Source organism: Halopseudomonas sp. (genome assembly GCF_041579695.1).
In the GTDB taxonomy this organism is placed as follows: domain Bacteria; phylum Pseudomonadota; class Gammaproteobacteria; order Pseudomonadales; family Pseudomonadaceae; genus Halopseudomonas.
Genome location: NZ_JBFGFI010000016.1, coordinates 1 through 50,103 on the forward strand (window position 1 = coordinate 1; position 50,103 = coordinate 50,103).

Consider the following 50,103-nt stretch of genomic DNA (forward strand, 5'->3'; position numbering starts at 1 on the left):
ACCGGCGGTACCCAGCGCAGCATGCCGAGACCGACCATTTCGTCCAGGGCATAGGCATTGTAGAGATTGAGTGAAGGACCGCCGATGAACTCGACTCCCCGTTGACTCAGATATTGCACTGCGGCGATATCGTTGGCCTCGACGCGAATCTCACCGTTGTCGCATAGCCTGCGCAGGGTAGACAGCTCGGAAGCCGCCTCGATCAGCGCCATGCTGGAAAGGACTATTTCCGCATCAGTTGCGGTGCGCAGGTCGCGTGCAAGGCCTAGCCAGTCATCCAGCGACAGCGCCCTGCGCTTGGAGCAGACCGTTTCACCCAGGTAGATGGCATCCAGTGGCTGAGAAGCCATGTTGGCGTAAAAATCCATGATCTCCTGGCGTGTCCAGTAGAACAGTATCGGGCCCATCGAGAGCTTCATTTGTACTGCCTCCTCATTGCCATGGCCGGTGGTAAGCGCCCAGCGTCGTCTGACTGCCTTCCGATAGTTTTTCCAGCAAGCGGTTCCAGGCCGGATCCACAGCAAATTCGCCAGGATTGGCCGTATAGCGGTCCAGCGCCTGGCGCCAGACGCCGGTCACCTGCTCGACGTAGCTGGGGCTGCGCTGGCGCCCTTCTATCTTCACGGCAGCGACACCGATCGCGGTCAACTGTGGAATCAGATCAATGGTGTTCAGGCTGGTCGGCTCTTCCAGGGCATGAAAACGTTTGCCATTGACCATGAACCGACCCTTGCACAGGGTCGGATAGCCGGCTGCTTCTCCTTCGGCATAGCGGTCGATGAGCACCTCGTTCAGTCGTGAAGTGAGCGCTTCGGGTTCCTGGCTCCAGCGCACCGCACTGGCAGGGGAGCACACCCCGCACAGGTTGGGCGACTGCCCGGTGACATAGGAAGACAAATGGCAACGACCCTCGGCCATGATGCACAGACTGCCGAAGGCAAAGACCTCTACCGGTACCGGGCTGCTGGCGGCCACCTGACGCACCTGATTGAGCGACAGCACCCGAGGCAACACAGCGCGACGGATGCCGTATTGCTGGTGATAAAAGTCCAGAGCGGCGGCATTGGTTGCCGAGCCCTGGACCGACAGATGCAGATTCAGATCGGGGTGTTGCCTGCTGGCATAGGCAAGCACGCCTGGATCGGCGGCGATCAATGCATCGACACCGAGATCGGCGGCCTGATCTACCGCTCTTTTCCAGCGTGACCAGCCATCCGGCAACGCATAGGTGTTGACCGCGATGTACAGCTGGCGACCGCGGGAGCGGATCAGTTCAAGACCGCTCTCGAGGTGTTTTTCGGAGAAATTCAGTCCAGCGAAATGGCGGGCGTTGGTGTCGTCTCGAAAGCCGGTATACACCGCATCCGCGCCACAGCGGACCGCGGCCTTGAGCGCAGGCAAACTGCCCGCGGGACATACCAGTTGCATAGAAGCTCCTTGCAGGGGACAAAGCTGATAGTTGACGACTCTGAATCATCAGCCGCCAACTCGCCTTGACCAGCGTCAAGCAAACAACATGGATCAGCCCGAACCGGCGAGGTCAATCAGCAGCGTCGGGGAGACGCCACTTGTCCATCTCTGCACTGTCCTGATCCCGCGCGTCAACCCACCGCGGGCCGGAACCGGTATCTTCCTTCTTCCAGAATGGTGCGCGGGTTTTCAGATAATCGATGATGAAATGACTCGCCTCGAAAGCGGCAGCCCGGTGCGCGGAACTGACACCGACAAACACGATGGGCTCGCCGGGCTCCAGCCGGCCCACGCGGTGCAGCACATCGACACCCAGTAGTGGCCAGCGTTGACTGGCTTCATCCACGATCATTTGCAGCGCCTTCTCGGTCATGCCCGGGTAGTGCTCAAGCAACATGCCCGCGACCTCCTCCCCGTCGTTGAAATCGCGCACGTAGCCGACAAAACCCACTACCGCGCCGACGCCCAGTTGCGCTGCATGCAGCCCGTTGAGCATGGCGCCGGGATCGAAGGTGTCAGTCTGCACCACGATAGTCATATCAACCCCCGGTTACGGGCGGGAAAAAGGCAACTTCGTCACCGTCAGCCAGGGGCGTATCCAGGCTACACATTTCCTGATTACACGCGCACATCAGGCGCGGCTCTGCGAGCACTTCCCAGGCATTGCCGCGGGCCAGCAGGCGGTCGCGCAAATCGGCAACAGTCCGAAGGCCTGCGTCCCAGGGGATCCGTTCATGGTCGGTATCCAGCAATTCCCGGTAACGGGCAAAGAGTTGCAAGGTAATCATCCGGACTCCCCTATACGGAAATGGCCACTCTTGCCACCGGTCTTTTCCAGCAGCCGGGTGGTTTCAATGACCATGCCCTTGTCGACTGCCTTGCACATGTCGTAGAGCGTCAGCGCAGCAATACTGGCCGCGGTCAACGCCTCCATTTCCACGCCCGTCTGCCCGGCCAGCTTGCAGCGTGCCTCGATCCTGACCAAGTCAGGCTCCTCGGCGGTGAGCTCGACCCGGATACCGGTGAGCAGTAGCGGATGACACAGCGGGATAAGCTCATGGGTCCGCTTGGCCGCCATGATGCCGGCAATGCGCGCCACGGCGAATACGTCGCCCTTGGGGTGGCCACCGTTCTGGATCAGGGCCAGGGTGTCGGGGCGCATCCGCACCTGGGCTTCGGCGACGGCCTCACGAAAGGTTGCGTCCTTGGCGGTAACATCGACCATGTTCGCATGGCCCTGGGCGTCCAGATGGGTAAGCATATTGCGCTCCTGTAGATCCGATGACGCCTACTTTAACCCACCGCGAAGGCCTGAGCATTACCTCCCTGGAGGCATACCTGCGCGATCTGTTTCAGCCTCCGCGCCTCAGGCTGTCCGGTGGCGTCAGATAATCGCTGCTGCTGCCACGCCGCTCGTGGCTGGCGTCGATCTCCATGCGCGCAATGCTGCGCAAATGCACCTCGTCCGGGCCGTCGGCAATCCGCAGCGCGCGGGAGCCTATCCACAGGTCGGCCAGCGGTGTGTCCGGGGTCAGACCCATCGCGCCGAATACTTGCATCGCCCGATCCACCACGCCGCCCAGCATCGATGGCACCACGGCCTTGATCATCGCAATTTCCCGGCGGGCGGCACGGGCACCGACTTCATCAATCATCCAGGCGGTCTTGAGGACCAGCAGGCGCGCCTGCTCGATCTCCATGCGCGAGCGGGCGATCCACTCGGAGATACTGCCGTGCTGATGCAGATAACGGTCAAAGGTCTTGCGTTCCTGGGCCCGGTCAACCATCAGTTCCAGCGCCAACTCGGCCATGCCGATTGCGCGCATGCAGTGATGCACGCGGCCCGGCCCCAGGCGCGCCTGGGCCATCATGAAGCCGTCGCCCTCATTACCCAGCAGATTGGCCGCAGGTACACGCACATTGCTCAACAGCAGTTCGCAGTGGCCCTCGGGCGCCACATGGTGCATCACGGGTATGTTGCGCACCAGTTCGACACCAGGGGTGTCGCAGGGAACAATGATCATGCTCTGTTGCCGGCGCGCCTCGCCTTCAGGATCGGTCTTGCCCATTACGATCAGGAAGGTGCAATCAGGGTGCGAGGCGTTGGTGATGAACCACTTGCGTCCGTTGATCACGTACTCGACACCCTCACGGCGGATCAGGGTCTGTATGTTGCTGGCATCGGACGAAGCAACATCCGGCTCGGTCATCGCGAACGCCGACCTGATGTCGCCACTCATCAACGGCTGCAGCCATTGCTCGCGTTGCGCCGGCGTAGCAAACATGTGCAGCAATTCCATATTGCCGGTATCCGGTGCGTTACAGTTGAACACCTCCGACGCCCAGCTTACCCGGCCCATGATTTCCGCCAGGGGCGCGTATTGCAGATTGGTCAGGCGGGTGCCAGGCTCGCATTCTGCCAGCGACGGCAGGAACAGATTCCACAAGCCCTCTTCGCGGGCCAGCGACTTGAGGTCAGCCATGAAGGACACCCGTTTGCCGTCAACGGCTTCCTGTTGCCATTGAGCTATTCGCGGCACGATATGATTATCGAGAAAATCGCGCACGCGGGCCTGCAGGGCTTCGGTTTCGTTGCTATAGGCAAAATCCATCGGAACGCTCCTGTGAGAAAGGGAACCACTGCCATCAAGGGTGATCTGACCTGAAGAGTTCCCTGAATTGAGGGATCAGATCGCATCGTGTTGAGAAGCCATTCTCGACTATCCGCCTTGCGGGATAATTGATTGGGGTCAATTCCCCTTTCTGCGCCTTGAAATGCCCGGCCCAAACCCCCAAATAGGCAAAAGCTATCCATGAGTTAGCTGAAATTTATTTTAGGTATTCAGGGTAAGCGCCTACTATTATCTCGCCTTCATCACCAATCGATTAATCAACAAGGAGTCAACGATGTCCGTCATCAACACCAAGATCAAACCTTTCAAGGCCCAGGCATTCAAGCAGGGCAAATTCATCGAAGTGTCGGATAAAGATATCGATGGCAAGTGGGCCGTGTTCTTCTTCTACCCAGCCGACTTCACCTTCGTTTGCCCGACCGAGCTGGGCGACGTAGCCGACTACTACGATGATTTCCAGAAGATCGGTGTCGAGATCTATTCGGTATCTACCGACACTCACTTCACGCACAAAGCGTGGCATGACAGCTCCGAGACCATCGGCAAGATCCAGTACACCATGATCGGCGACCCGACTGGCACCATCACCCGCAACTTCGACAACATGCGCGAAGAAATGGGGCTGGCTGACCGCGGTACCTTTATCGTCGACCCCGAGGGCATCATCCAGGCCGTCGAAGTGACTTCCGAAGGAATCGGCCGCAACGCCGTGGACCTGCTGCGCAAGGTCAAGGCTGCCCAGTATGTGGCTGCTCACCCGGGCGAAGTCTGCCCCGCCAAGTGGGAAGAAGGCAGCGCCACGCTGGCTCCCTCGCTTGACCTGGTAGGCAAGATCTAAGCACTACCGGATAACCTGGCCCGCCACGGAGCACTGCTCCGGGTTGGCGGGCCAGGTTTTTTTTCGACTTGAATTTGCTATTGACGAGGACGGACACGCTTATGTTGGACGCCAACCTGAAGAAACAGCTGGACACGTACCTGCAGAACATCATCACTCCGATCGAGCTCAGCGTGTCCGCAGACGAAAGCCCCAAGGGCCGTGAACTGAACGAACTGGCGACTGAAATCGCCGAGATGTCGCCGCACATCAGCCTGAACTGGAACGAGGCCAAGCGCACCCCGAGCATGAGCATTGCCCAGACCGGCGTGCCGCCGCGCATCAGCTTTGCCGGGCTGCCCATGGGCCACGAATTCACTTCGCTGGTGCTGGCCTTGCTGCATAGCGGCGGGCATCCTTCCAAGACCGATCCCGCTCTGCTGGAGCAGATCCGTCACCTGGATGGCGAATATCACTTCGAGACCTATATTTCACTGTCATGCCAGAACTGCCCGGACGTGGTCCAGGCGCTGAACCTGATGGCGACAGTCAATCCGAACATCACCCATGTGATGATCGACGGCGCCCTGTTCCAGGATGAAGTCGAAGAACGCCAGATCATGGCCGTGCCTTCGGTGTATCTGAACGGACAGCCCTTCGGCCAGGGCCGGATGACCCTGCCGGAAATCATCAACAAGGTCGACGCCAACGCGAGCAAGCGCAAGGCGGCCGAACTGAACAAGCAGGAACCCTATGAAGTCCTGATCGTCGGCGGCGGCCCGGCAGGCGCCGCAGCTGCCATCTACGCCGCACGGAAGGGCATCCGCACCGCGCTGGTAGCCGAGCGTTTCGGCGGCCAGGTAATGGATACCATGGGTATCGAGAACTTCATTTCAGTCAACTACACCGAGGGCCCCAAGCTGGTAGCCAGCCTGGAAGAGCATGTGAAGGAATACGAGGTCGATGTGTTTACCGAGCAGCAGGCTGTCAGCCTGACCGAAGGTGATTATGTGACCATCGGCCTCGAGAACGGTGCCAGCTTGTCCGGCCGCTCGGTCATTCTGGCCACCGGTGCACGCTGGAGGGAAATGAATGTCGCCGGTGAGCAGGAATACCGCGGCAAGGGCGTTGCCTATTGCCCTCATTGCGACGGCCCGCTGTTCAAGGGCAAGCGCGTGGCGGTCATCGGTGGCGGTAACTCGGGTATCGAGGCGGCCATCGACCTGGCCGGCATTGTCGAGCACGTCACCGTGCTGGAGTTTGCTGACACCCTGCGCGCCGATGAGGTACTGCAGCGTAAAGCCCGGTCCATGCCGAACATCGAGATCATCAAGAGTGCGCAGACCACCGAAGTTCGCGGTGATGGCAACAAGGTAGTAGGTTTGACCTATACCGACCGCGAGACCCAGGAAAGCAAACAAGTAGACGTGGCGGGTATCTTCGTGCAGATCGGCCTGATTCCCAACACCGATTGGCTCAAGGGCGGTCCGGTGAAGCTTAGCAAGCACGGCGAGATCGAAATCGACAACCGCGGGACCACTTCGATACCCAATGTGTTCGCTGCTGGCGACGTGACCACCGTACCCTTCAAGCAGATCATCATCGCGATGGGTGCCGGTTCGGCCGCAGCGCTGGGCGCCTTTGACCACCTGATCCGCACGCCGACTCCGGCCAAGGAGCAAGCGCAGCAGAGCGAGAAGCAAACCGAAATGGCCTGATCAGCACAAGCCGCAAACGAAAAACCACCCCTTGGGTGGTTTTTTTATGCCCGCGTCTCTGTGTCCAGCAGATCAGACCTTGAAGCGATTGACCAGCTCGTTCATCTCTACTGCCAGGCGTGACAGCTCGCGACTGGAACTGCTGGTCTGCTCGGCGCCGGCTGCCGACTGGGTCGACAAATCGCGGATATTGACCAGATTGCGATCCACTTCACGGGATACCTGAGCCTGCTCTTCGGCCGCGCTGGCAATCACCATGTTGCGCTCGTTGATCTGGGAGATTGCTTCAGTAATCTGCTTCAGCGCTTCACCAGCGGCATTGGCCTGCTCAAGGGTCGAATTGGCCATGGTGCGGCTGATGTTCATCGCCTCGACTGACTTTTCGGTACCCTGCTGCATGGTACCGATCATGTCTTCGATTTCCTTGGTCGACTGCTGCGTGCGATGAGCCAGAGCGCGCACTTCATCGGCGACCACCGCAAACCCCCTGCCCTGCTCGCCGGCCCGTGCCGCTTCGATCGCCGCATTCAATGCAAGAAGGTTGGTCTGCTCGGCAATGGCGCGGATCACGTCCAGCACGCGGCTGATGTTCTGCGCCTTGTCGGCCAGTTCCTGAACTTCGGTCGATGTGGACTCGATAGTGGCTGTCAGCTTGTCGATACTGGTAACCGTGCGCGCTACCTGCTGCTGACCCTCTGCGGCTGTGGCACTAGTCGCCTTCGACTGCTCCGAGGTGGAAACCGCATTACTCGCGACCTCATCTACCGCCGTACTCATTTCATTGACTGCGGTCGCAGCTTGCTGAATTTCGTCGTTCTGGCGCTGCAGGCCACGCGTTGCGTCTTCCGTCACTGCGTTCAACTCTTCTGCCGCCGAAGCCAGTTGAGTCGAAGAGTTGCCGATGCCCTGGATAGTTTCGCGCAGCTGATTCTGCATTGTGCTCAAAGCGCGCAACAACCGCGCAGGTTCATCCTTGCCGGTTACCGCGAAGTTGTGAGTCAGATCGCCGGATGCCACTACCTCAGTGATCTCTACCGCCTGGCGAACCGGCGTCACGATACTGCGGGTCAATATCAAGGCCAAGACGACAGTGAGAATTGCAGCAAAGACAATGAATATGATGACTGCCAGCTGCGCGCTGGCATAACTGGCTTGGGATTCGTCCCCTGCCTGCGCCACGCCCTCGCGCAACACCTTCTCGATAGCCAGCAGGTTTTGTACCAATGAGTCGCCCAGCAGGCTTAATCGCGTTTGGACCAGCTTTTCCCCCTGATCAAACTGTCCTTCCAGTGCAAGCATCGCGACCTGCTTCTGTACCACCATGAATTCTTCACGCTTGGCAATATAGGCCTCGAACGTGCGCTGCTTTTCCCCCGTGGTCAGCGTGCCGGCATAATTTGCTTCGGATCTCTTCATATCCTCGATCAATGACACAATCCGACCCTCGAGCGCCTGCCGGGCAGCAGGACTTTCCTCCATCAGCATCTGCAGAGTGAAATTGCGGATGCGCAGGATATCCTGACCGAAACCGGACACCGACAGAATGTTCGGCACCCAGACAGTTTCGACAGCGTTGGCCTGGTCGCGCATACCGCCCATTTCTCGCATTGCCAGTGTACCAAGCAACACAACCAGCAAAGCAATCAGGGCGAAGCCACCAGCGAGCCTGGCAGCAATGGAATAATTTCTCAGATTCATGCAGGTTTACTCTAGATATTGAAGTTCGTTGGGAACAGCGCCTACTTAATCTAGCGGCCGGATATGAGAAATCTTGATTGCAAGCGCGAAATATAAATCAGCCTACGGCTACCGAGCCTGCCCACAAACGGTCGAGACCAGAAAGCCCCCAGGCTACAGGGTCTTCGCGGCCGACAATGCCGTCATCACAATCATCGATCGCCAGGTCAAGCGTTTCCGGCGAAAGCCACTGACGCTTGGTGGCGCTGTAAAAAACGCGCAATCGAGGCTTGAGCAGCGAAGCCGGATTCTGCTCGATGACTATGGCAAGCCTGTCTGAGGCAAGGCGCACCAGCGAGCCTATGGGATAGATACCCAGGGTGCGCACAAATATGTGGAATAAAGATGTATCGAAATGGCCTTTCCAGCTCGCCATTCGGCTCAGCGAACTGGCCGGGTCCCCGCCAAGGTGATACGGCCGGTTAGACGTGATCGCATCATACACATCGCAGATAGCCGCCATACGGGCCATAAGACTGATATGTTCGCCAGACAGTTTGCCCGGATAGCCGGAACCATCCATTTTTTCATGGTGATGCAGACACGCATCGATAACCTCTGCCGGCATACCCGCCAGCGCGGTAAGCAGACTGGCGCCTGCTGCAGGGTGGCCGCGCATGACATCAAACTCGGCGTCGGTTAGTTTGCCCGGCTTGTTAAGAATATGATCAGGCATCGCTACCTTGCCGAGGTCGTGCAATAGCCCGGCCATGCCGGCAACCCTGATGGTGTGCTCGTCACACCCGTAACTGCGGGCGAGCGCAAGCATCAGGGCGGCGACAGCTACCGAATGCATATAAGTGTACTCGTCGCGACGCTTGATCCGTACCAGCCCCAACAGCGCATGGGCATTACGCTTTAGTGATTCGGACATGTCCGAAACCAATAACTGCAATCCTTCGCCTTCGATCACCTTACCCATTCGCACATCGGCGAACATACGTATCACATCACGTTTGCCGCGAGCCACCAGCTCCTGGGCGCGATCCAACTCCTGCGCAACCGAGCAAGAACTATTATCCGCTATCGGGTTGGGTTGCAACGACTCTTGCACCTCGGCCGGCGAATCAGTGATAACCGGTATGGGGTCTGGAACAGGCAATGGGGAAGCTATCTCTTCCGGCTTGTCAACGCCGACACCGCGTTCAAGATCAATGATCAGTTCACGTATGCCGCTATCACGGATTTTGCGCAGGACTGAGCCGTTAGCAATGAGCAGTTGGCGGCTCCAGAATGGATGATCAACCCAGGAGCCGCAGAACTGATGCACGAACATCCCTGTTGTCGCCTGCTCGACCGTAATTTTTTTCAGCATGGAAGAAACTGAACTCCCTGACTAATAAGAGCGCTCGCTGGAAAAGCCTTTAATCACGAACACCAAACCACTTCGGAAACCTGAGCCTACTATATCAAAACGCCATCAATCAGTATCAGGTTCAGGGGCGAAATCGGCACCGGAGTCTTCATTCAGAGCGAGCGGATCAAAACGGGCAAGGCAGCCGCCACCAATAACCGGCGGTGGTGGGACGGCTCCATGATTTAATGGATCGAATTCATCCGCATCATCATCCAGGCCGTGAAAGCCCTCAAGCATCATGCTCCAGGTGCTCCGTGATCATTGAAATGCTTGACTGCACGCAGGATATCGCGGCGACTGATCTGCCCGACCAGCCTCCCGTCGTCCACGACAGGAAACCGGCGACGACCGGTATGCACGAAACGTTCTGCAACAGAAACGATGTCTGCCTCAACATCGACGGTGTCCACCGAGCGGGTCATCACGTCACTTACGATGACTGCAGCCTCCTCGAAATAGCTGCCGGTCAGCGCGCCTTTCAGGCAATCGCCTTCAGACAGGATGCCAACCAACTGTTTGCGCTCGTCGATCACAGGCGCTCCGGAAATGCGATGCTGTAACAGAAGATCAATGGCCTTGGCCAGCTCCATCTCCGGTGTGAAACATACCAGGTCAGCAGTCATGTATTGGTGCGCTTTGACAATCTTCAGCATGGGTTCTCCTTGTCTGTATGAGACTGGTAATACCTTCTACCGTGCCTCCGGGTGCTAGCCAAAGACAACGGTCTTGTTGTCGTGAACCAGCACCCTGTCTTCCAAGTGATAGCGCAAACCACGCGAAAGCACCATTTTTTCCACGTCTTTTCCCAGCCGGACCATATCCTCGGCATTGTGCCGGTGGGTAATACGCACCACATCCTGTTCGATGATCGGACCCGCATCGAGCTCATCCGTAACATAGTGGCAAGTCGCACCGATCAGTTTAACTCCCCGCTGGGCAGCTTGATGATAAGGACGCGCGCCGACGAAGGAGGGGAGAAAACTGTGATGTATGTTGATCACCCGATTGGCGTAGCGTTGGCATAGTTGCGGAGGAAGTATTTGCATATAACGCGCCAGCACGATGCAGTCAGCCTGTTGATTTTCCACAAGATTGGCCACGCAGTCGAATGCGGGATTCTTGTCAGAACTGTCGACCGGGACGTGATGAAAAGGTATGCCGTGCCATTCCACCATGCTGCGCAGATCGTCATGGTTGGAAATGACACTGGTAATATCGCAAGCCAGTTCACCGCTATGCCAGCGATGTAACAGGTCTGCCAGGCAGTGCGACTCGCGACTGGCCATCAACACAACTTTCTTGCGCACGCCGGAGTCACTCACATGCCAGTCCATCGCAAACTCCCTGGCAATGGGTGCAAAGGCCGTGCGCAAACCGTCAAGATCGAAAGGAAGTGAATCAGCCCTGATTTCGTGGCGCATAAAGAACCACCCGGAAAGATTGTCCGAATGATGGTTGGCTTCGGTAATCCAGCCATTGTAAGCAGCAAGCACATTGCTGACTTTCGCAACGATTCCCACCCGATCAGGACAGGCAATGACCAAACGATAAGTGCGCATAACCCCACTCCAGCTGCGGGCCGGCTGGCTCGCTGTCAAAAGCGGTCATTCTACCTGTTCCCTTGCAGAATAATAGCAACCACGTGCAACCAAAGTTTCAGCCACCCGCGTAACAAAAGTTAATATTTCAGATACCGAGAAGTGCATATTGCTCAGCCCGAGATTGTATAAAACATGAGGCTGGATTATTATCTTCATGTTAAAAATTTAATCCGCACCGGAGACTCCATTTATGTCGGCATTACAAGAATTCCGCAGCCTGCAGCAAACCATTCGTGAACTTACAGAACGTATGAATTCATTGTCCAACGACAAGAAACTCAAGCAGGAAATCGAGTTCGAAGAAAAATTGCGCGCACTGATGGCTGAATATAACAAGTCATTGAAGGATGTCGTGATCATCCTCGACCCCGAAAACAAACTGGCCAGCAGTAAGAGCGTCAAGAGCAGTGGCACCAAGCGTGCACGCAAGGTGAAGCAATACAAAAACCCGCATACCGGTGAAGTGATCGAAACAAAGGGTGGCAATCACAAGGTTCTGAAAGAGTGGAAGGGTAAATATGGCGGTGATACCGTCGAGTCCTGGGTTACCATTCTGGGCTGATAGTTCGGAATACGTCTTCCAACGCTGATAACTAACAAGCGTAAAATAAAGCCCCGCGGGCAATCCGGCGGGGCTTTTTCATGTCTCATTCAATACCCGTATGCAGCAACCAATCTGGTCATCAGACCCCCTTCAGTCCCAGCTCAGCCGCACGCCCCACTGCATACTCCCTCCAGCGCCGAAGCAGCTCAGCCTGTGCTCCTTCGCGCCCGGACAACTCACTGTCAATCGCCCGCATGAAATCGGCCAGGGTGAGCGACGCACCCGGCAGTTCGCCCCCGAGCCGTTTGCGGCAATAATCCTGCCATTGCGCCTGCTCGGCAGCGCTGAGGCAGTCGGGAAAATTACGCGCGCGGTAGCGCGGCAGCATCTCTACCAGCCGCTGGTCGCGCAGTGGCCACTGAGTGGCCGCCAGCATACGGCCGTCTGCCTCGCGCACCATTGCCAACAGCCGGCGGTCGGCATCGCTGATGAAACCGTCATACAGCTGCGCCTCGGCATCATCCGAAGTCGGCACAGCGGCATTTTCGGGCTGGTATACCGCGTGCAGTTTTTCCACCCCGCCGTCTCGCCATGTGGCGAGACGTTTGGCGTTTTGCAGCAATGCGGGCATATCAAGACCCAGCCTGTCGATGTCTTCACCGCGCAGCACTTTCAAATCGGCGAGGAAGGGACATTTGTTGATATGCACCAGCTTCAGGCCGGGGCGCATCTGGCCTTCGGAGAGATCCTCGCGGCGCAGGTACAGACGCTCGCGCAGCTCCTGCACAGACAGGTCTGCGAGCAGATCAGGATCACTGGCCAGGTCGTAGACAACCAACGCGTTCTTGTTCTGCGGATGCCAGGCCAACGGCAATACCAAACCCAGACCCTGACGTTCGCGACCAAAACGGCCAGAGACGTGCACCAGTGGCCGGACCTCCTGCAAGTCAACAAGCGCCGACACCTGATGCTTGCTACGCAGACCAAGCAGATAGTCAAACAGACGTGGTTGCGCGGCGCGCAGCAGTCTGGCCATCGCAATGGTCGCACGGACGTCAGCCAGCGCGTCGTGCGCCTGGCCATGATCGATACCGTTGGCCGCAGTCAGCAGCTCAAGGCGCAGACTGGTAAAACCGTCCTGCTGCGGCCAGACAATGCCTTCAGGACGCAGTGCATGGGCTGCGCGAAGCCCGTCGAGCAGATCCCAACGGCTGTTTCCACTCTGCCACTCACGCGCATAGGGATCATGGAAATTGCGATACAGGGTAAAGCGCATCATCTCGTCGTCGTAGCGCAGGCTGTTGTAGCCGACACTGCAGGTGCCCGGCTCGGCCATCTGCTGGTGCAACCGATGAATGAATTCCGCCTCGGACAGGCCTGCCAGGGCCCGCTCGGGACCAATACCGGTGACCAGGCATGCCATCGGGTGCGGTAACACGTCAGCAGGCAGGCGGCAGTCAATGCACAGAGGCTCGCCGATCTCGTTCAGCTGTTCATCAGTGCGCACCCCGGCAACCTGCAGGGGGCGGTCCCGACGGGGATCAATGCCCGTGGCTTCGAAGTCGTACCAGTAGAAGGATTTGCTCATGCTGCCGCCCAGTCAGGTTCAAAGGCGCAGGGTAACGCAATGCCGCGCTTCAGGCATCCACAGGGTGCTGGAAGCTGAAATACCGCGTCAGTGAGCCGGCCAGTCCGGCGAATGCCTGCTGGTTATGCACTATGCTGAAGCCACTGTCATAGTGACCCGGGTTCTCATCAGGGCGGCACCAGTGACTCATGGCGGTAAAATCGAAAAACTCTACCGATCCGCCCGGACCGGGAAGCCTGAGTTGCAGCTCGTAGCAGCTGCCGAGCATGATCGGGAGATCGCTGATGAGCATCATGCCCTGGCGGGAAATATTGCCGAGATAACCCATGGGTCGGCCGGAATGGCGATTGAACACCCGCAGGTAACTGCTCAGTTGCTGCCGCTCTATACGGCGCTGCTCCTGCTGGACATTGCTACCCGGGTCAGACATGTCAACAGCGCTCTCTTTTCAATGTCTGCAATTTCATTTTCCGTTCCTCGACGCGCTCGGGACTGATTTCGACCTTTTTACCGCTACTATCTTCTTCGTACCAGTAAATACGCTTGTCGTAACGTGCCAATTCGTTGTTCAGACCGTCGCAGTAGGCCTGTTGCCGGGCCCGTTGCTCAGCTTGCTGCAGTTGTTCAGCTGCGCGCTCTTCGCCACGGACCTCCTGAAGGCGCCGCATGTTCGCCTCACGCTGACGTACCTGCTCGTCGCGCTGGATAACCTGTGGTTTCACCTCCACCTGCTGGGCGCCCTGGCGCGGACGTTCACTGAAATGCACCCGTCCCTGGGCATCTGTCCAGCGATAGATTTCAGCATGGGCGGTCGAAAAAAGCCCCAGCAGGGCAAGCAATATGATGGTCCGCATAATTCATCCATGATCAGGCGGCGGCGCAGCAGGCCGCAGGAAACGGCAGAATAGCCCAGTTTCAGCGAACTAAAAACCAGGCGCAGCGGCGACAGATCAAGGGGTCAGTTTCAGCTCGACATCGTAATGCCCGAGAAGCCGCAGTGTTTCAAGGCGCGCGCCGGCGCGATAGCTGTATTCGCTATGCGGATAGTGCCGTTGCAGATAGCGGTATATTTGCGCGGCATCGAGATACAGCGCCTGACGCTCGAGACACAGGCCCCGCAGAAGCGACACCTCGGGCTGATCCTGATGAGGCCGGAAGCGATTGCGACGCTCCGCGCTGGACAGATGGAGCATGACCGCGCTGCAGTCATCGCGCTGGTAGGCGCGGTATGCATTATTGATGTCCGCGTCGTGCCCCTGGGAAGCGCAACCGACAAGGGCAACTGAAAGGACGATAAGTGCGAGAGTTTTCATATCCATGCCAGTTTGTTCAGGTAACAGGTTATCGGCAACGCCGTTGCTTACTTGACCCATCCGGTCCATTTAACCGGGCGTGCATCCATGCAGTGCGGCATGTTGATCTGGGTCACTGTCGCCCTGTGCTTTTATGTTCTAGCCTTGAGGTTGAATCTTTGCGCTATTGGGCGTCCTGCAGAAGAAAGGAGCAAGCACATGAACATCACTCACATGCTGGTGGTAATCGACCCCACGAGCGAAGAGGAACAGCCCGATTTGCGCCGGGCCGCGAAGCTCGCGAGCAATTTTCCGCAGGCACGCCTTACGCTTTTTCTGTGCGACTACAATGCGGCGCTGGACGGCGGGATCTTGTTCGATACCCGCGGCCTGGAGCAGGCCCGGGAATCGTTGATTAGCCACCACGAAGAACGCCTGGAGAAACTTGCCAGGCCGTTACGTCAGGCGGGCCACAGCGTGAATGTGCAGGCAGTCTGGGGCAAGCGCCTGGATCGGCACATACTGCGGGCGGTAGAGGAACACAAGCCCGACCTGGTGCTCAAGACCACCCACCACCACAACCCGATCAAGCGGCTACTGCTGACCAATACCGACTGGCAGCTGATCCGCCACTGCGAGGTGCCGCTGTGGCTGGTCAAACGAGCAGATGAGCCACTCGCCGACATATGCGCCAGTGTCGACCCACTGCACGAAGCGGATAAACCCGCCGCGCTGGATCTGAAGCTGATCGCCGCCGCCCGCTCGCTGTCCGAGAGCGTGAACAGCCACATGCATCTGGTGCATTGCTATAACCCACTCCCGCGCACCCTCGCCTTCGATGCCAGCATCGTTGTCGACTACGACACCTATGCATCCGATGTGCGCAAGCGGCATGAGGAAGCGTTTGAAGAGCTGGCCAGCAGCAACGACGTCGCCGAGCCCTCGCGTCACCTGCTGTCGGGCTATCCGGAGGAAGCGATTCCCGAATTCGTCGAGAAGCGCGGAATCAATCTGCTGATCATGGGCGCCGTCTCGCGTTCGCGTCTGGATACCGCGCTGATCGGTCATACCGCCGAACGGTTGCTGGACGATTGCCCCTGCGATGTTATGATCATCAAGCCGACGGGCTTTGTCGATCCCAGCAAACCTGCCGACTGACGGCCGCTGCCTGACCAGTCAGAACAAGGCCGCGGATTCCTCGCCAAGGCGGCGAATCCCGGCCCAGTCACCCTGGCGAATCAATTCGCGCGGCGCCATCCAGGTACCGCCAACGCTCATTACATTGTTTAGTGCCAGATAGCCGGCGGCGCTGGCCTGTGTGATGCCCCCGGTCGGACAGAAACGCACGTCACCGAAAGGAGCCGCGAAGGCTTCGAGCAATTGCACTCCGCCGCAGGCCTGGGCCGGAAAAAGTTTGAAGCGGCGATAACCCAGGCGATAACCCGCAAGTATTTCCGAGGCCGTAGCGATACCGGGCAATAACGGGACCCGGCTGTCGAGACCCAGTTCAAGCAACTCGTCGGTGCACCCCGGTGTAACGATGAACTGCGCCTCTGCATCCACAACCGCCTGGAACTGCGCTGCGTCCAGCACGGTGCCAGCACCGACGCATAGCCCGGGCCGTTCCCGACGCAGCAGCTCTATCGCCGGCAATCCCATGGGGGTACGCAGGGTGATCTCGAACGTTTTAATTCCGCCTGCAGCGAGTGCATCGACCAGCGGCAGCACGTCCTGCATGTCCTCGATACTGATCACCGGCAACAGGCGCGAACGAGCGAATATGTCGTCGAGAATCCGTGTGCTTTCTGTCAGGGTCATATACTTTCCGTCAGCCATCAAAGTCACCGCTGTAAAAGATGTGCAGCGGTGGAGCCAGAAAAGCTGCCACCGGCATCATCTCGGAATCTGCAGAAAATGCCTCGCACAGGGTCCGATACTTATCGTCGCCGGAGATGGCCAGCAGTTGCAAGCGCGCCGACCGCAACGTAGCTGCGGTCAGTGTGACGCGTGGCGAGCCATCCGCTGCACGGACAGGCGCGCACAGCACCTGGCTGTCCCCCCGCAGGAGATCCCGCAGATTCTCCTGGCCAGCGAACAACGAAGCGCAGTGACCGTCAGCGCCCATGCCCAGCACCACGACATCCAGAGGTAGCCAGGAGGCAAGATCAAGCTCAGCCGCACGGGCGTCCCCGGCAGGAGAATCACCCCGAAACAAGGGTAGCAATGCTGTCCTTTCCAGGGCGCTGGGCAGGCATCGGCGCAGCATTCCGGCATTACTGTCGGGGTGGCTCACCGGCACCCAGCGTTCGTCAACCAGGGTGATAGCCACCCGCTCCCAGTCAAGCGGCAGCTGGTCCAGACAGCGCAAAAAAGGCTCAGGACTGCGCCCGCCGGATACTGCCAGCCGGGCAATGCCCCGCTCGCGTATCGCGCCGCGCAGCGCTTCGGCAACCTGTTCGGCCAGATTGACCGCCAGTTCCTCTGGGCTAGTGAGTGTGGTCAGTGCTAGGCCGCGCGCAGCTGCCAGCGTTTTAAGATTCAATGCTCCGGCGCTCCATCGGCCTCGCGCAGGCTGCTGGTAAAACAGCTTGCGCCCTGCTCCGCCGGGCTCGCCGCACCACGCATGAAGGCAAACAACTCCCGCCCCCAGCCGCGACGAACCGGGGCCTCGTGGAGCACCGGCTCGCGGGCGAGCCAGGCACTCGGCGCGACAGCCACTTCAAGCCGACCCGTATCCGCATCCAGGCTCACCATATCGCCGTCACGCAACCGAGACAGTGGCCCGCCGGCTGACGCCTCAGGGCAGACGTGAATGGCGGCCGGCACCTTGCCCGAGGCACCCGACATACGACCATCGGTAACCAGTGCCACCTTGAACCCCCGATCCTGCAAGACGCCCAGATAAGGCGTCAGCTTGTGCAGCTCCGGCATGCCATTGGCAGCCGGTCCCTGGAAGCGCACCACGGCCACCAGATCACGCTCCAGCTCACCGGCTTCAAAGGCCTGCACCAAGGCTTCCTGACTATGGAATATCCGGCATGGCGCACTGACCTTGCGGTGCTCGGGCGCTACTGCCGAGACCTTGATCACACCACGGCCAAGCCCACCATCAACCAGCCGCAACCCGCCGTCGGGGAAAAAGGGGTCGCGCCAACCGCGCAGGATGTCTCTGTCCAGAGTCTGGCCGGGGCCCTTACGCCAGACCAGATCCCCGTGTTCGAATATCGGCTCATCGGTATAGCGCCGCAAACCCTGTCCGGCAACCGTAGTCACATCCTCATGGAGCAGTCCGGCATCAAGTAACTGCGCAAACAGGAAAGCAGTACCACCCGCCGCCTGGAACTGATTGATATCGGCCTTTCCATTTGGATAAATGTGCGCCAGCGTGGGGACGATCTCGGACAGCGCCGACATATCTTCCCAACGCAGCTGCAGCCCGGCGCACTGTCCGATCGCCACCAGATGCAGAGTAAGATTAGTCGATCCGCCGGTCGCCAGAAGCAGGACCAGCGCATTGATCAGCGCTTTTTCGTCCAGAATCGAAGCCAGACTCCCCTGTCCCTCACGGGCCAGTTTAGCCGCGCGCTCTGCGGCATATACGGTCAGCGAATCGCGCAGCGGCGTACCCGGGTGCACGAACGAAGCGCCAGGCAGCTGCAGGCCCATGGCCTCAAGCAGAATCTGGTTGGTATTGGCAGTACCATAGAAGGTGCATGTTCCTGGGCCGTGGTAAGAGCCGCTCTCGACCTCCAGCAGCTCCTCGCGCGTCGCCTTGCCCTCGGCAAACTTCTGGCGAACCGCCGCTTTCTCCGAGTTCGCAATGCCCGATGTCATCGGCCCGGCAGGCACGAAGATCACCGGCAGATGCCCGAAACGCAGCGCGCCCATCAACAGGCCGGGTACTATCTTGTCGCATACGCCGAGACACAGCGCGGCATCGAACATGTTGTGCGACAGCGCGATCGCCGTCCCCATCGCAATCACATCCCGACTGGCCAGCGACAGTTCCATCCCCGGCTCGCCCTGGGTTACCCCGTCACACATCGCCGGCACCCCGCCGGCCACCTGACCGGTAGCACCGTAAGCGCGCAACGCCTGGCGGATCTGCTCGGGAAAGCTCTCATAGGGTTGATGGGCCGAGAGCATGTCGTTGTAGGCTGTGACAACCGCTACATTGACCTCGTCCATCATCCGCAGCCGGTCCTTGTCGGTCGGCCCGCACGCGGCCATGCCGTGCGCGAGATTGCCGCAGGACAGCTTACGCCGGCCTCGCGGCAGCGCAGCAGCCTCAGCCATCTGCCGCAGATAGGCCTGGCGCGTGGAGTGGCTGCGCTGACGCAGTCGTTCGGTAACCTCAAGCACACCCGGATGCATGTCATCCCCCTGAATCGAGCCTTACAGGGCCGCCGCAAGGCGACTTCAGCCTGTCATGGTACGCGCATATGTTCTATTGTAGTGCCCAAATACGAACCACATACCATCGATTTCCATAGGGATACACCATGACCCTGCGCCGCACCAAAATCGTCGCCACTCTGGGCCCCGCCAGCAGCACCCGCGAATGCATTGCTGCGCTGATTGACGCCGGCATGAACGTTGCTCGCATGAACTTCTCCCACGGCACCCATCAAGAGCACCGCGAGCGCGCCAGACTGGTACGCGAAATCGCCCGCGAAAAGGACGTTCACGTCGCCCTGCTGGGTGACCTGCAGGGGCCCAAGATCCGCATCGCGCGATTTACCGACAGCAAGATCTCGCTCGACCCGGGCGACCATTTCAGACTCTCGATCAGTCACCCGCTGGAAGCCGGCAACCAGGACGTGGTCGGCATAGATTATCCCGATCTGATCACCGATTGCCGAGCCGGCGACGAACTGCTGCTCGATGACGGCCGCGTTGTGCTGCGGGTCGACAGCGTCGGCAGGGACGAGGTGCGCTGCACCGTTCTCGTCGGCGGCCCACTGTCCAACCACAAGGGCATCAACCGCCGCGGCGGCGGTCTTTCAGCGGCTGCTCTCACCGACAAGGATCGCGTCGACATTACCCTGGCCGCCGAACTCGATATGGAATACGTCGCCGTCTCGTTTCCACGTGATGCGGCGGACATGCACCTTGCACGCAAGCTGCTCAAGGACTCCGAATCCCAGGCCTGGCTGGTTGCCAAGATAGAACGCGCAGAAGCCGTCGCCGACGAAGAGGCCCTGGATGGTCTGATCACCGCCAGCGACGCGGTAATGGTCGCCCGTGGTGACCTCGGAGTGGAAATAGGCGACGCTGAACTGGTGGGCATCCAGAAGCTCATCATCAGCCGCGCCCGCAAGCAGAACAAGGCCGTGATCACCGCCACCCAGATGATGGAATCGATGATCAGCAGCCCGCTGCCCACCCGCGCAGAAGTATCCGACGTCGCCAACGCCGCGCTCGACTACACCGACGCCGTGATGCTCTCTGCCGAAACGGCGGCAGGCTCCTATCCGGTCGAAGCAGTACAGGCCATGGACCGCGTCTGTCTGGGCGCCGAAAGGCAGGCGATCAGCAAGCAATCGGGACATCGCATGGGCCAGCAGTTCGAGCGCTGCGACGAAACCATTGCGCTTGCCGCAATGTACGCCGGCAATCACTTTCCCGGAGTAACTGCCGTCATCACCCTGACCGAAAGCGGCTACACGCCTCTAATCATGTCCCGCATCCGCTCGCACCTGCCCATATTCGCACTCTCCCCCAATTCCGCCACTCTCGGCCGCGTAGCCATGCTGCGCGGCGTCCAGGGCATCACCTTCAACCCAGCCGACATGCCCTCCAGCGACGTCAACCAACGGGCGGTAAGCCGTCTGCTGGAGCTCGGTCACGTAGCTCCCGGCGACTGGGTCATCCTTACCAAGGGCGATGTATACAACTCCCGCGGCGGCACCAACTCGATGAAACTGCTGATGGTCGGCGAGAGGTTGGTCTGAGGAAGTGATTTTTCGCTTTTGACCTTGGACAGCAAACCCCGCATCACTCCAAGGTCAAAATGGATTCCCGCCTTCGCGGGAATGACGAGGGTGAGGGTCGGTTGAGCGTACAGCCTGGCAGGGCGCAGAAAGTGTCTGAAACAGGTCGATAATTGCTCATGCATAATCGACACTTCCGCCACCCCTGCCGGTCGGGACTGCCTACAAGCCACCAGGGACGGATTCACAGCGACTTTCGGAACCCTGCCAGGCAGGGAGCGATAAGCCACGAACGCACCCCGAGCCAACCATAAACAACCACCCACAAAAAAGCCCCAGCTCCTATTCAGAACCGGGGCCTTTCAGACTACAACCTACAGCAGTATCAGATCTCGACCGCCAGACTATCCGCAATCTTCTTCTGCCAGATCGCCGGCCCGGTGATGTGTACCGACTCACCCTTGGTATCCACCGCCACAGTCACCGGCATATCCTTGACCTCGAACTCGTAGATAGCCTCCATACCCATTTCCGGGAACGCCAGCACCTCCGCCTTCTTGATTGCCTGGGCGACCAGATAAGCCGCACCGCCAACCGCCATCAGATAGACCGCCTTGTAATCCTTGATCGCCTCGATCGCAATCGGACCACGCTCGGACTTGCCAATCATGCCCAGCAGACCGGTCTGATCCAGAATCTGGCGGGTGAACTTGTCCATGCGGGTAGCCGTCGTCGGGCCAGCCGGCCCCACCACCTCCTCGCGCACCGGATCAACCGGCCCCACGTAGTAGATGAAGCGCCCCTTCAGATCGACCGGCAGTTCCTCGCCCTTGTTCAGCATTTCCACCATGCGCTTGTGCGCCGCATCGCGCCCAGTCAGCATCTTGCCGGACAACAGGACGGTTTCACCGGTCTTCCAGTCGAGCACATCTTCCGGCGTCAGTGTGTCCAGGTTGACCCGGCGCACACCGGTGCCCACTTCCCAGGTGATATCCGGATAGGCATCCATCGGCGGCGCCTCGAGCACCGCTGGGCCACTGCCATCGAGCACAAAATGCGCGTGACGGGTTGCCGCGCAGTTGGGGATCATGCACACCGGCAGACTGGCCGCGTGGGTCGGATAATCCTTGATCTTGATATCCAGCACTGTAGTCAGACCGCCCAGACCCTGGGCACCGATGCCCAGCGCATTGACCTTGTCCATGATCTCCAGACGCAACTCCTCGACCCGATTTTGCGGACCGCGCTTGCGCAGCTCGTGGATATCGATGGAATCCATCAATGATTCCTTGGCCAGCACAGCCGCTTTTTCCGCTGTACCGCCAATACCAATACCCAGCATACCCGGCGGACACCAGCCCGCACCCATGGTGGGAACCGTCTTCACCACCCAGTCGACAATCGAATCTGAGGGGTTGAGCATGACCATCTTCGACTTGTTCTCGGAGCCGCCGCCCTTCGCCGCCACGTGGAATTCAACCGTATCGCCGGGGACCATCTGGTAGTGGATGACCGCGGGCGTATTGTCCTTGGTATTGGTACGCTTGCCCGCAGGATCAGCAAGGATCGACGCGCGCAGCACATTCTCCGGCAGATTGTAGGCCCGGCGAACGCCCTCATTGATCATGTCATCCAGACCCATGGTTGCATCGTCCCAGCGTACACTCATGCCGACCTTGACGAATACCGTGACAATCCCGGTATCTTGGCAGATGGGCCGGTGGCCGGTGGCGCACATGCGCGAATTGATCAGAATCTGTGCCATCGCATCGCGGGCAGCCGGCGATTCTTCGCGCAGATAAGCCTCGTGCACAGCCTGAATGAAATCTACCGGGTGGTAGTAGGAGATGTACTGCAGTGCATCAGCTACGCTCTGGATCAGGTCACTCTGCTTGATTGCGGCCATGCTGGGCTGGCTCCTCTTCTAGGCGGATAGCAATGCGCCAGATTCATGAAAATCATGAACGATAGTGGCAGCGCTGCAAGTTTCACGGATGGCACCGGACAGGTTCAGACATAGACTCGTCCGTCATGGCGACCGTGGCTAATCGGGTGCAAAATTATACCCGAGCAAGGGCAAAGGAGTAATCTCCTGTGAACACTTCGCGCAATAAGCCTCACCGGCCTGTTCAAATCGCCGCGTCAGGTCTACAGTACCGTTTAGCATCAAAGCGCCACCATACAAGAATGCCAGAATAACCAACGGACGGCGTAACGGACATGGACAGCAATGTTGCCAAATTCCAGACCCTGCGACTGCAGCGGTTTTATCTTGCCCAGCTCAACTATGCGATCACCTATGCAGTCATTGGCGCAGCGTGGCTCGTCGGACAATACAACGCCAGTGGCGCGATGGCTGCGAGCCATGTGATGCTCGGCGTTACCTTGCAGGCTATTCTCTTCGGCATGTTCAAAAGTGGACTTAACCTGCGGTTCAGAGACCCGAGCCTGACAAGCCCGCAGATCGTCATCGCGATGCTGCTGCTCACTTATCTGCTGGCCTTCAGCGGAGAGTTTCGCGGCAGTCTGATCATGGTGTACCCGCTTATTCTGATGTTCGGGGTCTTCCAGCTTTCACGCCGCGCCTTCCTGGGCCATGCCAGCCTTGCGCTGATCTTGTACGGAGCCCTGATTTTCTTCAACACACTTCAGCAAACCAGCACCAAAGCGCTTTCAGTGCATTTTCTGGAATGGTTCATGCTTGCCTGTTTTACCGGATGGCTGAGTTTTTTCTGCAGTTATATCCGCGAGTTGCGAGCGCGCCTGCAGCGTCGGCACAACGTACTGCAGACCCACCAGACAACGCTCAGGGACATGATGGGGCAGTTGCAGAGTCTGGCCGATACGGACAGCCTGACCGGACTGGCCAACCGCCGCTACTTCCTCAGCGAGGCGCAGCGCCGGATCACTCTGCTCACGCCCGGCCGCAAAGTCGGAATTGCATTGATTGACCTGGACAACTTCAAGAAAATAAATGACGTGTATGGTCACGCTACCGGCGACGAGGTCCTGAAAGGCTTCGCCGAAGTGGCCCGGCAGAATCTGCGCGACGGGGACATGGTCGCTCGCTTTGGCGGTGAGGAATTTGTCGTGATGCTCAACAATGCCGACCTGGCCGCGCTGCATCAGTGCATCGAGCGGATTCGTAGCTGTTTTGCCCAGACCTGCTTCAAGTGCGCAGGCAAAGAGCTATATTGCACCCTGTCGGCCGGTTTGAATCTGGTCGGCCAGGAAGAGAACCTGGAAAAACGGCTGAATCAGGCTGACGAAGCACTGTACCGCGCCAAGGGTACTGGCCGTAACCGTTGCGAGGTGTATCAAGAGGCTTATGCCTGAGATTCGGGTCGACGATATCTGCATACAGGGAGGCAGCGGCGAGAATCTGCTCGATGTACTGCTCGCAGCTGGTCAGAAAGTACCCTGGTCGTGCCGCGCAGGACATTGTCAGACTTGCCTGGTTCAGGCCCTGGAGGGCCAACCACCAGAGCAGGCCGTTGCAGGCCTGAATCCGCAACAGCGCGAGACAGGCTGGTTACTCGCCTGCCAGTGCCCCATTGAGCAGGATATGCGCCTTAAGCTGCATGATCCCGCACGGGACGGCCTTGGCGCCAGGATCGTCGACCTGCACTTCCCCACAGAGACCGTTCTCATCCTGCGAATCAGGCCGGATAGGCCGGTACGCTTCCAGCCGGGGCAGCATGCTGTTATCTGGCTGGACTCCGAACTCGGCCGGCCATATTCCATCGCCAGCCAGCCCGGCGAAAGCGAACTGACCTTCCACCTGAAGATTCACCGCGCCGGCGCCTTTTCCAACCGGATTGTATCTCTGGCGCCTGGCGACAGACTTTATCTAGGCCAGCCCGGCGGCCACTTTCACTATGATCCCGACTGGCAGGACAAGCCCCTGTTGCTGCTAGCTCGTGGCACGGGGCTCGCGCCGCTGCAGGCCATTGCAAGACACGCGCTCGCGCAGGGCCACCAGGCGCCGATACAGCTGTATCACTGGCACGACGAGCAAGGCTGCTATCTGAAAAAGGAGCTCCGTGAGCTGGCTTCCGGCCACCCTGATCTGACCCTGCGTCTGCGCCCCGAGACCGAACTGGCGGCAGATTTGACGCAACTGCGACTTGCCTCGCGCTCGACACTGGCGCTAGTCTGCGGCCCACCCGTATTTGTCGAACAACTGCGCAAGCCATTATTCATGGCTGGCCTGCCGGGCCGCCAGATCATCGACGAAGCCTTTCTCAGCCGCCAGGGGTAATTGCCGCCGGCGGTCTCGAACTCCAGGAGCCTGAAATGAGCGAACATCTGCTAATCGACCGTAGTGAAGCTGTACTGACGCTGAGCATGCACCGTCCGGACAAGAAGAACGCCCTGACGCGTGATATGTACAGCGCGATGGCCGAGGCAATCAATGCGGCGCAGACCGACGACGGCCTGCGCGCGGTGATTATCCAGGGCGATGAAAACTGCTTCACCAGCGGCAACGACGTCGCCGACTTCATTGATGTACCGCCGGCAGGCAGCAATAGCCCGGTTTATCAGTTTCTCAAAGCCATCTGTCATGCCTCCAAGCCCCTGATCGCCGCGGTCAACGGCCCTGCGGTAGGCGTCGGCACGACCATGCTGCTGCATTGCGACCTGGTCTATGTGGCCGAAGACGCCAAATTGAAAATGCCCTTCGTCAATCTCGGGTTATGCCCGGAGGCCGGATCCAGCTTTCTGTTACCCCGCCTGCTCGGACATCTGCGGGCCGCCGAGCTGTTGCTGCTCGGCGAAACCATCAGCGGCAAACGGGCCGCCGAAATCGGCCTGGCCAACCATGCGCTGCCTGCCGGCTCCGCGGTCCACCAGGCAGCGCGCGACGCAGCACTGCGCATCGCCCAGCTTCCACCGGGTTCTATCCGGCTCAGTAAGCAATTGCTCAAGCAGGGGGTGACCCAGGTAGCCGATGAGGTAATGGATCGCGAGGGGGAGTACTTTGCCGACCTGCTCAAGGGGCCCGAGGCAAAGGAAGCGCTGAGTGCTTTCATGCAGAAGCGCAAGCCCAATTTCGCCTGAAACGCGCATGACGGATCAGCGCTTGATGTTGAACCACATGGTCACCCAGCGGTTTATCTGCCCCCACATACGGATTTTCAATCGGTGACTCAGCGGCAGACCCCGCCAGGCTTCCAACGTCCATTCATTACTGCGGGCAAAATCAGCCTCGAAGGTTTCCTGCACGCTCGCGCTAAGCGGCAAGTCGATGACGTGCTGATTGGCTTCGAGGTTCCAGTGCAGGGACCAATGATCGAAATTACAGGACCCCAGCGATACCCAGTCATCGACCAGCGCCGATTTGAGATGGAGGAAGCGTGGCTGGTATTCGAAGATGCGTATTCCAGCCCTGAGCAGGCGGCTGTAGTATCTTTGGCCGGCGTAGCGCACCGGCGGGTGGTCCATGATCTGGCCACACAGCAGCAACCGCACGTCGACACCACGCCGCGCCGCCTGCTGCAAGGCCCGGCGGACCCGCCAGGCCGGGAGAAAGTAGGGCGTGGCCAGCCATACCCTTTTTTCGGCGCCTTGTATCCGGGCCAGCAGGGCCTGCAAGACCTCATTGCTGAAACGTGAATCCAGATGGGCGACCCGAGCCCAGCCGTGAGCCCCCGATGGAGCAGGGGGCAGTCTCTCCTTGCGCTCACCCAACCGGGGTCCGGCTTTGCGCGGACCATCGGCCCGCTGCCACTGACGATCGAACAAGGCTTGCCAGTCGACGGCCACAGGGCCAGTGATCGCCAGCATCTGGTCATGCCAGAGCGTCCGCCCGTCCTCACTGGGCAAACAGAACTCATCGGACAGGCCAAAGCCGCCAGTCATCGCCAGCCGGTTATCAAACACCAGAATCTTGCGGTGATCGCGGTGGAGGTTACGCAGGCCGCGCCGCCATCTCAGCGGATTGTAGATGCGCAGCTCCACCCCACCCTCGCGCAGTTGCTCGCGCTCTGCTTCGACGAGCTCCCTGCAGCCAACATCGTCGAACAGACAGCGCACCCTGACCCCACGGCGAACAGCCGCCAGCAATGCTTCTACCGTGATCGCAGTCGCCTCTCCGGACTCCACCAGATACATCTCGATATCGATGGTGCTGCTCGCCTGCGCTATTGCTTCCAGTATCTTCGGAAAGAAATGCTCCCCATCTACCGCGAGCTCGAATGTGTTGTCTTGTCGCCAGGGGTAAATGGGTACCGTCATGTCCTGCCTCTAGTCATGGAACGCGATAATCGTCCTGGTCCAGCAGATCGAGGCCGCATTGCAGCTGGCTGATCCAGTCCAGGAATGCCTCAATCATAGCAGGCCCGACAAACGGACGACCGTGCTGCGGCACTATCATCGCAGGCTTGAGCGTGCGGATCATGTTTGCCCATAACCGACAGGCCTTGTTGCCCGCCATATAGCGGCGGTTAAAACCTTCCATGCTGGGTATGTGCGCGCGGAAGTCCTCCACCGGCTCGGCGTCGTCGACCATGGATGCGCCCATGTCACCGGAGAACAGGATCCCGCTGACCGGATCAAAGAACTGCAGATTGCCCACCGAGTGCAGAAAATGCGCCGGCAGAATCTTGATCACCGTCTCACCCAGGGCCAGATTCTGTCCACGGCCAGGTACCGCGATCATTCTCTCCGTGGTGCTGGCTCCCTGGCCACGTGTCAGAAAACCCGCCGACAGGTGAGGCAGAAAACGAGCCCAAAGCTTGGAGCAGACTACCTGGCAACGGGTATGCAGAAACCACTTGTCCAGGGACGCTATGATGTCCGGGTCCTGATGGGAGGCAAATACATAGGTCAGATCGCGCAGCGGGATATGGCGGCTGACCGCCATGGAAAGCGGCATATAAGTCAGATCACCACCGGGGTCGAGCAGTGCGTGCTGATCATGATCGATTATTAGAAATTGATTGGATTGCACCCCGTCGCCGGTTACCAGCTGATCGAAGCACAACACCTTGTGCGGACCATTGTCGAATAGAACCCTGCCTGAATTGTTCACGGTTTATACCTCAACGCTAGAAAGTGCCCGCCTTTATAAAAGAGGTCGACCGTCCGGGTACTGACTTGCATCAACCCGGCGAATGCCTGTCATGCAATCGCCATCCGCCGTTCACATCACTGACACCACGCTGCCATAGCCTCGATCAGGAAATAACCAGAGGCTGACCCGACGGAGGTGCCTGATGTCCAATACCGCGTATGCCACCGAACTGTCCCCTGCAAACCATCTGAGTGTTGAGCTGGTGCAGGACCCGAAAATGCTTGAAGCGGCGCAGGCCTTGCGCTTTCAGGTCTTTAGCGAAGAGTGCGGAGCCAAACTGGCCGATGCCGGCAGCCGCCTGGATCAGGATGCGTTCGACCTGCATTGCGAACATCTGATTGTGCGCGACCAGAACAGCGGCGAAGTGGTCGCCACTACCCGGTTGCTCGACAGCAAGGGAGCACAACGGGCGGGCGGCTTTTACAGCGAAAGCGAATTCCAGCTGATTGGTCTGCCGCAACTGCGCGGCGGAATTCTGGAAATCGGTCGTACCTGCGTACATAGCCGTTACCGCAATGGTGCGACCATTTCCGTCCTGTGGTCCGGCCTGGCGCAACTGATGAATGAACGTCGCTACGAGTACCTGATGGGCTGTGCCAGCGTAAGCATGGCCGATGGCGGCGTGCAGGTGCAGGCGGTCATGCAGCGGTTGAGAGGGCGCTATCTCAGCCGTGAATGGCTTAATGCAATCCCGCGGCTGCCGCTACCGGAAATGGATCTGCCGGATAACGTGACCGCGCAGATGCCGCCCCTGCTCAAGGCCTACATGCGGCTGGGCGCGAAGATCTGTGGCGAGCCCTGCTGGGACCCGCAATTCAACGTGGCCGATGTGTTCATTCTGCTGCGCCGCGAGCAGTTGTGCCCACGCTACGCCCGCCACTTCAAGGCAGGAGAGCAGACGGGGTCCGCCCGATGAGCGCTGTGATGGCGGCCTGGCGAAGGCTCTGGCGTATCCCGCTGGTGGTCATCTGGCTGCTGGTCGGATTACTGCTGAGCGCTGGTGTCGCTGTCGGGAGCAGGATCGCCGCGGACCAGACCCAACGCTGCAGAAACCGTCTGACTCGCCTATGGATGCGGGGCTTGATCGGCCTGTTGCCGTTGCGTATTCATCGTCATGGGCGGCCCGCGAGGCAGACCGCTCTGTTGGTCAGCAATCACGTATCATGGCTGGATATTGTTGCCATCGGCGCCCAGGCACCGGTGCATTTCCTCTCCAAGGCCGAGGTGCGCCAGTGGCCGGTGATCGGCTGGCTTGCCAATGCGGCAGGTACCCGCTTCATCCAGCGCGGCAAAGCCACCGGCGAGACGCTGCATAGCCACCTGCGTAATGCGTTGCAGCAGGGTGAGAGTCTGGTGATCTTCGCTGAAGGCACCACGACCGCTGGAGATCGGGTGCGCGCCTTTCATGGCCGACTGATGAGCTGCGCCATCGAATCGAATACGCCGGTGCAACCGGTTGCGATTGCCTACCGACGCGACGGCCAGCGTGATCTGCTGGCCCCTTTCATCGACGATGACGAGTTTTCTCGGCACCTGCTGCGCCTGCTCGGCAGCCCGGCAATCGACGTCGACGTGCATTTTCTGCCGCCGGTGCACTGCCAATCATATAATCGCAACCAGCTGGCCCGGGAGGTTCAGGGTGCGGTGGTTCAGGCGCTGGGGCTGGCCGAGACCGGAGTTGCCGCCGGGGCTCCGAGAGCCAGGTCCTGCGAGCGGGCGAACGCGATAACCTGTGGCATGAACGCGAGAAAATCGGCCTCGAACCCGGCATAGTCGCGTTCGAGTTCGTGGGCGGATCCCGGCAGCGGGTTGGCTCGGCGCACTCTAAGCGCAATATTGTCCAGCGCCCGGTGCATCACCGCCATCCGCGCATAGCTGCCCAGCCAGTCGTGCTCGGCCATACGCGAGATGACGGGCCAGGCGTTAGCCGGAATTATCGAGCGCTGGGCCAGTAGCTGAGCGTACATCTGCGCAGTAAACTCATTGATCGGCTGATCTGCAAATCGATCCCAGTGCCGGGCCAGCAGATGGTCATAGAACATATCGATCATGATCCCGGCGTAACGCCGGCGCTCGGAACTAACCCTGGTCCGGCTGGTGGCAACCAGTGAATGCGCGTCAGTGAAACTGTCGATCCGCCGATGCAACCATATTCCCTGGCGCACGCCTTCGGGTAGCTCAAGCTTGTTGACCGGCCCGCGAACGAAATCGCCGAGCAGACTGCCCAGCGCCTGCTCGGGATCGCGGGGGCCGAGAAACAGATGCGCCAGGAAGTTCATCAGGACCGCGCGAGCTGTTGCTGCAGATTGGCTATCTGCTCCTTCAGCGTAACGATGGTGCGATTGACCTGCTGGCGGAAGGCATCGATCGACTGCAGCGCCTCCTGCGTGTAGTCGTGGCGCTCCTCCATTTCCGTACGCAGTACCAGCAGCTCACGCTCGATGTCCGCTCCGGAGCTCGCTTCGGTCAGCGTCTCTACACGCCGGGTCAGGGATGTTGTGGCCTCCGCCTGGGCGCTCAACCGGCTCTCCAGCTCAGTCAAGCGTGCCAGGCTCTCGTTCAGGCCGGACACCCGGCTGGCCAGACCTTCGATCGCTGCTGCATTGTCGGCGGCCTGGGCCTCGGCCGTTGTGATCCTGCCTGCCTGCGCAGCCACCAGCTCGGCCAGTTCGCCGGTCTGGGCAGTCAGTGTCTGCTGGTTCTCGCGCTGGACCTGGAGTGCATTGGCCAGATCCTCGTCAACGGCATTGGCAGACTCGATCGCGCGGCGCTGGGCTTCTACCCTCTCGGCGAGTTCGGTCAGTTGTCTCTGCATTCCCTCAAGCCGAGTCTGGCGGGTCTGCTCCGCCACCGACATGGATGACTCGGTGGCACTGAGCTTGCCGGTAACATCCTGGATTCGCCCCGCCGCCTCTTCACTGATGCGAGCGAAACTGTTCTGCGTGGCGACCAGCTGCTGCTGCAACTGAGCCTGTTGCTGATGACTCCAGTAGCCGAAACCCAGCAAGGCCAGGGTCAGGGCTCCGCACAGTGCCCACAGTGCACCATTTCCGGAATCACGCGCCTCCATGCGCACCGGTGTGCGGATATGCTCGACATCGTTTCTTTCCTGCAGGTCGGCATCATCGGTTGCCCGGAAACCACTCAGGCCTTGATCCGGATTACGTCGTTTCATCTAGTACCTCTTGGTAAATAAGCCGGCAGACCCGAAACCCTGCGCCGAAGCGGTGCAGTGCGCCCCATACGGATGCAGCAAAAAGCCGGCATGGGCAAGCTGCGCCAACCTGTACGGTCCGCAGTCCCCGTGATTGCGGTCACCTGTCGTATTGGTACGTATTCTGCTTGTTTAGTGCCTGCTTGGCTAGAATCCCGGTATGTGCCTGGATCATCCGCGGGGGGAGCAGCATGTTCACTGAAGCGCAATTCAACCGGTCTACGCTGGAATGCATGACTGTACTGCGTCGACGCCTGAAACAGGATCTGGGGGTAACCATCCGGCTCAGCGAAGAGGGAGCTGCCGAGCAGATGATCCGTCTGAGCGCAACCAGCACAGAGAATGACATCCGCGAACTGGGTCAGCGCCTGTCGGACATGATTACGGTAACACCGGAACCGGACCAGCAGGCTGCGTTCGGCCAGGGCGCGATAGCGTCTCGGCAACGGCGGATGCAGGAAATAACTCCGCGCGAAACAGCCCCGGCCCTGACCGGGGCCCCTTCAGCTGTGCGTATCTACCGCGGGCAAGTGGTCCGCCAGTGAGGGCATGCCCGCCTGCCACCAGCTGGCAAAATTCTCGATACCCTGATCTATCGAAACCCGCGGCTGGTAGCCGAGCTGGTCCCGCGCGGCACTTATATCAAGATTGAAGTCACGCGCCATCACCGCCATGCCCAGGCGCAGCATTGCCGGCTCTGGCTGGCCAGGAGTGAGGCGCGCCCTGGTCTCGGCCAGGGCTGCCATTGCATACGCCAGGGGATAGGCGATATGCCGGTGCAATTCGGGCAGGCCCAGACGCTGGAGCAACTGGTTGAATTTCTCCCAGAACAATACCGGCTGGCCATTGCTGATGTTGTAAGCGCGCCCCAGCGCCGAATCAGGCGCTGCGAGGGCTTTGTGCATGGCCAGGTTGAGATTCTCCACCGGCGTCAGATCCACACGATTGCTACCATCGCCGATGATCCGCAGGCGGCCGCTCTGGTGGGCGCGCAGCAGGCGCGGAAAAATCGATGTGTCGCCCGCGCCAATAACGAACCGCGGGCGCAGGGCAATGACCTCGAGACCCGCCTGTCCCGCGGCGAACACCTTTTGATCCGCCAGATGCTTGGTTGCGCCGTAGTGATCGAAGAAGCGCCGCGGCAGGAAATCTTCGGTCACATCATGATGGCTCTTGCCGTCAAAATAGATCGAGGGTGACGACAGGTGCACCAGGCGGCGGGTGCCGTTACTGCCCGCAGCGGCAAGCACATTCTCGGTCGCCCGCACGTTTGCATCGTGAAAATGCCGATAACTGCCCCAGGTCCCAACCGCACCCGCGCAATGAACTATCGCCTCGCAATCGCGGCTTGCGCGCCGGGTGAAGTCCGCATCCAGAAGATCACCGGACAGGCATTCGGCACCCCTGCTGGCAAGCCAGTGCATGGCCTGTGTGTTGCGACCACAGCAGCGTACTTCCAGCCCTCTGGACAACGCATCAGCTGCAAACCGCCCACCAATGAAGCCGCTCGCGCCGGTAATCAGAATGCGCATGGTGCAATCCTTTTCAATTGTTATTGTCGACACATAGTACACACACCAACGCTCTACTGGCGTTGGGCCGTGTCAGCCGCTAACCTTTGAGCCGGCATACCCGGCACCAGGGGTTCATATTTTCAGACAGGAATAGACAATGCAGCAATGGATGATCTATGGCGCCAATGGCTATACCGGCACGCTGGTAGCGCGCGAAGCAAAAAAACAGGGCCTCGAACCCATTCTGGCCGGCCGCAACCGCGAAGCCGTGGCAAAGTTGGCCGATGAACTTGGCTTTGCGCACCGGGTATTCGATCTGCACGACAGCACCGCCGCCCAGGCGGCGCTTGAGGGTATCGATGCCGTTGCCCATTGCGCCGGGCCCTTCTCGGCCACCAGCCAGCCGATGATTGATGCCTGCCTGGCCAGTCGTTGCCATTATCTGGACATCACCGGCGAGATCGACGTTTTCGTTGCCGCGCAGAAACGACATGAGGATGCGGTTGCCGCAGGGATCGTGATCTGCCCCGGCGTCGGTTTCGATGTCATACCGACCGATTGCGTGGCAGCGACGCTCAAATCCGAATTGCCCGACGCCGACCGCCTTGCACTGGGTTTCGACACCCGCAGCGGATTCTCGCCGGGCACGGCAAAGACCTCGGTCGAGGGTCTGAAAATGGGCGGCAAGATCCGCGAGAAAGACAAGATCCGCACCGTGCCACTGGCCTGGCAAAGCCGCGAGATCGATTTCGGCAACGGCAGCAAGTTTGCCGTGACTATTCCCTGGGGCGACATCGCCACCGCCTGGTATACCACCGGCATCGACAACATCGAAGTGTTCATCCCGATGGCGCCCAGCGCTGCGGCGCGATTGAGAAATCTCGACAAGCTGCGACCCCTGCTCGGCCTGGCGCCGGTACAGGCCCTGCTCAAGCGTCTCGCCGGCAAGCGCGTCAAAGGCCCGGATGCGGATCAACGGGAGAAAGCGCGAACCTATGTGTGGGGCGAAGCGCAAAACCGCGCGGGCAAGAAAGTGACCGCGCGGATCGAGACCGCCAACGGCTATGACGTTACCGTACACGGGGTACTGATGGCAGTGAAGCACGTTCTGGAGAACGAAAATGCACCTGGCTATTTCACGCCCTCCAGGCTGATGGGAGCGCGATGCGTCGAGCGCCTTCCCGGCTCAGGCAGCATGACCATCGGCCAGCAATAACGGACCGTGGATGGCGAGATGGCGGGTCAGGGCTTCCAGCAACCGCCCGCCATGTCGCCAGCAATGCCAGTATAGCGGCACCTCAACGTGGCGGCCCGGTACGATCTCGCGAAGCTCGCCGCTGCGCAGCTGGGCCCTGATCTGCAGCTCCGGCACCATCCCCCAGCCGAGCCCCGCAGATAACATTCGCACGAAGCCTTCCGAAGATGGGCACAAATGATGGCGAAACTCTTCGGTGTAGCCGCAGGCAAGCAGAAACCGGTGCTGCAGGCGGTCATCCGGACCAAATACCACTGCCGGCAGTCTTTCCAGCACCGGACGATAATCAACCGAACCGTTAGCTGCCTCGCCCAGTGCGGCGGGACTGGCCACCGCCAGATAACGCATGCTACCCAACGGCATTGAGCGGGCGCCGGCAACCGGCTCGGCGGTCGCACATACGCAGCCCGCCACATCACCCGCCCGCATGCGCCGCAAAACCACGTCCTGGTCGTCGGTAAGCAAATCCAGCAATAACTGCTCGCGGGCGCAGAAATCGGCCACCGCAGGCGCCCACCAGGTCGCCAGACTGTCAGCATTGAGCGCGATACGCAGCCGGGTCGGACCGTCCTCGCCGCCCACCATGGGCAGATCCTGCTGCAGATCCCGCTCTAGCAGCCTGACCTGCTGGGCATGGTTGAGCAGCCGCTGCCCTGCCGGAGTGGCAGCAGGCGGGGACCCACGCAGCAATATCGGCGCGCCCACCCGCGATTCAAGCAGCTTCACCCGCTGTGAAACCGCCGATTGCGACAGGCCCAGAGCCGCAGCCGCGCGCTCGAAGCCGCCCTGCTCTATTACCGCGGCCAAGGCTTGGAGCAACTTGTAATCGAGCATCAGATATCCTTATAGACAATAAGCATTATTTGTTTCTCTTATACTAAAAGCTACGCCAGAATTCGCTCTCATTCCAGGGAGAGCGCGCATGTACATTATCGAAGGCTATCTGAACGGCCTGCTCATCAGCGCCAGCCTGATTATCGCAATTGGCGCGCAGAATGCATTCGTACTCGGCCAGAGCCTGAAACGCGAACATCATTACAGCGCCGCGCTGTTATGCGTGGCATGCGATTCGCTGCTTATCCTGGCAGGCATATTCGGTCTCGCCGCAGTACTTGAGCATTCCCCCCTGGCTACGCAACTGGCTCGCTGGGGCGGCGTAACTTTTCTGGTTGGCTACGCCATACTCGCGCTGCGGAGGGCTTTTTTTCCCGAGGTTTTGCGCGCAAAACCGCAGCCGGCTCGCTCACGCCGATCAGTACTCCTGGCGACACTGGCAGTCACTCTGCTCAACCCCCACGTTTACCTGGACACGGTGGTACTGATCGGTGCCATTGGCGCCCAGCAAAGCTCCCCCCTGCTCTTTGCCCTGGGAGCCATCAGTGCCTCGGCGCTCTGGTTCGCCAGTCTCGCGCTGGGCGGTGCCTGGCTTTCGCCGTGGCTCGCCAGACCCGTGACCTGGAGGATCATCGACGCTGCTGTCGCGGTTATGATGCTGATTGTTGCCTGGGGCCTTGCCTGGCCCTGAACAGAGCGCTGCAAGCCTGATACCCACATGGACGGTACGTGGATAGCCCCGGTTTCAGATGCTATGATCAATACAACCGTGCAATAACAGACGGGCAACGTCCGCAGACAAGAGACGTCATCGAGCAGGCAATGGCACACCAGCCTGCCGACAACAAACTGAATTCGTATTTTGGGGAATTCCTTTTTCCGTACCCTGATACCTGTAAATGGAGATAAAAAATGGCTTTTGAATTACCAGCACTGCCCTACGAGAAAAACGCTCTGGAGCCGCACATTTCGGCTGAGACCCTCGAATACCACTACGGCAAGCACCACAACACCTACGTCGGCAAGCTGAATGACCTGATCAAGGGCACCGAGTATGCCGAGAAGGATCTGGTAGAAATCGTCAAGACCTCCAGCGGTGGTGTATTCAATAACGCTGCCCAGGTATGGAACCACACTTTCTACTGGAACTGCCTGAGCCCCAACGGCGGCGGCCAACCCAGCGGCGAGCTTGCCGAAGCCATCAACAAGGCTTTCGGTTCCTTTGACAAGTTCAAGGAAGAGTTCACCAATACCGCCATCGGCACCTTCGGTTCCGGCTGGGCCTGGCTGGTGAAAAAGTCCGACGGCTCTCTCGGACTGGCCAGCACTATCGGTGCCGGTAACCCGATCACCTCCGGCGATCATCCTCTGCTGACCTGCGACGTATGGGAACACGCCTACTACATCGACTATCGCAACGCCCGCCCCAAATACATCGAGGCGTTCTGGAACCTGGTCAACTGGGACTTCGTGGCAAAAAACTACGCCGCCTGAACCAGCAACCGCCGTACCAACACACCCCGCCCCGTGCGGGGTGTGTTGTTTCTGGACTGAAAAATGGCGCCCAGGCTTTGACGCAATTACTTACATTGTGGATACTCGTTGCTTGAAAAGCAGCTCCAAGCACGGTATTAAAGTGATGTCAGGCTAATTCTGTCCTGCCAATGTATTAGTCATTCAATCAACAGATCTGGATAAAAATAAGTTGAAACTGGAGCGTCGACACAGCCTTTCGATCAAGCTTTTGCGCCTTGTATTGATGTGGGCGTTGCTTGTCGGGCTGGTATTGAGTCTCGGCCAGATTCTCTACGAGTTCCAGAAAGAGCGCGGCATGATCGACTCCACAGCCAAGCAGATTCTGGCGATGGCCCGCGATCCGGCCACCCAGGCTGTCTACAGTCTGGACCGGGAAATGGCGCTGCAGGTGGTCGAAGGCCTGTTCGAGCATGAAGCCGTGCGTTTTGCCTCGATCGGCCACCCCGATGAAACACCCCTGGCCCGTCGCGAGCGCCCCCTGATCGATTACCCCTACCGGCCACTGACCGACTGGCTGTTCGGCACTGACCAGCACTACAGCATTGAACTGCACGGCCGCGAACCCTACAACGAATACTACGGCGACCTGCGTCTGACGCTGGATACTGCCCCCTACGGCAGGGAGTTTCTCAACCGGTCGATGATCATTATGGTTTCGGGGGTACTTCGCGCCCTGGCGATGGCCCTGGTGCTGTTCCTGATCTATCACCTCCTGCTGACCCGACCCTTGGCCCAGATCATCCGGTACATTGCCGAAATCAATCCGGAACAGCCGGGCAAGATGCACATTCCGATGCTTCACGGGCAGGAAAAAAATGAACTCGGCATCTGGATCCGCAAGGCCAACGAGTTGCTTGAATCAATCGAGCGCAATACGCATAAGCGACGCGAAGCAGAGGCCAGCCTGCTGCACATGGCCCAGCACGACACGCTGACAGGCCTCCCCAATCGAGGCATGCTGCAGGAGCAGCTGGACCGGATTCTCGCCGATGCCGGCCGGCGTCAGCGCGGCGTGGCGATACTCTGTTGCGGCCTTGACGACTTCAAGGAAATCAACGAGCAATTCAGCTACCAGTCAGGCGACAGTCTGCTGGTGGCAGTGGCCGACCGGCTGCGCGCCAGCAGCGGGAGACTCGGTAGCCTGGCACGGCTGGGTGGCGATCAGTTCGCGCTGATTCAGACCGGCGTCAATGAACCCTATGAAGCCGCCGAGCTCGCGCAGACGATTCTCGACGATCTGGCCAAACCCCTGCAGCTCGGCACGCAGACCATCAGCCTGCGGGCGACTATTGGCATAACGCTATTTCCCGATGACGGCGATGATGCCGAGAAGCTGTTGCAGAAAGCCGAACAGACCATGATGCTCGCCAAGGCCCGCTCGAGGAACCGTTACCAGTTTTATATCGCCAGCCTCGACAGCGAGATGCGCGTGCGCCGCGAGCTGGAGAAGGACCTGCGCGGCGCGCTCGCTCGCAATGAGTTCTATCTGGTCTATCAGCCCCAGATCAGCTACGACACCAATGAGGTGGTGGGCGTCGAGGCGCTGCTGCGCTGGCAGCATCCCGAGCGCGGTCTGGTGCCGCCGGACCTGTTCATCCCGCTGGCCGAGCAGAATGGCTGCATTGTCGATATAGGCGAATGGGTGCTGGATCAATCCTGCCGCCAATTGCGCGAATGGCACGACAGCGGGCTTGGTCAACTGCGCATGGCTGTCAACCTGTCTACCGTGCAGTTACACCAGAGCGGGCTGTCAAAGCTGGTCAGCAATCTGATGCAGCGCTACCGTCTGCCCGCCTACAGTCTCGAGTTGGAAGTAACCGAAACCGGTCTGATGGAGGACATTTCGGCCGCCGCCGGTCACCTCAACAGCCTGAAGAAAGCCGGCGTGCTGATTGCTATCGATGACTTTGGTACTGGCTACTCCTCCCTCAGTTATCTGCGCGGCCTTCCGCTGGACAAGATCAAGATCGACAAAAGTTTCGTCCTGGATGTCCTGGAGGATGAGGATGACGCAACCATCGTGCGTGCGATTGCCCAGCTAGGACGCAGCCTGAACATGCAGGTGATTGCCGAAGGGGTGGAAACAGCAGCACAGGAAGCCTATATCGTCGCCCTTGGCTGCAATGAGGGACAGGGTTACTACTACAGCAAACCGCTAACCGCGACGGCCTTTCGCAAATGGCAGAAAGGCTACTCGGTCAGCGAGACCCGCAAGCGAACCGAACGTCTCGTTTGATCGCCTTGCACGTCAGCCAGCCATAGCCAGCCATAGCCAGCCGGTAATCCCCGCCGAAACGACCAGTCCCATCAGACTCCAGAACGACTGCCGTCGCAACCGGCGGCTCAGATGCTCTTCATGATGATCGGACAGAATGAAAGGCAGGCCTCGATGCGGTGCCTTGCCCAGCTCATGCACAGACGGCGCCTGACTTCTGGCGCGGACCTGGCGGCCCGCTTCACGATCGGCCGCGAGCCTCACTTTCTCCCACTCGGGCATATCCAGCTCGCCATCGCGATCGCGGTCAAACCGCGCCAGCAGATCATCATAGTCGGCCTTCCACTGACCGATCACCTGACGGGCTATGCTGTGTTGGTCGATGATTTCACGCCCGCCGCCATGACTCTGGAACCAGCCCAGGGCATAGAGCAACTGGCCATCCTCCAGCCATTCCTCGGTATAGCGATAACGCTTACCTATAAGCCCCGCCAGGATACCGGTACGTAATGCATGCCCGGCGGGCCAGCGCCGATGCCCCTCCCAGCGGCGCACCCTGCTGGGGTGAACCTCGGCGCCCTGCGGCGCAATCCAGCAGGAGCCGGTATCGTCACCTAGCAGAAAAGGCCGTTCCGAGCAGCCCTGCTCAACCGTGCGCCATTGGCTATTCTTGCCGCTGCGGCGGTACTCCTCGACGCGAAAGCGGTACCAGAGGCAGTCGATTTCGCCCAGTGGCGAGACGAGCGGCGTATGGCCGCCGGACCCCAGGTGCCCCTTCAATTCGACCAGACCCTGCGCCGCCGAGCGGATACGCGAGGTCGGTGTATCCTCGATCCAGCGCGCTCGCCGCAGCCGCGTGAGCATCCGGTACAGCAGTGCCAGCGTAATGCCGGTCGTCGCCGCCAGCACTAGCGCGTAATAACCCGCCGACAGCGATACGACGCCATGTACGTCGATCATGAAAACAACGCGCGCATATCAACATCAGCGGTGTCAGCTTCGGAAAACTGCAGCAACTCTGCCTTGGGAAAATCGAACATCCGCGCCACCAACACGTCTGGAAACTGCTCGATACGCACGTTATTGATATTGACCGCCTCGTTGTACAACTCGCGCCGGTCCGCGATGCCGCTTTCCAGTCCGCTGATACGCGATTGCAGATGCAGGAACGATTCGCTGGCCTTGAGTTCGGGATAGTTCTCGGCAAGGGCGAACAACTGGCCCAGACCTGTTCTGAGCGCCGTCTCTGCCCGGCCGACAGCTTTGACGTCAGCCTGTTCACGCGCTTGGGCGGCCGCATTGCGGGCTCGCACCACCTGCTCCAGGGTTTGTTGCTCATGCTGCATGTAACGTCGGCAGGCCTCGACCAGTTTGGGCAATTCATCGTGGCGTTGACGCATCAACACGTCAATATTTGCCCAGGCCTTGCTCACCGCATGCTTGATACTTACGAGCTGGTTATACAGCAGCGCTGCATAGAGAAACGTAACGATCAGAGCGGCAAGCACCGCTAACGTGATGGGGCTAGTCAGATCCATGGATCACTCTCCTTGTAGTAACTGGCCGTTACCAATAATGGCAACTGCAGTGCTCGTTATAACCCAACCTTGCCTATTATCGCAGACAATAAAAAACCCGGGTCGCCTGATCCGGGTTTCGATGACAGCCTGACGCCTACTGGAATATTGATTCTCCGCTCAGCCCGTGCTGCTCGAGAATCTCGCGCAGACGCTTGAGCGCCTCGACCTGGATCTGTCTGACGCGCTCGCGGGTCAGACCGATTTCCCGACCTACTTCCTCAAGGGTGCTGCTCTCATGGCCACGCAGCCCGAAACGCCGAGTGACTACCTCTCGCTGCTTTTCGCTCAGCTCGGACAGCCAATGGTCGATGCTGGTATTGAGATCATCATCCTGCAGCAGTTCAAAGGGGTCGGTAGCCTGGTCGTCGGTCAGGGTATCGAGCAGAGTCTTGTCCGAGTCAGGCCCAAAGGACATGTCGATCGAGGCTACCCGTTCGTTGAGACCCAGCATCCGCTTAACGTCCTCGACAGGCTTGTCGAGTAGCTGGGATATTTCTTCCGGGGACGGTTCGTGATCCAGCTTCTGGGTGAGCTCGCGCGCGGCCCGCAGGTATATGTTCAGCTCCTTGACCACATGGATTGGCAACCGGATCGTGCGGGTCTGGTTCATGATCGCCCGTTCGATGGTCTGGCGAATCCACCATGTGGCGTAGGTCGAGAAGCGGAAACCACGCTCCGGATCGAACTTTTCCACCGCCCTGATCAGGCCCAGATTACCCTCCTCGATCAGGTCCAGCAGCGTCAGGCCCCGATTGACGTAACGCCGCGCAATCTTGACCACCAGGCGCAGGTTACTCTCGATCATTCGCTTGCGGCCGGCAGGATCGCCCTTTTGCGCCAAGCGGGCAAAGTGCACTTCCTCCTCAGGGGTAAGCAGCGGGGAAAAACCGATTTCGTTCAGGTACAACTGGGTAGCGTCCAGCTGTTTGGTAAATTCAAAGGCGTTTTCGCGCTTGTGGGTGCGCGGGGTAACCGGACTCTTTCTCGTCGAGCCAGATTCGGTGGATGGCTCTTCAGCACTGCCGGCCGGTTTCTTTTCAAGCGTTGCAACGTCCTCGTCGAGAACCTGCCCGGAATCCATATTGTCATTCAACGCCATGCTTGCATGCCCCATTTCGGTTCGAATCACGTGCGGTTAGCGCTTCCGGCCTGTCGGTTGTGCGCTTAACACAATGGACAACCTTTTCGGTCTATTGTTCTGCCAAAAACGCAAACATCTGCTTTAACAGCGATGGCTACTTATTTTTTAACCTAAAGCTTCGGCAAATAGACCAGCGGATCGACCGGTTGTCCCTTGCGACGTATTTCAAAATGTAACTTTACCCGGTCGGTGCCCGTGCCGCCCATTTCGGCAATCTTCTGCCCCGATTTGACCCTGTCACCTTCCTTTACCAGCAGCCGGCTATTGTGAGCGTAGGCGCTAAGGTAGGTTTCATCATGTTTGACAATGATCATTTCGCCGTAACCCAGCAGCCCGCGCCCCGCATAAACCACTGCGCCATCGGCAGCCGCATTCACAGGCTGCCCCTGTTTACCGGCAATATCAATGCCTTTATTCAAACTCCCATTCGACTGGAAGCGCGATATCAGGGGCCCCTGGGCAGGCCAGCTCCAGCCGGACACCTTTGCCGGCAAGTTGGGGGTGGCCACAGTTTTCGTAGGGGCCTGACGGGTGACTGCCGGACTCGGTCTTGACGGAGCGGGCGCAATGACGCGAGGTGTCATTGGCCGTGATGCAGCAACGGTTGGTGAGGCTGCTCGGCTGCCGCCCCGGGGCCGCAGACTGATTTCCTGGCCCGGGTAGATAGTAAAGGGTTGCCGCAGATTATTGGCGCGAGCCAGTTCCTTCCAGTCCCAACCATAGCGGAAGGCGATCTGATAAAGGGTTTCTCCGCGCTGGACGCGGTGCGTGCCTGAGGTGACCGGCTGCATCTGCTTGCCACCACCGCGACCACGATCATCTATCGGCACCACGCCCGAAGGCCCGGCACAGGCAATGAGCAATAGCGCGAGCAGCAGCAAACCCAGTTGTTTCACTCCAAGCACGGCAATTCTCACGTCAGACACTTACGGCCCCTGGCCTGTTTGAACAACGGACGCATCAGGATGCAGACCTCATCGGGTTCGCCGTCCCAGCCATTCCAATGCCGATACTAATACCACGGCGAACAGCATCAATGCCAACCCGGCTTGCCAGTATGACGGTTCTCCGAGTAACGACTCGTATTGCGTCGGCCAGATGTTTTCCTGCATTAGCGGAACGGATTCACCCTGACTGTTCTCTCTCCGGGTGAGCGTCTGCTTCCAGGGCCAGACCATGTTCAGCGAGCCGATCAGCAGGCCGGTGAGAAAGGCCAACGTGATATGCCGCACATGGTTCAGTAACCAGCCCAGCAGACGGGAAAAGCACAGCAGGCCAGCTACACAGCCGAGCATGAAAATCCCCAGCAAGGCTACATCGAAGCCCTTAACCGCGTTGAGCACAGTGGTGTACAGCCCCAGCAACAACAGAATGAAGCTGCCCGATATACCCGGCAGGATCATTGCGCAGATGGCAATCGAGCCGGCCAGAAACAGCATCAAGGGTGTCGCCTCCCATTGCAGCGGCACCGCCACCGTAATCAGGTAAGCAAATACCGCTCCTCCTATCAGGGCAGCGACGGTACCTGCGTTCCAGCGACCGATCTGCTGCCCCACCAGCCATATCGATACCAGGATCAGGCCGAAGAAAAAAGACCAGATGAGCTCTGGCCAGGCCACTAGCAGATAGCTGATGAGCCGCGCCAGACTGGCAATACTGGTGAAAATGCCTGCCATCAGCACCAGCAGAAAGGTACCGTCAATGGCTGTCCAGGTTTCTCGCCAGCGTCCCTGGCACAGCCAGAGGAGCTTGGCTGGCGTGCATGCCGCGATGGCTGCCAGCAGACGCTCGTAAATACCACTGATAAAGGCGATGGTGCCACCGGATACCCCGGGAACCACGTCGGCAGCGCCCATCGCCAGACCTTTGCAAAACACGATAAACAGGGAACTGAAGCTGTCCGGCTTGCTCAAGATCGTATGGCTCCTGCCAACAGAGGTACAAAATTCACTGGCTCGACCTGCTGGCGGATAAATTCATCGCCCTCGCGTATTACCAGCGTCAGGTATTGTTCGTGCTGGCCGACAGGAATCACCATGCGCCCCCCATCAGCCAGTTGATTGAGCAGTTCGACCGGCACCTCCGCCGGTGCGGCGGTTACCAGGATTGCATCGTAGGGACCGTACTGGGGCCAACCCCAGTTGCCGTCGGAGTGGCGAAATACCACGTTGCGCACATCGATCGCCTTCAGCGTTTCCTTGGCCCGCTCCTGCAGCGGATAGATACGCTCGACGGTAAAGACCCGCTCGACTACCTGGGCCAGCACAGCCGTCTGGTAACCGGATCCGGTGCCGACCTCCAGCACCTTGTCCAGCGGCCCGCCACCCAGCAGCAGCTCGGTCATGCGCGCCACTGTGTAGGGCTGCGACAGCGTCTGGTTATGCCCAATCGGTAGCGCGGTATCTTCGTAGGCCCGGTGTGAAAGCGCTTCATCCACAAACAGGTGTCGCGGGGTCCGGCGCATTGTTTCCAGCACATGCAGATTGCGGATACCTTCCTCAAACAGGCGCTCGAGCAGGCGCTCGCGCGTGCGCTGGGAGGTCATGCCGATTCCGTGGCGGTTCATATCTTCGCGTACTGCCATTCAATCAAGCCCCTGCAGCCACTGACCCAGATGGTCGAACACCTCAAAATGGGTCTTGTCCACGCGCAGCGGGGTGACCGAGACGTAACCCTGCATGACCGCGTGAAAATCGGTACCTTCTCCACCGTCCTCGACATCGCCGGCGACGGAGATCCAGTAGCCTTCCTTACCGCGGGGGTCAACCCAGCGGACCGGCCTGGCTGCCCGGGAGCGATGCCCGAGCCGGGTAAGGCGAATGCCCTTGATCTGCTCAGGCGGCAAGTTGGGAATATTGACGTTGAGAATGGTCCGCGGCGGCAGATCCAACTGGTCGTGGGTCTCAACCATGCGCCGTGCGATAGCCGCGGCGGTAGCCATATTGTCCGCCTGACGGCCCACCAGGGAAAATGCCATGGCCGTGCGTGAGAGGAAACGGCCTTCCAGCGCGGCGGCGACTGTGCCGGAATACAGCACGTCATCACCGAGGTTGGCGCCGTGGTTGATCCCGGACACCACCATATCGATGTTGTCCTCATAGAAGGCATTAAGCCCTAGGTGAACGCAGTCGGTGGGTGTGCCATTGAGCCCGACAAACCCGTTCTCCAGGGTGAACGGACGCAGTGGCCGATCCAGGCTCAACGAACTGCTCGCACCACTTCGGTCTTCATGGGGCGCCACGACCACGCAATCCGCGTAGTCGCTCAGCGCGCCGTGCAGGGCCTTGACGCCGGGCGCCAGAACGCCATCATCGTTGGTGATCAAAATTCGCATCAGATTTCGCTTTCCAGTCCGCCGCCCGGCTCGTCATCGAGTATGACCAGCTCACGTAACACCGCTGTTGCAAAACAACCGGTCGGCAAGGTGAATTCAAGTTCCAGGCTATCCGGTGAGGGATAATGCCATGCCAGCGCTCCTATGGGGAGGCGCAAGATCCTGCGCGCCTGTTCCAGCCCGGCTTTTTCCAGCCACCGGGCCAGTACCGGCTCGGCGGCAACCGATTCCTGCTCCATCATCAGGGTCTGGCCACTGACCGGCGATTCGCCCAGGCCCCATAGCGCGCCGGTTGGGTGCAGATCCAGCGCGGCAAGGCGCGGATCATCGCTATCCAGGCGCTCGGCGGCAAACTGGCTGCGACTGTTGGTGAATGCCAGGCAGTCACCGGGCAATACCCGGTTCCAGGTAGCGTCAGCCACGCGCCCGGCCAGCAGCCTGTTGAATAACAGGCTGCGTGCGGTGGACAGCAGCCGCGAACGGGTGCCCCGCGCTGGCGGTAACGCCTCGCGCAGTGCCCAGCTGCGCGCATCGTGTACATTGCTGCCGCCGCGGCCGAAGCGCTGCGGACCGAAATAGTTGGGCACGCCCTGGCTGGCAATCTGCTGCAGGCGTGCCTCCAGCGCCGGTCTGTCGGCCTGCAGTTGATTCAGCCGTATCACGAACCGGTTCGCACTGTGGGCTCCGCGTTGCAGCTTACGGCTGTGCCGCTGCGCGGCAAGGCAGCGCAGACTGTCATTCCAGAGCGCAGCAAAATCCGGATCCTCGCGGCCGGGCAGTTGCAGGCTGAACCACTGACAGGTGACTGCCAGCCGGTCCTTCATGCCGGCATAACTCACGTCACGCAGCTTTACCCCGGCCAGCCGCGCCAGTTGCCTGGCTACCTCCTCGGTATTCTGATTACGCTTCTCGATCAGCAACCAGAGGTGCTCCCCGGCACCACTGAGTTCGATATCCATGACCTCGGTCACCCGGAAGTCCTCAGGGGTGGCTTTCAGAACGGCGCGGCCACAGGGCGGGCCCCAGGCCAGCGGACCAAGCAGATCAAGGTTCGCAGCTGTCATCGAATAGCTCACAGGGGTGCCAACAATGCGACCGCATGCACTGCGATACCTTCCTCGCGACCGACAAAGCCGAGCTTTTCGGTGGTTGTGGCCTTGACGTTGACCTGGTCGCGGTCAACCTGCAGATCGGTGGCGATAATCTCGCACATCGCCTGAATATGCGGTGCCATTTTCGGCGCCTGGGCAACAATGGTTGCGTCGATGTTACCGACTCGCCAGCCTTTGACCTGCACCAGCGTCAACGCATGGCGCAGCAGCGCGCGGCTGTCTGCCCCACGAAAGCGTTCATCGGTATCCGGAAAATGCTGGCCTATATCCCCCAGTCCAGCGGCGCCGAGCAGCGCATCGGTGAGTGCATGGAGCAATACATCGCCGTCGGAGTGCGCAATCAGGCCCTGCCGGTGCGCGATGCGCACACCGCCGAGGATGATGGAATCGCCTTCGCCAAAGCAATGAACGTCATAACCGTGCCCGATGCGCATGAAATACCCCCCCCCGATTGATCAGGGGGAGATCTTACAGTGTGGCAGCGGAAGCTTGAAGCTCAGGTGCGACCCATTGCTTCGGCGTGATAACGCAAATGGTCTTCGATAAAGGTCGCGATGAAATAATAGCTGTGGTCGTAGCCCGGCTGACGGCGCAGGGTCAGCGGATGCCCTACCGCTGCGGCTGCTTTTTCCAGTGCCTCGGGGCTCAGCTGCTGAATGAATTCATCGCCTTCACCCTGATCGATCAGCAGCGGCAAGCGCTCGCTGGCATCGGCAATCAGCTCGCAGGTGTCCCACTTCTTCCATTGCTCTGCGTCCGCGCCCAGATACCGCCCGAGTGCTTTCTGCCCCCAGGGCACCTGACTCGGGTTGGTAATCGGCGCAAGCGCGGAAACAGACTTATAACGGCCGGGGTTTTTCAGCGCGCAGATCAGGGCGCCGTGACCGCCCATCGAGTGACCGAAAATACTCCGCCGTTCCGACACCGGAAAATTAGCTTCCACCAGTTTCGGCAGCTCGTCGGTCACATAATCGTACATCCGGTAGTTACGTGCCCAGGGCTCTTCGGTGGCGTTGAGGTAAAACCCGGCGCCCATGCCAAAGTCGTAGGCCCCATCGGGATCATCGGGCACACCCTCACCCCGGGGGCTGGTGTCCGGCGCAACAATGACCACCCCAAGCTCGGCAGCCACGCGCTGGGCGCCGGCTTTCTGCATGAAGTTCTCGTCGGTACAGGTCAGTCCGGACAACCAGTAGGCAACCGGCAGCGGTTGACCCTGATCGGCCTGCGGCGGCAGATAGATCGCAAAGGTCATATCACAGGAAGTAGCGGCAGAACGATGGCGATAACGCTTGTGCCAACCGCCAAAGCTCTTGTTGGCGGAAATCAGTTCGATGTCAGACATGGGAAATCCTCTTGCCGCTTGCCTTAAAAGTGTATGACCGTGCGGATGCTCTTGCCTTCGTGCATCAGGTCAAATGCCTTGTTGATATCCTCAAGCCCCATGGTATGGGTGATGAAGGTATCCAGCGGAATCTCACCGCTCTGCGACTTGGCCACATAGCCCGGCAGTTCGGTACGGCCTTTCACGCCACCAAAGGCGCTTCCACGCCAGACCCGACCAGTCACCAACTGGAAGGGGCGCGTGCTGATTTCCTGGCCCGCGCCGGCAACACCGATGATGGTCGATTCGCCCCAGCCCTTGTGCGCGCACTCCAGAGCGGCGCGCATCAACTGCACGTTGCCCACGCACTCGAAGGAATAGTCCACACCGCCGTCGGTCATCTCGACGATGACTTCCTGAATCGGCTTGTCATGATCCTTCGGATTGACGAAGTCAGTGGCGCCCAGCTCCCGCGCGATATCGAATTTCGACGGATTGATGTCGATGGCAATGATGCGGCTGGCCTTGGCCATGGTCGCGCCGATGATGGCCGCCAGGCCGATGCCACCCAGGCCGAAGATGGCCACCGTGGCGCCCTCTTCCACCTTAGCAGTATTGAGTACCGCGCCGATGCCGGTGGTCACACCACAGCCCAGCAGGCAGACCTTCTCCAGCGGCGCATCCTTGGGGATCTTCGCCAGGGAGATTTCCGGCAGTACCGTGTACTCGGAAAAGGTCGAGCAACCCATATAGTGGTAGATCGGCTTGCCCTGATAGGAAAAACGCGAAGTGCCGTCGGGCATGACGCCCTTGCCCTGAGTGCCGCGCACAGCCTGGCACAGGTTGGTCTTGCCCGACTTGCAGAATTTGCATTCACGGCACTCGGCGGTATACAGCGGGATCACATGATCACCCACCTCCAGCGAAGTGACGCCCTCGCCCACGGCCTCGACTATCCCGCCACCCTCGTGACCCAGAATCGCCGGAAAGATACCCTCGGGGTCTTCACCTGAGAGCGTGAAGGCGTCGGTATGACACACGCCGCTGGCGACGATACGTACCAGCACCTCGCCCTTTTGTGGAGGTGCTACATCCACTTCGACAATTTCCAACGGTTTACCAGCTTCGAACGCCACAGCGGCTCGTGATTTGATCATGGGTATCTCCAGCGGATGATTACGATGGAAACAGTGTAGTAGAAGCGCCAGGCGTGGATAATAGACCCGATTGCAAAACATTATTGCCATACAGGGATAAACAGACTGCCATGAGCAACTGGGACGGACTGGACGAGTTTGTAAGTGTCGCGGAGCTGGGTCAGTTCAGCGGTGCGGCAAAGCAGCTGGGCGTGTCTTCGTCCCATGTCAGCCGACAGATTGCGCGACTGGAAGACCGCCTGCAGACGCGGCTGTTCTACCGCAGCACACGCAAGGTGAGCCTGACCGAAGCGGGTCAGACCTTTCTGCAGCATTGCCAACGGCTGCAGGATGCCCGCGAAGAGGCGCTGCAAGCTATTGGCGATATGGGCGGTGAGCCAAAGGGGCTCTTGCGCATGACCTGTGCTGTAGCCTATGGCGAGGATTTCATCATGCCACTGGTCAATCAGTTCATGCAGCGTTACCCCAAGCTGCGCATCGAGACCACGCTGACCAACCAGACGCTGGACCTGCTGCACGGCAGCTATGACCTGGCCATCCGCCTGGGACGGCTGCCCGACTCCAGCATGGTAGCGACGCGGATAGCGCCCAGACGCATGTATCTGTGCGGCTCGCCGACCTATCTCGAGCACCATGGCGCGCCGCATAGCCTGTCAGAGCTGCCGCGGCATAATTGCCTGATAGGCAGTAGCGACAGCTGGGATTTCCAGCAGGCCGGACGCGAACTGGCGATCCGCGTCCAGGGCAACTGGCGCTGCAATAGCGGCAAGGCTGTACTGGATGCGGCCCTGATGGGTTTCGGGCTGTGCCAATTGCCCGACTACTATGTGCGCGAGCACCTGCGCAGCGGCGCGCTACGTTCGCTACTGAATCATCATCAACCGCCGCATACCGCGGTCTGGGCCCTTTATCCGCAGCAGCGTCATCTCTCGCCGAAGGTGCGGCAATTGATCGAGGATCTGAAACAGGGCCTGGCTGAAAGACCGGAGTATCGAGAGGAACCCTGAAAACCGCCAAAAGAATCGGCATAGCACAATAGCCATGCAGGTGTTCGGGGAGTGTTAAGTCAGGTTCGGCTGACGGCCGACATGCTGGGCATTACCCGGCGCACCCTGTACCGCTGGCTGGAATGACAGGCTCGGGTTAATCAGCAGGGCTGATCAATGTCGATTCCGCCGGTGATTGCAGAATCAATAGTTGACACGATCGGCTAAGGTCATCTTTTTACTTACGGAGCCTCCGCCATGTCTTTTGCCAAGGACTTCTTCGATGTTGGCCTATTCACCAACCAGGCCGATGCCATACGCGCCTATTACAGCGAGCTGGGTCTGCCGTTCGATCACACCCTGAAACTCGGCGGCGGCGTTTTACAGCACCGCTATCAGGCGGACAGCGCGGTGCTGAAGATCAACGATGCACGTGACCCGCTACCTCCGCGGCCGGCAGGTAACCCACTGATCGAGCTGATCATCGCCAGCCAGAACTGCACTTCCCCGATCACCAGCGCCGACCCCGACGGCACGCCGGTTACCTGCGTACCCCCGGGGCACGACGGCATACAGGGCCTGGCGGTGCGTCTGGCGGTTGCCAGCATTAAGCTAAGCAGCACATTTTATACCGGCGCAATGGGCCTCACCGAGGTATCGCCGGGCGTGCTGCGCTGCGGCCACGGTCTGTTGCTGCTGCAACAGACCGAAAAAAATAACCCGGATGAATCGCCCCTGGCTGCAACGGGATTGCGTTATCTGACCCTGCAGGTATTCGACTGCGACACCGCCTATGCCAAGGCCGTGCAGGCCGGGGCAACCAGCGGCCGCGAACCGGTGACCCTTGGCAACACTGCGCGAATTGCATTCGTATGCGACCCTGACGGAGTATGGATCGAAATATCCGAACGGGCCTCGGTTACCGGTAAAGCAGTCTGAAAGATGCATGGATGAGGGCCTGAGGCGCCAGAACCACAACGGTAGAAAAGGACATCAACCGTGAACCACTGCAAAACCGTACAAAGCCTTATCCTGATGTCGCTGACCAGCCTTGTGCTGTCACCGGCTGCGGCAGAAACGCTAAGCCTGGTCAGCGGGAACGACTACCCGCCCTTTTCCGGTACCGACCTGACCCG

Annotated in this window: 52 protein-coding genes and 2 pseudogenes; 18 read left to right on the plus strand and 36 right to left on the minus strand. The window is 59.5% G+C overall.

Annotated elements, in window-relative coordinates; translation table 11 throughout:
- The 6 genes and pseudogenes from ABYA88_RS05400 to ABYA88_RS05425 all read right to left on the minus strand — a co-directional run.
- Positions 1-419: pseudogene (locus ABYA88_RS05400) on the minus strand (U32 family peptidase); the annotation flags it as partial.
- Between the two features lie 13 nt (positions 420-432).
- Positions 433-1,428, minus strand: a complete 996-nt coding sequence (locus ABYA88_RS05405; RefSeq protein WP_373185948.1) for a peptidase U32 family protein — start codon at positions 1,426-1,428, stop codon at positions 433-435.
- Positions 1,429-1,540: 112 nt separating this feature from the next.
- Complete coding sequence (moaE, locus tag ABYA88_RS05410; RefSeq protein WP_373185949.1) at positions 1,541-2,008, minus strand: molybdopterin synthase catalytic subunit MoaE; 468 nt, start codon at positions 2,006-2,008, stop codon at positions 1,541-1,543.
- A 1-nt stretch (position 2,009) separates the two neighbouring features.
- Entirely contained in the window at positions 2,010-2,258 is a 249-nt protein-coding gene (gene moaD / locus ABYA88_RS05415; RefSeq protein WP_373185950.1) for a molybdopterin converting factor subunit 1, read from the minus strand.
- Positions 2,255-2,731, minus strand: a complete 477-nt coding sequence (gene moaC, locus ABYA88_RS05420) for a cyclic pyranopterin monophosphate synthase MoaC (RefSeq protein ID WP_373185951.1) — start codon at positions 2,729-2,731, stop codon at positions 2,255-2,257. Before moaC ends, moaD begins: the two co-directional genes overlap by 4 nt.
- Before the next feature lie 91 nt (positions 2,732-2,822).
- Positions 2,823-4,082 carry an acyl-CoA dehydrogenase family protein gene (locus ABYA88_RS05425; RefSeq protein WP_373185952.1) on the minus strand — a complete coding sequence of 420 codons (1,260 nt, stop codon included), beginning with the start codon at positions 4,080-4,082 and terminating at the stop codon, positions 2,823-2,825.
- A 295-nt stretch (positions 4,083-4,377) separates the two neighbouring features.
- Here ABYA88_RS05425 and ahpC point away from each other — a divergent pair, with 295 nt between their 5' ends.
- Entirely contained in the window at positions 4,378-4,941 is a 564-nt protein-coding gene (gene ahpC, locus ABYA88_RS05430) for an alkyl hydroperoxide reductase subunit C (protein WP_373185953.1), read from the plus strand.
- Positions 4,942-5,042: 101 nt separating this feature from the next.
- Positions 5,043-6,638 carry an alkyl hydroperoxide reductase subunit F gene (gene ahpF / locus ABYA88_RS05435; protein WP_373185954.1) on the plus strand — a complete coding sequence of 532 codons (1,596 nt, stop codon included), beginning with the start codon at positions 5,043-5,045 and terminating at the stop codon, positions 6,636-6,638.
- 72 nt (positions 6,639-6,710) lie between these two features.
- Here the strand turns inward: ahpF and ABYA88_RS05440 are convergent, their stop codons facing one another.
- The 5 genes from ABYA88_RS05440 to purU form a co-directional block, all read right to left on the minus strand.
- Complete coding sequence (locus ABYA88_RS05440) at positions 6,711-8,336, minus strand: methyl-accepting chemotaxis protein (protein ID WP_373185955.1); 1,626 nt, start codon at positions 8,334-8,336, stop codon at positions 6,711-6,713.
- A gap of 97 nt (positions 8,337-8,433) precedes the next feature.
- Positions 8,434-9,690 carry an HD-GYP domain-containing protein gene (locus ABYA88_RS05445; protein WP_373185956.1) on the minus strand — a complete coding sequence of 419 codons (1,257 nt, stop codon included), beginning with the start codon at positions 9,688-9,690 and terminating at the stop codon, positions 8,434-8,436.
- Between the two features lie 105 nt (positions 9,691-9,795).
- Entirely contained in the window at positions 9,796-9,972 is a 177-nt protein-coding gene (locus tag ABYA88_RS05450; protein ID WP_373185957.1) for a hypothetical protein, read from the minus strand.
- Positions 9,969-10,385, minus strand: coding sequence for a CBS domain-containing protein (locus tag ABYA88_RS05455; RefSeq protein ID WP_373185958.1), 417 nt, complete (start codon positions 10,383-10,385; stop codon positions 9,969-9,971). The genes ABYA88_RS05450 and ABYA88_RS05455 overlap by 4 nt, the downstream gene beginning before the upstream one ends.
- A gap of 54 nt (positions 10,386-10,439) precedes the next feature.
- Positions 10,440-11,291 (minus strand): formyltetrahydrofolate deformylase, encoded by an 852-nt coding sequence (gene purU / locus ABYA88_RS05460; RefSeq protein WP_373185959.1) that lies wholly within the window; start codon positions 11,289-11,291, stop codon positions 10,440-10,442.
- 232 nt (positions 11,292-11,523) lie between these two features.
- On the opposite strand from purU, the gene mvaT reads away from it, so the two are divergent.
- Positions 11,524-11,895: a histone-like nucleoid-structuring protein MvaT gene (gene mvaT / locus ABYA88_RS05465; RefSeq protein ID WP_373185960.1), complete on the plus strand. Its 372-nt coding sequence runs from the start codon at positions 11,524-11,526 to the stop codon at positions 11,893-11,895.
- 121 nt (positions 11,896-12,016) lie between these two features.
- On the opposite strand, the gene sbcB is transcribed toward mvaT, so the two are convergent.
- From sbcB to ABYA88_RS05485, 4 genes are all read right to left on the minus strand, one after another.
- Positions 12,017-13,465 (minus strand): exodeoxyribonuclease I, encoded by a 1,449-nt coding sequence (gene sbcB / locus ABYA88_RS05470; protein ID WP_373185961.1) that lies wholly within the window; start codon positions 13,463-13,465, stop codon positions 12,017-12,019.
- 49 nt (positions 13,466-13,514) lie between these two features.
- The gene (locus tag ABYA88_RS05475; RefSeq protein WP_373185962.1) at positions 13,515-13,895 is read right to left on the minus strand and encodes a PilZ domain-containing protein; all 381 of its coding nucleotides are present in this window, start codon (positions 13,893-13,895) and stop codon (positions 13,515-13,517) included.
- A gap of 1 nt (position 13,896) precedes the next feature.
- Complete coding sequence (locus tag ABYA88_RS05480) at positions 13,897-14,319, minus strand: DUF4124 domain-containing protein (RefSeq protein ID WP_373185963.1); 423 nt, start codon at positions 14,317-14,319, stop codon at positions 13,897-13,899.
- A gap of 96 nt (positions 14,320-14,415) precedes the next feature.
- A complete protein-coding gene (locus ABYA88_RS05485; protein WP_373185964.1) occupies positions 14,416-14,778 on the minus strand; it encodes a tetratricopeptide repeat protein in 363 nt (120 codons plus the stop codon).
- A 198-nt stretch (positions 14,779-14,976) separates the two neighbouring features.
- On the opposite strand from ABYA88_RS05485, the gene ABYA88_RS05490 reads away from it, so the two are divergent.
- Positions 14,977-15,915: a universal stress protein gene (locus ABYA88_RS05490; protein ID WP_373185965.1), complete on the plus strand. Its 939-nt coding sequence runs from the start codon at positions 14,977-14,979 to the stop codon at positions 15,913-15,915.
- 18 nt (positions 15,916-15,933) lie between these two features.
- Here ABYA88_RS05490 and ABYA88_RS05495 read toward each other — a convergent pair whose 3' ends face one another.
- The 3 genes from ABYA88_RS05495 to edd are packed head-to-tail and all read right to left on the minus strand — an operon-like array spanning position 15,934 to position 19,131.
- The gene (locus ABYA88_RS05495) at positions 15,934-16,575 is read right to left on the minus strand and encodes a bifunctional 4-hydroxy-2-oxoglutarate aldolase/2-dehydro-3-deoxy-phosphogluconate aldolase (RefSeq protein WP_373185966.1); all 642 of its coding nucleotides are present in this window, start codon (positions 16,573-16,575) and stop codon (positions 15,934-15,936) included.
- Between the two features lie 10 nt (positions 16,576-16,585).
- Positions 16,586-17,299: a 6-phosphogluconolactonase gene (gene pgl, locus ABYA88_RS05500; RefSeq protein ID WP_373185967.1), complete on the minus strand. Its 714-nt coding sequence runs from the start codon at positions 17,297-17,299 to the stop codon at positions 16,586-16,588.
- The gene (gene edd, locus ABYA88_RS05505; protein ID WP_373185968.1) at positions 17,296-19,131 is read right to left on the minus strand and encodes a phosphogluconate dehydratase; all 1,836 of its coding nucleotides are present in this window, start codon (positions 19,129-19,131) and stop codon (positions 17,296-17,298) included. The genes pgl and edd overlap by 4 nt, the downstream gene beginning before the upstream one ends.
- Before the next feature lie 128 nt (positions 19,132-19,259).
- Here edd and pyk point away from each other — a divergent pair, with 128 nt between their 5' ends.
- Entirely contained in the window at positions 19,260-20,711 is a 1,452-nt protein-coding gene (pyk, locus tag ABYA88_RS05510) for a pyruvate kinase (protein WP_373185969.1), read from the plus strand.
- 364 nt (positions 20,712-21,075) lie between these two features.
- On the opposite strand, the gene ABYA88_RS05515 is transcribed toward pyk, so the two are convergent.
- Positions 21,076-22,596, minus strand: coding sequence for a fumarate hydratase (locus ABYA88_RS05515; protein ID WP_373185970.1), 1,521 nt, complete (start codon positions 22,594-22,596; stop codon positions 21,076-21,078).
- A 314-nt stretch (positions 22,597-22,910) separates the two neighbouring features.
- On the opposite strand from ABYA88_RS05515, the gene ABYA88_RS05520 reads away from it, so the two are divergent.
- From ABYA88_RS05520 to ABYA88_RS05530, 3 genes are read left to right on the plus strand one after another with little or no spacing between them, the layout of a single operon-like run.
- Entirely contained in the window at positions 22,911-24,026 is a 1,116-nt protein-coding gene (locus tag ABYA88_RS05520; RefSeq protein WP_373185971.1) for a GGDEF domain-containing protein, read from the plus strand.
- Positions 24,019-24,951, plus strand: coding sequence for an iron-sulfur-binding ferredoxin reductase (locus ABYA88_RS05525; protein WP_373185972.1), 933 nt, complete (start codon positions 24,019-24,021; stop codon positions 24,949-24,951). Before ABYA88_RS05520 ends, ABYA88_RS05525 begins: the two co-directional genes overlap by 8 nt.
- 35 nt (positions 24,952-24,986) lie before the next feature.
- A complete protein-coding gene (locus tag ABYA88_RS05530) occupies positions 24,987-25,751 on the plus strand; it encodes an enoyl-CoA hydratase (protein WP_373185973.1) in 765 nt (254 codons plus the stop codon).
- 15 nt (positions 25,752-25,766) lie between these two features.
- On the opposite strand, the gene ABYA88_RS05535 is transcribed toward ABYA88_RS05530, so the two are convergent.
- Both ABYA88_RS05535 and ABYA88_RS05540 read right to left on the minus strand, forming a co-directional pair.
- Positions 25,767-26,927, minus strand: coding sequence for a phosphatidylserine/phosphatidylglycerophosphate/cardiolipin synthase family protein (locus tag ABYA88_RS05535; protein WP_373185974.1), 1,161 nt, complete (start codon positions 26,925-26,927; stop codon positions 25,767-25,769).
- Between the two features lie 13 nt (positions 26,928-26,940).
- Entirely contained in the window at positions 26,941-27,723 is a 783-nt protein-coding gene (locus tag ABYA88_RS05540) for an MBL fold metallo-hydrolase (protein ID WP_373185975.1), read from the minus strand.
- 184 nt (positions 27,724-27,907) lie between these two features.
- On the opposite strand from ABYA88_RS05540, the gene ABYA88_RS05545 reads away from it, so the two are divergent.
- Both ABYA88_RS05545 and ABYA88_RS05550 read left to right on the plus strand, forming a co-directional pair.
- Positions 27,908-28,681 (plus strand): GNAT family N-acetyltransferase, encoded by a 774-nt coding sequence (locus ABYA88_RS05545; protein ID WP_373185976.1) that lies wholly within the window; start codon positions 27,908-27,910, stop codon positions 28,679-28,681.
- Positions 28,678-29,538, plus strand: a complete 861-nt coding sequence (locus ABYA88_RS05550) for a lysophospholipid acyltransferase family protein (protein ID WP_373185977.1) — start codon at positions 28,678-28,680, stop codon at positions 29,536-29,538. Before ABYA88_RS05545 ends, ABYA88_RS05550 begins: the two co-directional genes overlap by 4 nt.
- An 11-nt stretch (positions 29,539-29,549) precedes the next feature.
- Here the strand turns inward: ABYA88_RS05550 and ABYA88_RS05555 are convergent.
- Positions 29,550-30,044: pseudogene (locus tag ABYA88_RS05555) on the minus strand (ACP phosphodiesterase); the annotation flags it as partial.
- Entirely contained in the window at positions 30,044-30,940 is an 897-nt protein-coding gene (locus tag ABYA88_RS05560; RefSeq protein WP_373185978.1) for a hypothetical protein, read from the minus strand. The pseudogene ABYA88_RS05555 and the gene ABYA88_RS05560, both read right to left, overlap by 1 nt.
- Positions 30,941-31,170: 230 nt before the next feature.
- Between ABYA88_RS05560 and ABYA88_RS05565 the strand changes: the two genes are divergently transcribed.
- On the plus strand, positions 31,171-31,524 hold the full coding sequence (locus tag ABYA88_RS05565) for a hypothetical protein (protein WP_373185979.1): 354 nt from the start codon (positions 31,171-31,173) through the stop codon (positions 31,522-31,524).
- On the opposite strand, the gene ABYA88_RS05570 is transcribed toward ABYA88_RS05565, so the two are convergent.
- On the minus strand, positions 31,483-32,511 hold the full coding sequence (locus ABYA88_RS05570; protein WP_373185980.1) for an NAD-dependent epimerase/dehydratase family protein: 1,029 nt from the start codon (positions 32,509-32,511) through the stop codon (positions 31,483-31,485). The two genes, ABYA88_RS05565 and ABYA88_RS05570, sit on opposite strands and share 42 nt — an antisense overlap.
- 139 nt (positions 32,512-32,650) lie before the next feature.
- On the opposite strand from ABYA88_RS05570, the gene ABYA88_RS05575 reads away from it, so the two are divergent.
- Positions 32,651-33,709, plus strand: coding sequence for a trans-acting enoyl reductase family protein (locus tag ABYA88_RS05575; RefSeq protein ID WP_373185981.1), 1,059 nt, complete (start codon positions 32,651-32,653; stop codon positions 33,707-33,709).
- On the opposite strand, the gene ABYA88_RS05580 is transcribed toward ABYA88_RS05575, so the two are convergent.
- Positions 33,680-34,582 carry a LysR family transcriptional regulator ArgP gene (locus ABYA88_RS05580; protein WP_373185982.1) on the minus strand — a complete coding sequence of 301 codons (903 nt, stop codon included), beginning with the start codon at positions 34,580-34,582 and terminating at the stop codon, positions 33,680-33,682. The genes ABYA88_RS05575 and ABYA88_RS05580 overlap by 30 nt on opposite strands.
- Before the next feature lie 88 nt (positions 34,583-34,670).
- Between ABYA88_RS05580 and ABYA88_RS05585 the strand changes: the two genes are divergently transcribed.
- From ABYA88_RS05585 to ABYA88_RS05595, 3 genes are all read left to right on the plus strand, one after another.
- Positions 34,671-35,273: a LysE/ArgO family amino acid transporter gene (locus ABYA88_RS05585; protein WP_373185983.1), complete on the plus strand. Its 603-nt coding sequence runs from the start codon at positions 34,671-34,673 to the stop codon at positions 35,271-35,273.
- Between the two features lie 221 nt (positions 35,274-35,494).
- The gene (sodB, locus tag ABYA88_RS05590; protein ID WP_373185984.1) at positions 35,495-36,076 is read left to right on the plus strand and encodes a superoxide dismutase [Fe]; all 582 of its coding nucleotides are present in this window, start codon (positions 35,495-35,497) and stop codon (positions 36,074-36,076) included.
- A gap of 211 nt (positions 36,077-36,287) precedes the next feature.
- Positions 36,288-38,354: a putative bifunctional diguanylate cyclase/phosphodiesterase gene (locus tag ABYA88_RS05595; RefSeq protein WP_373185985.1), complete on the plus strand. Its 2,067-nt coding sequence runs from the start codon at positions 36,288-36,290 to the stop codon at positions 38,352-38,354.
- Between the two features lie 12 nt (positions 38,355-38,366).
- On the opposite strand, the gene ABYA88_RS05600 is transcribed toward ABYA88_RS05595, so the two are convergent.
- The 11 genes from ABYA88_RS05600 to ABYA88_RS05650 all read right to left on the minus strand — a co-directional run bounded on the left by ABYA88_RS05600 (position 38,367) and on the right by ABYA88_RS05650 (position 47,981).
- Positions 38,367-39,293: a GIDE domain-containing protein gene (locus tag ABYA88_RS05600; protein WP_373185986.1), complete on the minus strand. Its 927-nt coding sequence runs from the start codon at positions 39,291-39,293 to the stop codon at positions 38,367-38,369.
- Positions 39,290-39,871, minus strand: coding sequence for a LemA family protein (locus tag ABYA88_RS05605; RefSeq protein WP_373185987.1), 582 nt, complete (start codon positions 39,869-39,871; stop codon positions 39,290-39,292). Before ABYA88_RS05605 ends, ABYA88_RS05600 begins: the two co-directional genes overlap by 4 nt.
- A 136-nt stretch (positions 39,872-40,007) precedes the next feature.
- A complete protein-coding gene (gene rpoS, locus ABYA88_RS05610; RefSeq protein ID WP_373185997.1) occupies positions 40,008-41,012 on the minus strand; it encodes an RNA polymerase sigma factor RpoS in 1,005 nt (334 codons plus the stop codon).
- 152 nt (positions 41,013-41,164) lie between these two features.
- A complete protein-coding gene (locus ABYA88_RS05615) occupies positions 41,165-41,980 on the minus strand; it encodes a peptidoglycan DD-metalloendopeptidase family protein (RefSeq protein ID WP_373185988.1) in 816 nt (271 codons plus the stop codon).
- A gap of 48 nt (positions 41,981-42,028) precedes the next feature.
- On the minus strand, positions 42,029-42,910 hold the full coding sequence (locus tag ABYA88_RS05620) for a DUF368 domain-containing protein (protein WP_373185998.1): 882 nt from the start codon (positions 42,908-42,910) through the stop codon (positions 42,029-42,031).
- A gap of 53 nt (positions 42,911-42,963) precedes the next feature.
- The gene (locus ABYA88_RS05625) at positions 42,964-43,638 is read right to left on the minus strand and encodes a protein-L-isoaspartate(D-aspartate) O-methyltransferase (protein ID WP_373185989.1); all 675 of its coding nucleotides are present in this window, start codon (positions 43,636-43,638) and stop codon (positions 42,964-42,966) included.
- The gene (gene surE / locus ABYA88_RS05630) at positions 43,639-44,388 is read right to left on the minus strand and encodes a 5'/3'-nucleotidase SurE (RefSeq protein ID WP_373185990.1); all 750 of its coding nucleotides are present in this window, start codon (positions 44,386-44,388) and stop codon (positions 43,639-43,641) included.
- Complete coding sequence (truD, locus tag ABYA88_RS05635; RefSeq protein ID WP_373185991.1) at positions 44,388-45,452, minus strand: tRNA pseudouridine(13) synthase TruD; 1,065 nt, start codon at positions 45,450-45,452, stop codon at positions 44,388-44,390. The genes surE and truD overlap by 1 nt, the downstream gene beginning before the upstream one ends.
- Before the next feature lie 8 nt (positions 45,453-45,460).
- Positions 45,461-45,934, minus strand: a complete 474-nt coding sequence (gene ispF / locus ABYA88_RS05640; protein WP_373185992.1) for a 2-C-methyl-D-erythritol 2,4-cyclodiphosphate synthase — start codon at positions 45,932-45,934, stop codon at positions 45,461-45,463.
- 62 nt (positions 45,935-45,996) lie between these two features.
- Positions 45,997-46,845 carry an S-formylglutathione hydrolase gene (fghA, locus tag ABYA88_RS05645; RefSeq protein ID WP_373185993.1) on the minus strand — a complete coding sequence of 283 codons (849 nt, stop codon included), beginning with the start codon at positions 46,843-46,845 and terminating at the stop codon, positions 45,997-45,999.
- 23 nt (positions 46,846-46,868) lie between these two features.
- Positions 46,869-47,981, minus strand: a complete 1,113-nt coding sequence (locus tag ABYA88_RS05650) for an S-(hydroxymethyl)glutathione dehydrogenase/class III alcohol dehydrogenase (RefSeq protein ID WP_373185994.1) — start codon at positions 47,979-47,981, stop codon at positions 46,869-46,871.
- 110 nt (positions 47,982-48,091) lie between these two features.
- On the opposite strand from ABYA88_RS05650, the gene ABYA88_RS05655 reads away from it, so the two are divergent.
- From ABYA88_RS05655 to ABYA88_RS05665, 3 genes are all read left to right on the plus strand, one after another.
- Positions 48,092-48,988, plus strand: coding sequence for a LysR substrate-binding domain-containing protein (locus tag ABYA88_RS05655; protein ID WP_373185995.1), 897 nt, complete (start codon positions 48,092-48,094; stop codon positions 48,986-48,988).
- Between the two features lie 51 nt (positions 48,989-49,039).
- The gene (locus tag ABYA88_RS05660) at positions 49,040-49,114 is read left to right on the plus strand and encodes a helix-turn-helix domain-containing protein (protein WP_373185999.1); all 75 of its coding nucleotides are present in this window, start codon (positions 49,040-49,042) and stop codon (positions 49,112-49,114) included.
- 111 nt (positions 49,115-49,225) lie between these two features.
- Entirely contained in the window at positions 49,226-49,906 is a 681-nt protein-coding gene (locus tag ABYA88_RS05665; protein ID WP_373185996.1) for a VOC family protein, read from the plus strand.
- Positions 49,907-50,103 lie beyond the last annotated feature (197 nt).

Excerpts from the sequence above, each read along its gene's own strand:
- ABYA88_RS05405 (WP_373185948.1), bottom strand. The coding sequence starts at position 1,428 with ATGCAACTGGTATGTCCCGCGGGCAGTTTGCCTGCGCTCAAGGCCGCG.
- moaE (WP_373185949.1), bottom strand. The coding sequence starts at position 2,008 with ATGACTATCGTGGTGCAGACTGACACCTTCGATCCCGGCGCCATGCTC.
- moaD (WP_373185950.1), bottom strand. The coding sequence starts at position 2,258 with ATGATTACCTTGCAACTCTTTGCCCGTTACCGGGAATTGCTGGATACC.
- moaC (WP_373185951.1), bottom strand. The coding sequence starts at position 2,731 with ATGCTTACCCATCTGGACGCCCAGGGCCATGCGAACATGGTCGATGTT.
- ABYA88_RS05425 (WP_373185952.1), bottom strand. The coding sequence starts at position 4,082 with ATGGATTTTGCCTATAGCAACGAAACCGAAGCCCTGCAGGCCCGCGTG.
- ahpC (WP_373185953.1), top strand. The coding sequence starts at position 4,378 with ATGTCCGTCATCAACACCAAGATCAAACCTTTCAAGGCCCAGGCATTC.
- ahpF (WP_373185954.1), top strand. The coding sequence starts at position 5,043 with ATGTTGGACGCCAACCTGAAGAAACAGCTGGACACGTACCTGCAGAAC.
- ABYA88_RS05440 (WP_373185955.1), bottom strand. The coding sequence starts at position 8,336 with ATGAATCTGAGAAATTATTCCATTGCTGCCAGGCTCGCTGGTGGCTTC.
- ABYA88_RS05445 (WP_373185956.1), bottom strand. The coding sequence starts at position 9,690 with ATGCTGAAAAAAATTACGGTCGAGCAGGCGACAACAGGGATGTTCGTG.
- ABYA88_RS05450 (WP_373185957.1), bottom strand. The coding sequence starts at position 9,972 with ATGATGCTTGAGGGCTTTCACGGCCTGGATGATGATGCGGATGAATTC.
- ABYA88_RS05455 (WP_373185958.1), bottom strand. The coding sequence starts at position 10,385 with ATGCTGAAGATTGTCAAAGCGCACCAATACATGACTGCTGACCTGGTA.
- purU (WP_373185959.1), bottom strand. The coding sequence starts at position 11,291 with ATGCGCACTTATCGTTTGGTCATTGCCTGTCCTGATCGGGTGGGAATC.
- mvaT (WP_373185960.1), top strand. The coding sequence starts at position 11,524 with ATGTCGGCATTACAAGAATTCCGCAGCCTGCAGCAAACCATTCGTGAA.
- sbcB (WP_373185961.1), bottom strand. The coding sequence starts at position 13,465 with ATGAGCAAATCCTTCTACTGGTACGACTTCGAAGCCACGGGCATTGAT.
- ABYA88_RS05475 (WP_373185962.1), bottom strand. The coding sequence starts at position 13,895 with ATGTCTGACCCGGGTAGCAATGTCCAGCAGGAGCAGCGCCGTATAGAG.
- ABYA88_RS05480 (WP_373185963.1), bottom strand. The coding sequence starts at position 14,319 with ATGCGGACCATCATATTGCTTGCCCTGCTGGGGCTTTTTTCGACCGCC.
- ABYA88_RS05485 (WP_373185964.1), bottom strand. The coding sequence starts at position 14,778 with ATGAAAACTCTCGCACTTATCGTCCTTTCAGTTGCCCTTGTCGGTTGC.
- ABYA88_RS05490 (WP_373185965.1), top strand. The coding sequence starts at position 14,977 with ATGAACATCACTCACATGCTGGTGGTAATCGACCCCACGAGCGAAGAG.
- ABYA88_RS05495 (WP_373185966.1), bottom strand. The coding sequence starts at position 16,575 with ATGACCCTGACAGAAAGCACACGGATTCTCGACGACATATTCGCTCGT.
- edd (WP_373185968.1), bottom strand. The coding sequence starts at position 19,131 with ATGCATCCGGGTGTGCTTGAGGTTACCGAACGACTGCGTCAGCGCAGC.
- pyk (WP_373185969.1), top strand. The coding sequence starts at position 19,260 with ATGACCCTGCGCCGCACCAAAATCGTCGCCACTCTGGGCCCCGCCAGC.
- ABYA88_RS05515 (WP_373185970.1), bottom strand. The coding sequence starts at position 22,596 with ATGGCCGCAATCAAGCAGAGTGACCTGATCCAGAGCGTAGCTGATGCA.
- ABYA88_RS05520 (WP_373185971.1), top strand. The coding sequence starts at position 22,911 with ATGGACAGCAATGTTGCCAAATTCCAGACCCTGCGACTGCAGCGGTTT.
- ABYA88_RS05525 (WP_373185972.1), top strand. The coding sequence starts at position 24,019 with ATGCCTGAGATTCGGGTCGACGATATCTGCATACAGGGAGGCAGCGGC.
- ABYA88_RS05530 (WP_373185973.1), top strand. The coding sequence starts at position 24,987 with ATGAGCGAACATCTGCTAATCGACCGTAGTGAAGCTGTACTGACGCTG.
- ABYA88_RS05535 (WP_373185974.1), bottom strand. The coding sequence starts at position 26,927 with ATGACGGTACCCATTTACCCCTGGCGACAAGACAACACATTCGAGCTC.
- ABYA88_RS05545 (WP_373185976.1), top strand. The coding sequence starts at position 27,908 with ATGTCCAATACCGCGTATGCCACCGAACTGTCCCCTGCAAACCATCTG.
- ABYA88_RS05550 (WP_373185977.1), top strand. The coding sequence starts at position 28,678 with ATGAGCGCTGTGATGGCGGCCTGGCGAAGGCTCTGGCGTATCCCGCTG.
- ABYA88_RS05560 (WP_373185978.1), bottom strand. The coding sequence starts at position 30,940 with ATGAAACGACGTAATCCGGATCAAGGCCTGAGTGGTTTCCGGGCAACC.
- ABYA88_RS05565 (WP_373185979.1), top strand. The coding sequence starts at position 31,171 with ATGTTCACTGAAGCGCAATTCAACCGGTCTACGCTGGAATGCATGACT.
- ABYA88_RS05570 (WP_373185980.1), bottom strand. The coding sequence starts at position 32,511 with ATGCGCATTCTGATTACCGGCGCGAGCGGCTTCATTGGTGGGCGGTTT.
- ABYA88_RS05575 (WP_373185981.1), top strand. The coding sequence starts at position 32,651 with ATGCAGCAATGGATGATCTATGGCGCCAATGGCTATACCGGCACGCTG.
- ABYA88_RS05580 (WP_373185982.1), bottom strand. The coding sequence starts at position 34,582 with ATGCTCGATTACAAGTTGCTCCAAGCCTTGGCCGCGGTAATAGAGCAG.
- ABYA88_RS05585 (WP_373185983.1), top strand. The coding sequence starts at position 34,671 with ATGTACATTATCGAAGGCTATCTGAACGGCCTGCTCATCAGCGCCAGC.
- sodB (WP_373185984.1), top strand. The coding sequence starts at position 35,495 with ATGGCTTTTGAATTACCAGCACTGCCCTACGAGAAAAACGCTCTGGAG.
- ABYA88_RS05600 (WP_373185986.1), bottom strand. The coding sequence starts at position 39,293 with ATGATCGACGTACATGGCGTCGTATCGCTGTCGGCGGGTTATTACGCG.
- ABYA88_RS05605 (WP_373185987.1), bottom strand. The coding sequence starts at position 39,871 with ATGGATCTGACTAGCCCCATCACGTTAGCGGTGCTTGCCGCTCTGATC.
- rpoS (WP_373185997.1), bottom strand. The coding sequence starts at position 41,012 with ATGGCGTTGAATGACAATATGGATTCCGGGCAGGTTCTCGACGAGGAC.
- ABYA88_RS05620 (WP_373185998.1), bottom strand. The coding sequence starts at position 42,910 with ATGGGCGCTGCCGACGTGGTTCCCGGGGTATCCGGTGGCACCATCGCC.
- ABYA88_RS05625 (WP_373185989.1), bottom strand. The coding sequence starts at position 43,638 with ATGGCAGTACGCGAAGATATGAACCGCCACGGAATCGGCATGACCTCC.
- surE (WP_373185990.1), bottom strand. The coding sequence starts at position 44,388 with ATGCGAATTTTGATCACCAACGATGATGGCGTTCTGGCGCCCGGCGTC.
- truD (WP_373185991.1), bottom strand. The coding sequence starts at position 45,452 with ATGACAGCTGCGAACCTTGATCTGCTTGGTCCGCTGGCCTGGGGCCCG.
- ispF (WP_373185992.1), bottom strand. The coding sequence starts at position 45,934 with ATGCGCATCGGGCACGGTTATGACGTTCATTGCTTTGGCGAAGGCGAT.
- fghA (WP_373185993.1), bottom strand. The coding sequence starts at position 46,845 with ATGTCTGACATCGAACTGATTTCCGCCAACAAGAGCTTTGGCGGTTGG.
- ABYA88_RS05650 (WP_373185994.1), bottom strand. The coding sequence starts at position 47,981 with ATGATCAAATCACGAGCCGCTGTGGCGTTCGAAGCTGGTAAACCGTTG.
- ABYA88_RS05655 (WP_373185995.1), top strand. The coding sequence starts at position 48,092 with ATGAGCAACTGGGACGGACTGGACGAGTTTGTAAGTGTCGCGGAGCTG.
- ABYA88_RS05665 (WP_373185996.1), top strand. The coding sequence starts at position 49,226 with ATGTCTTTTGCCAAGGACTTCTTCGATGTTGGCCTATTCACCAACCAG.